This is a genomic window from Stenotrophomonas sp. PI_27 (genome assembly GCF_027854495.1).
GTDB lineage: Bacteria > Pseudomonadota > Gammaproteobacteria > Xanthomonadales > Xanthomonadaceae > Stenotrophomonas > Stenotrophomonas pavanii.
Genome location: NZ_JAJNOF010000016.1, coordinates 1 through 56,462, shown reverse-complemented (window position 1 = coordinate 56,462; position 56,462 = coordinate 1). Strand labels below are relative to the sequence as shown.

Here is a 56,462-nt window from a genome sequence, read left to right as displayed (position 1 = left end):
CTTGGTGAAGGGGAGCGGGTGAATCGACAGGGGCTAGGTTACCCATTCGCTGGCGATAAGAACAATGCATTGATTGCATCTATTTAATAGACACAGTCTATCGTAAGGCCATGAGCAGGCACTGAACCTTGCCGTGGCCATCCTGCAACTGGCTGTGTGACAAGGAAAATCTTCCGCAGCAGGGGAAGACGGCCGATAGCCCGTCCTTATCCCGTGGACGGGGACCTGAACGGATTCCGGTTTTCTAGAGCCGAGCCCGTGCCCGGCTGCTCCAGAAGCAGCCGAGCACGGGCCCGGCTCTACAATTGCGGAATGTCCTTCCAACCCGAACCCTCCCTGCGCCAGGTCGTGGCCGACGCCAGCGCCCGCCTTGGCGGCATCGACGCCCGCCACGAAGCCGAACTGCTGCTGCTGCACGTGCTGGAACGCCCACGCAGTTGGCTGTTCACGCATGCCACCGATCCGCTGGCTGCCGCTGACCAGGCCGCCTTCGAAGCGCTGTTGGCCCGCCGCATGGCCGGCGAGCCGATCGCCTACCTGACCGGCCGCCGCGGTTTCTGGACGCTGGACCTGGAAGTCGACCCGGCCACGCTGATTCCGCGCCCGGAAACCGAGCTGCTGGTCGAGCTGGCACTGGAGCGCCTGCCGTCAGACCAGTCGCTGCAACTGGCTGACCTCGGCACCGGCAGCGGTGCGATTGCACTGGCACTGGCCAGCGAACGGCCGCAGGCGCAGGTGCTGGCCACCGACGCCAGCCCGGGCGCGCTGGCCGTGGCTGCGCGCAACGCTGCGCGCCATGAACTGCGCAACGTCCGCTTCGCCGAAGGCGGGCACGACTGGTATGCGCCGCTGCAGGGGGCACGCTTCGACCTGATTGCCAGCAACCCGCCGTATATCGCCAGCGACGATCCTCATCTGGACCAGGGCGACCTGCGTTTTGAACCGGCTACCGCGCTGGCCTCCGGCGTGGATGGCCTGGATGACATCCGCCGCATCGTCGACGGTGGTCAGGCCCACCTGCGGCCCGGTGGCTGGTTGCTGATCGAGCACGGATGGGACCAGGGCGCGGCGATCCGCGCGTTGTTCGACGCCGCCGGTTTCGCGGAGGTGCAGACTGCGCAGGACCTTGAGCAGCGCGATCGCATCACCCTGGGCCGGCGACCGGCCTAGAATGGAGGTTCTCCTGCCCCGGCAGGGCATCACCCTGGAGCTGCAAGCATGCGTACGCTGTACCCCGCCATCACCCCCTACGACGTCGGCACCCTGAAGGTCGACGAGCGCCACACGCTGTACTTCGAGCAGTGCGGCAACCCGGACGGCAAGCCGGTGGTGATGCTGCATGGTGGCCCGGGTGGCGGCTGCAGCGACAAGATGCGCCAGTTCCACGACCCGTCGAAGTACCGCATCATCCTGTTCGACCAGCGCGGCGCTGGTCGCTCCACCCCGCACGCGGATCTGGTGGACAACACCACCTGGGACCTCGTTGCCGACATCGAGAAGCTGCGCGAGCACCTGAAGGTCGATCGCTGGCAGGTGTTCGGCGGCAGCTGGGGTTCGACCCTGGCCCTGGCCTATGCCGAAACCCATCCGCAGCGCGTGACCGAACTGGTCCTGCGCGGCATCTTCATGCTGCGTCGCTGGGAGCTGGAGTGGTTCTACCAGGAAGGTGCCAACCGCCTGTTCCCGGATGCGTGGGAGCACTACCTCAAGCCGATCCCGTCGGTGGAGCGGCATGACCTGATCTCGGCCTTCCACCGCCGCCTGACCAGCGAAGACGAAGCCACCCGCCTGGAAGCGGCCAAGGCGTGGGCAGTGTGGGAAGGTGCGACCAGCTTCCTGCACGTCGATGACGACTTCATCAACAGCCACGAAGACCCGCATTTTGCGCTGGCGTTTGCCCGCATCGAGAACCACTACTTCGTCAACGGCGGCTTCTTCGAGGTGGAAGACCAGTTGCTGCGCGACGCGCACCGCATCGCCGACATCCCGGGCGTGATCGTGCACGGCCGCTATGACGTGGTCTGCCCGCTGGCCAACGCCTGGGACCTGACCAAGGTATGGCCGAAGGCAAAGCTGGAAATCACCCCGGCGTCGGGCCATTCGGCGTTCGAGGCCGAGAACGTGGACGCGCTGGTGCGCGCGACCGATAGCTTCGCCTGATCGGTAGTGCCGGCCGCTGGCCGGTAACGCCTTACCTGTCCGTTCCGCCGCTCGCCGGCCAGCGGCCGGCGCTACCCGACAGCCAAGGCGTCGGGCCATTCGACGTTCGAGGCCGAGAACGTGGACACGCTGGTGCGCGCGACCGATAGCTTCGCCTGATCGGTAGTGCCGGCCGCTGGCCCGCAACGCCTTGCCGGTCCGTTTCCCCGCCGCCCGAGGTGGCTCGCCGGCCATTCGGCGTTCGAGGCCGAGAACGTGGACACGCTGGTGCGCGCGACCGATAGCTCCGCCTGATCGGTAGTGCCGGCCGCTGGCCGGCAACGCCTTAGCGGTCCGTTTCGCCGCCGCCCGAGGTGGCCCGCCGGCCAGCGGCCGGCGCCATTCGGCGTTCGAGGCCGAGAACGTGGACACGCTGGTGCGCGCGACCGATGGCTTCGCCTGATCGGTAGTGCCGGCCGCTGGCCGGCACCGCCTTACCGGTCCGGTTCCCCGCCGCCCGAGGTGGCTCGCCGGCCAGCGGCCGGCGCTATCCGATAGCCATGGGTGCTGCATGGCGTGGATTTACCAATCCCCGGCCAGCAACGCGTCGGCCAGCACCTGCAGCTTCGGCGAGTGCTGGCGCGACGGTGGGTAGATCAGCGACAGCGCGCGGTTGCGGCCCTCGAACGGCTGCAGCACGCGTTGCAGGCGGCCGTCAGCCAGCGCGTCGGCCACGGCGAAATCCATCACCTGCACGATGCCGATACCGGCGATGGCCGCTTCCACCAGCGGATCGCCGCTGTCGAACACCATCCGCGTCGGTGGCGTGAACTCACGCAGCTGCCCGTCCTGCAGGAACTGCCAGTCCACCAGCCGGCCACTGCGCAGGTTGCGCACCGCCAGGCAGGCATGATCCCGCAAGGCAGCCACATCGTCGGGCGAGCCACAGCGGTCGAGGTAGTCCGGGCTGGCCACCGTTACCCAGCGCAGCGGACGCAGCGGGCGTGCGACGATGCGCTGGTCGGCGATGACGCCGGTGCGCAGCGCGGCGTCGAAACCTTCCTCGACCAGATCGACCAGGCGGTCGCTGAGCACCGCCTCCACCTGCAGTTGAGGATGCCGTTGCAGCAACGGCCCCAGCAGCGGCACCAGCACCTTGCGCCCGAACATCGAGGGTGCGCTGATCTTCAGGGTGCCCGAGGGCGTGCACGGACGATCGGCCAACTGGCGTTCGGCATCCTCCAGGCCACACAACAGCGGCGCCACCTGATCGACGAACTGGCGGCCATCCGGGGTCAGCGCCACGTTGCGGGTGTTCCGCTGCAGCAGCTTCACTCCCAGCGTGGCCTCCAGCCGGCCGATCGCGCGCGAAAGCCCGGACTGGCTCAGGCCCAGCTGACCGGCGGCCACGGTGAAACTGCGCGCTTCGGCCACCTGCACCAGCATGCGCACCGCATTGAGGTCCATCGAGGTTCCATTCATGCCGAAAATCATGACAGATATGGTGGGTTGGGGGTTTATCGATTGCCCGGCATCAATGAGACTGCGCTCCCCCAACGCGCCAGACCGCCGATGCCTCCCCTCAAGTACCCGCGTTGGGCGCTGACCCTGCTGGCCACTGCCCAGCTGATCATCGCCCTGGATGCCACCATCATCTTCGTCGCCCTGCACGACATGGGCCGCGCGCTGCAGATCAACGCGCAGCAGCTGCAGTGGGTGGTCAGTGCCTACACCGTCGCGTTCGGCGGCAGCCTGCTGCTGGGTGGCCGCGCCGCCGACCTGATCGGCCGCCGCCGCTTCTACCGGCTGGGCATGCTGCTGTTCGCCCTGGCATCGCTGCTCGGCGCGCTGGCGCCGAATGCCACCCTGCTGATCATCGCGCGCGCGGCGCAGGGCATCGGTGCGGCACTGCTGTTCCCGGCCACGCTGGCGCTGATCAACACGCTGTACGCGGAAGGTCCGGTGCGCAACCGTGCGCTGGCGATCTGGAGCATGGCCAGCGCGGTGGGCCTGGCGCTGGGCACGCTGCTCGGTGGCGTGCTGACCCAGGCGTTCGGCTGGCCGGCGGTGCTGGCCGTGATCGTGCCGCTGGCCACCGCCTGCGCGGTCGCGGCCGGTGCCTGGCTGCCGGCCGACGGCCCGCGTGCGCACGGCCGTTCGTTCGACCTAGCCGGGTGCATCACCGTCACCCTCGGCGGCAGCCTGCTGGTGACCACGCTGGTGCAGGGCCCGGAATGGGGCTGGACCGCACCGGCCACGCTGGGCTGCCTGCTGCTGTCGGCGCTGCTGCTGGTGACGTTCGTGCAGATCGAACAACGCAGCCGCGATCCGCTGATGCAGTTCGCGCTGCTGCGCCTGCCCGGCCTGCGTGCCGCGCTGGGCCTGACCTTCGCCTTCATGAGCAGCTACGGCGTGCAGTACTACTTCATGGCGCTGTATTTCCAGGACGGCTACGGCTGGAGCCCATTGCAGGCCGGCCTCGCGTTCCTGCCCGCCACCGCAGTGTGCACGGTCGGCATCCAGCTGGCGGAGTGGACATTGCAGCGCTGGAGCGCGCGCAGGGTGCTGGTGGCCGGGCAGCTGGCCGGCGCCATCGGCATTGCCTGGGTTGCAGCGTCGCTGCCGCATGCAGCGAACTTCTGGCCGCTGCTGCCGGGTGTGGTGGTGATGAGCATCGGCCAGGGCATGACGTGGACCGCGATGTGGATCGTGGCCGGGCAGGGCGTGCCGGCTGCACAGCAGGGCGTGGCCTCCGGCATGGCAGCCACCGCGCAGCAGATCGGCGGTGCGCTGGGCCTGGCGGTGCTGGTGATGGTGGCCAACGCCGATGCCGGCGCCGCCGGTTCGCCGAGTGCACTGGCCGGGCTGGTGCGCGCCGAATACGGCGCCGCGTTGTTCGCCCTGCTGGGTGTGGCGATCGCACTGGGCCTGCGCCCGGCGCCGGTGGCGGTGGTGCCGGCCGCTGGCCGGCAAACACTCTGATCCAACGATCCGGAGGTTGCCGGCCAGCGGCCGGCACTACCGGTTGGGCATTGATGCACGCGCGTTCAACCCAGCGCCAGCAGCTCCGGTTGCAGCGCACTGAAGATCCGCGCCAACCGCTCGGCCCAGGCCTGCTGCCCGGCGACGCCGGCGATCAGGTCCTGGCGGATCTCCAGTTCCACGTGCACCAGGCCACGGCCTTCGCCATGCACCGGTACCGCGTAGTCGCTGGTACTGCTGACCGAATACGGTTCGTTGTCACCCACCACCAGGTCGCCTTCGTCACGCAGCGCCTGCAGCAGGGCATGCGCGAAGCGCGTGTCCCGGTGGTACAGCACGCCGGCATGCCACGGCCGCTGCGTGCCGTTCATCGCCGGGGTGAAGCTGTGCATCATCACCAGCAGGGTGGGGCGGCCGGCATCGCGGCGTACATCCAGTTCTGCGTCGATGCGCGCGTGGTAGGGCGCGTGGATCGCATCGATGCGCTGCTGGCGCTGCGCCGCCGACAGTCCGGCATTGCCCGGGACCACGGTGTGGTCGCTCACCTCCGGGATCAGCGTGGGCGAGGCCAGCGGGCGGTTGCAGTCGATCAGCAGCCGCGAATAGGTCTGTTCGATCGCCCATGCATCCAGCCGTTCGGCCAGTGCGCGGGTAGTGCCGGCGATGCCGATGTCCCAGCCGATGTGGCGATCCAGCTCGGCCTGCGCCAGTCCCAGGCCGGCCAGCGCGCGCGGCACCTGCTGCCCGGCGTGGTCGGCCAGCAGCAGGTACGGCGAAGCGCCCTGCGGCCGGTGCACGGTGTAGACCGCAGGATCGCCGGCCCCGAGCAATGCCGGCACGGGGTGCAGGTCGGCATCAGCCACGAGGGCGCCCGTCCAGGTGGTGCTCGATCATCCACAGCCCGGCCCAGAGCTTGGCATCCAGCTCGTAGCCTTCGCCCATCTTCTGTACCAGCCAGGCGGCGGCCTGGCTGCGTGGAATCTCGTGCACGGTGATGTCTTCGCTGTCATCACCGCCACCGTCGCCGATGCGGCGCAGGCCGGTGGCGCGCACGAAGGCGATCTTCTCGCTGCTGGCGCCGGAGGAGGTGGGGCCGATCATCAGCACTTCGGCATGGTCGGCGGTCCAGCCGGTTTCTTCTTCTAGCTCGCGCACGGCCGAGACTTCGATCGACTCGCCGGCGTGGATGTCGCCGACCAGGCCGGCCGGCATCTCGATGGTGGGGGCCTGCAGCGGCACGCGGAACTGTTCGACGAACAGCACCTTGTCCTCCGGGGTCACCGCGATGATGATCGCGGCCAGGCCGCCGGCGTGGGTGCGTTCGCTGTATTCCCAGGTGCCACGCACCACCATGCGCTGGTACTTGCCTTCATAGACGACACGCGGGGCTTCGGTGTTGCGCTGGCTCATGCGGGCTCGCTGGAATTGGAAAAGGAAGGAGTGGGAACGGGGTCGGCCACGCCGGCGGCACCGAACAGCCGGCGGCGGGTCATCGGGCCGAAGCGCAGGGTCTGGCACAGGCCATCGAGCAGTTCCGGGTCGGCCGGCTGGCGCAGCAGGCCGGGTTGGCTGCCCTCCAGCGGCGCGTCCAGCGCGATGGTGGTCAGCTGGCGCCAGAGCTGGGCGTGCTCGCGCTGCTCGCGCAGGCGCACGGCCATCTGTGCAGCGCCACGCAGGCGCAGGAACGGCACCTCGTCCAGGCGTTCGAACAGCGCATCCATGCTGCCGAAGTGAGCCAGCAGCACGGCGGCGGACTTGCTGCCGACACCACTGACCCCGGGAATGTTGTCCACGGCATCACCGCACAGCGCCAGGTAGTCGGCGATCTGGTGCGCGTGCACGCCGTGCCGGGCCTTCACCCCGGCCACGTCCCAGCGCTGGTTGCGGGCGTAGTCCCACTGCTCGTCGTGGTCGGCCAGCAGCTGCGACAGGTCCTTGTCGGCGGAGATGATCACCCCGCGATGGCTGCTGCGGTGGACGTGCAGGGCACTGCCGATCAGGTCGTCGGCCTCGTAGTCGTGATGGGCCAGGACCGCCAGGCCCAACGCCGCGCACAGCGCCTTGCAGTGCACGAACTGGCGCTTGAGCGCCTCCGGTGCCGGATCACGGTTGGCCTTGTAGGCCGGATACAGGCGGTGGCGGAAACCGCTGTCGAGCGCTTCGTCGAAGGCGATGGCGATGTGCTGCGGGCGCTCGCGTTCCAGCAGGTCCAGCAGGAAGCGGGCGAAGCCGTGCACGGCATTGGTCGGCCAGCCCTGCGCGTCCTGGAACTGGTCCGGCAGCGAGTGCCAGGCGCGGAACACGTAGATGCTGGCATCGACCAGGTACAGCGACGGCGGCGGTGCCGGCAGGGTCATGCCGGCGGCGTCCAGTCCCGCAGCAGGGTTGCCGGGTCGGGGCGCTCGCGCTCGGGCACGTCGGCCCTGGCGGTGCCGATGTGGATGAAGCCGGCGATGCGTTCGCCCTCGACCAGGCCCAGGTGGGCCTGCACGACCGGATCGAAGGCCATCCAGGCCGTCAGCCACTGTGCGCCGAAGCCCAGCGCCTGCGCGGCCTGCAGCAGGGCGAAGCAGACGCAGCCGGCGGTCATCAGCTGCTCCTGCTCGGGCACCTTCGGGTCCGGGCGCGGGCTGGCCACCACCACGATCACCAGCGGGGCGTGGCTGAAACGCTGGCGGTCCTTCTCGAACACGGCCTCGCCGGCATGCGGGTCGCGCTGGCGGCTGCGTTCGGCCAGGAAGTCGCCCAGAGTGTGACGTGCATCGCCGGCGATCTTCAGGAAGCGGAACGGTACGCGCTTGCCGTGGTCGGGCACGCGTACGGCCGATGCCAGCATCCGCTGCAGCGTGGCCGGGTCCGGGCCGGGCTCGCCCAGTTGCCGCGAAGGCACTGAGCGGCGGGCATCCAGGGCGAGCAGGGCAGCGGGGTCGGGCATGGAGTCTGAACCGGTCATCACGGGGGTTTGATTATAGTCGGGGTGGTCAATGACGCCGTCTGTGTCGCGTCCGGCCTCTGAATACCAAACTGTGATGAACGTCATGCCACTGACGGGGAATGAACGATCGCTTCCCCTCGCCTCGCAGGCCTTGCACGGCTTACGATACCCCTCTTGCCGGGCCGCCGGTCATGAGGTTTGAAGTGAGGACTGTTTCACTGTCCGTGACGGGCTGGCCGGCCTACCATCGACGTACCGGTACATGGGGTGTGCCGGTCGTCGCGATGTCCATGGTGTCTGTCGTACCAGAGAAGGTGGGGAGCCTTCCCGAATGATGAGCGTGCCCACACCGATGGGATCGCCGGGCCGTGACCCGGCCCAGCTCCAGCTTGCCCGGGACATGGTCCTGCCCGCGCTGTGCCAGGCCTTCGGGGCCGCACTGGCGCGTTTCGACGATGCCCTGTTCGACCGTGCCGGCAATGCCGGCTCGTCGCAGTTGCTGTTCCTGGATGCGATGCGCGAGCTGCGCCGGCGTCGCGAGGACATCGCCGGCGCCTTCGCCGGCCACCTGCAGCAGGCCTGGGCGGCATTGGCCGCCGGTGAGCCGCTGTCGGCCGAGGCGACCCTGTCCGGGCCGGCCGAGGACGGCTTGAGCCTGCTGGCCGAGCATGTGCTGGAATCACGGTTGGCGGTGCGCAATTTCGCCACCGTACTGCTGCGTGACTTCAAGCCGGTGCTGGCACGGCTGGACCGCCGCCTGGGCCGCTTGATCGGCGGCGTCGAACTGGACGCGGACCATAATCCGATCAGCCCCGAGCATCTGGGCGTGGCCATCCACGAAGCCTTTGCCGGCTGTGAACTGGCCCCGGAAGTGCATCTGGTGCTGATCAAACTGTGCGAGCGCGACCTGCGCGCACCGGTCGGCCGCATCTACGAGAAGCTGGACGAACAGCTGGCTGCGGCTGGCGTGATGTCGCAGATGGGCACTCCGCAGCGCCCACCGCCGCCGGCGCCGGATCCGCGCATGGCCGGGATGCTGGATGACCTGGTCGAGCAGCGCCACGGCGCGGGCTTCGATCCGGGCTTCAGCGATGACGAGCAGGCGGCACCGGCCTGGGCGCAGCGCTTCGCCGCCCGCTGGTCCGAGCGCCGCGGGCATATGCAGCAGCACCTGGGCGGCGATGACGGCGCCAGCGGCGAGGCCTACGCCGGCCAGCAGGGCATGCTGCTGGAAGCGCTGCACGAACTGCTGCAGCAGACCCGCCACGTGCGTGAGGACGCCACGTCTGCGGCACAGGTGGCGGTCGGCCAGCAGCGACCGCTCAGCCAGCGCGAAATGATGTCGGTGCTGTCGCTGCTGCAGGCCACGCCGAGCGCGACCCTGCGCGCGGCCATCGGCGAGGACGGCGAATCGCTGGCGCAGCGGCTGAAGAGCGAAGTGCTGTCCAGCGCCACCCAGCTTGGCGTCGATCCGGGCCAGACCCGGCTGGACCCGCAGGACGAGGACGCCATCGACCTGGTCGGCATGCTGTTCGACGTGATGCTGGACGAGCGTGAACTGGAGGGCCGCTCACGCGAACTGATCGGCCGCCTGGTGGTGCCTTTCGTCAAGGTGGCCATGCTCGACCGCCGCATGTTCGTGCAGAAGACCCATCCGGCGCGCAAGCTGCTCAACTCGCTGGCCGAGGCCTGCGAGGGCAACACCGGTGAAAGCCAGGCCGAGCGCATGCTGATGGCCAAGGTCGAAGAGATCATCGAGCGCCTGGTGGCCGAGTTCAACGAGAACCTGGCGATCTTCCTGACCCTGGAAGAGGAATTCCGCGAGTTCCTGGTGCAGCATCGCCGCCGCGTGGAAATCGCCGAGCGCCGTGCCGCCGAAACGCAGCGCGGCCAGGAAAAACTGGAAATGGCCCGCACCCGCGCCGGCGCCGAGCTGGACCGCCGTATCGGCGATGCCAGCCTGCCGCCGGCCATTGCCGAATTCCTGCGCCAGCCGTGGCAGCACCACCTGACCCTGGCGCTGCTGCGCGAGGGCGAAGAAGGCGCCTCGGTGGCCGAGGCATTGAGCCTGGGCGACGGCTTGCTGGAGGAAGTGGCCGAGGCGCGCCGCCAGATCGTCGGCAAGCCGTGGCTGCAGGCCTGGCAGCCGGTGTTGGCCAAGGTGTTTGCCAGCGTCGGTGTGCACGGCGATGCGGCCACCGGGGCGATTGACGCCCTGCATGACACGCTGCAGGGCATCGCCGAGTCGCGGCCGGAACTGCAGCGCGCGCTGCCCGAGCTGCCGCAGGTGGCGCTGCCGGCGCCGCCGGTCGCTGAATCGCCCGCGGTGGAACTGGGTGGCCAGATCGACGCCGATGATTTCGACAATGCCGATGCCGACCGCTTCCGCCGCATGGAAATCGGCAACTGGCTCGATTTCGTCGACAAGGACGGCAAGGTGCAGGCCGGCAAGCTGTCCTGGGTCAGCCCGATCTCTTCGCGCCTGCTGTTCGTCAACCGTCGCGGCGTGCGCTTCTGCGTGGCCTCGCCGGAAGAACTGGCGGTGATGGTGCGGCTGGGCCGCCTGCGCGCCCATGTGGATGATGGTGCCTTCGACAGCGCCATGCAGGGGGTGATCGACCGCCTCGACCCGGGCAGCGCCACGCTGCACTGAGCGCGGGCCGCCTGCTAGGATCGGGAAAACTCACCGATCAGCGGGGACCTGCATGGCCGTGGCGTTGCTGGGGATCAAGGAGACCGCGCCGGGCGAACGGCGCGTGGCGTTGACGCCGGAAACCGCGCGCAAACTCGGCGCGCTGGGCATAACGGTCTGGTACGAGGCTGGCGCCGGCCTGGCCGCCGGCTTCACCGATGCGGCCTATGACGATGCCGGCGCACGCGTCTTCGACGCGGGGCGCTGGCCCGAGATCGATATCCTGCTGTGCGTGCAGGCACCTGCGGCGGCAGTGCTGGAGCAGCTCAAGCCCGGGGCCAGCGTGGTCGGCCTGTTGACCCCGGCCAGTGATCCAGCGCTGGCGGCGCTGGCGGACAGCGACCGCCTGTACCTGTTCCCGCTGCAGCAGCTGCCGCGCACCACCCGTGCGCAGGCGATGGATGTACTCAGCTCGCAGGCCGGCATGGCCGGCTACAAGGCGGCGCTGATCGCCGCCGAGCGCGCGCCACGCTTCTTCCCGATGTTGACCACTGCCGCCGGTACCGTGCGCCCGGCCAAGGTGCTGGTGATCGGCGCCGGCGTGGCGGGCCTGCAGGCCATCGCCACCGCACGCCGTCTCGGTGCGCAGGTGGAAGGGTTCGACGTGCGCCCCGAAACCCGTGAGCAGATCCAGTCCCTGGGCGCACGCTTCCTCGATCTCGGGGTGAGTGCGGCGGGCGAGGGCGGGTACGCGCGGGCGCTGACCGATGACGAGCGCGCCGAGCAGCAGCGTCGGCTGTCCGACCACCTGCGCGGCGTGGACGTGGTGATCTGCACGGCCGCCGTGCCGGGCCGCCCGGCGCCGACGATCGTGACCGCCGCGATGGTGGAAGGCATGGCCACCGGCAGCGTGATTGTCGATCTGGCCGCCGAGAGCGGCGGCAACTGTGCACTGACCCGGCCGGGGCAGTGCATCGAGCACCAGGGCGTGACCATCGATGGCCCGCTGGGCCTGGCCAGTCGCGGTGCGACGCAGGCCAGCGAGATGTATGCGCGCAACCTGCTCAACTTCGTTGCGCTGTTCGTGCGCGAAGGCCAGCTCGGGTTCGACTGGGACGACGAGCTGCTGGCGAAGACCCGCTGGCAGGCGTGAATGACAAGGGGGCAGAGCCCTTTGCCTCTGGCAAAGGGATCTGACCCCGAACGTGCGGCGGGTCATCCCGGGGTCGGATCCCGTTGCGTCAGCAAAGGGCTCTGACCCCGTCCCCGGGGCCTTACCGCGGCTTCGCTGGCGGCGGGTTGTCGCGCACCCAGTCCCGGCGCTGCTCCGGCGTCATCTGCGACCAGCGCTCGCGCAGCGCGTCGCGCTGTGCCGGCGGCATGTCGCGCATCTGCCCGAACAGGGCGCGTGCCTGCTCGCGCTGTTCCGGGCTCATGTGCTCGAAGCGGCGCAGGCCGCGGCGGGCCTTGTCGCGTTCCTCCGGGCTCATCGATTGCCAGCGCTGGCCATGCGAGAGCATGCGCTGGCGCTGGCCCGCATCGGCACTGTTCCAGCGGTCGCGCAGCGGCGCCAGCAGGGACTCACGCTGGGATTCGCTCAGCTGCTCCCACGCAGGCAGCGTGGCGCCCGGCGCAGGGCGTGCAGCAGGCGCGGGCGCTGCGCTCTGCGCCAGCGCCGGGACGGCCGGCAGCAGCGACAGGGTCAACAGCAGCGGCAGGGTAGGCAGTCGGGACATGATTCACTCCATCGCCAGGTCGGTATCGCCCAGCCACAGGTACAGATCGGGATTCTCGTCGTACAGCGCGCTGTTGTCTTCCACCGCCGCCGTCGGCGCTACGGTCGCGGGCCCGGAATGCAGGCCCAGGCCGCTGAACTGCACGCCGACAGCCAGCGCCACCACCAGCGAACAGGCGCTGGCCAGCCACCAGCGCCCGCGCCCGCGGTGGATGGCCGTGGCGCCGTGGCGCGCCTGGCGCAGCCGCGCCAGCGTGGCCGGCGACAGCGCCTGCAGCGACTGCGCGTGCAGGCGGCGCAGGGTGTCATCGGATGGCAGGGAGCGGTTCACGGTCGGGTCTCCAGATAGTCCTGCAGCGCCTGCCGGGCGCGTGCCAGATGGGTCTTTACCGCGCCTTCGCTGCAGCCCATGGCGCGGGCGGTGGTGGCGCCGTCCAGGTCCTGCAGCACGCGCAGGGTGAAGGCTTCGCGCTGGCGGGCGGGCAGGGTGCGCAACGCCTCCACCAGCTGCTGGTACTGCTGGCGCTGTTCGTGCGCCTGCGCCGGGTCCGGGCCGGGGTCGGCCCAGTCGATCCCGCCGCCGTCGGCGTCCGGCGTGTCGCGCCAGAACGGCAGGCGGAAGCGGCGCCGGCGCTGCATGTCGATCACGCGGCGGCGCAGGATGCTCCAGAACAGCGGCGCCCATTCGGCAGCCGGCTTGTCGGCGTAGTCCAGCATGCGCAGCAGCGCATCCTGCACGGCGTCCATCGCGTCTTCGCGCTGGCGCAGGCCGGCCTCGGCGAATCGGAACGCACGCGGGCCGACATTGGCCAGGAACGCTTCCAGCGAGGCCGGCAGGGCCTCGGTCTCGGCGCTCGGGGGGACAGGGCTGCTCACCAGCACAGGGTACGGCTCCTTGCTCGGGGTCACCATCGACAACGCGTGAGCGCCGCCGCGGTTGACGCCGGGTGCGCGCGGGTTCAGCCCATGGTTATGATGGGGCGACGAAGACAGAGCAGGAGCGTTGCCAGTGAGTGACGGGTTCGTGGCGCTGTACATCTTCATGCTGGCGGCCATCGCCGGCCACGTGATCATTTCGCGGGTGCCGGTAATCCTGCACACCCCGCTGATGTCGGGCTCCAACTTCATCCACGGCATCGTGCTGATCGGTGCGATGGTGGTGCTGGGGCACGCGCAGACACCGCTGGAGAAGGCGCTGGGCTTCCTCGCCGTGGTGCTCGGTGCCGGCAATGCCGCCGGTGGCTACGTGGTCACCGCGCGCATGCTGGAAATGTTCAAGCCGAGCGCGCCCAAGGGCGACAAGGACGAACCGAAGGAGCCGCAGGCTTGAACATCAGCACCGTCGAACTGCTCGATTGGCTGGTCAAGGCCAGCTACCTGGTCGCCGCCACGCTGTTCCTGCTCGGCCTGCAGCGCATGGCCTCGCCGCTGACCGCGCGCAGCGGCATCCGCTGGGCCGGGCTGGGCATGCTGCTGGCCACCGCGGCCACCTTCTTCCTGCCCGAACTGCACAACGTGCCGTTGATCCTGGTGGCACTGCTGCTGGGCGCGGGCCTGGCCTGGTGGTCGGCCGGCAAGGTTGCCATCACCGACATGCCGCAGATGGTGGCGCTGTACAACGGCATGGGTGGTGGCTCGGCGGCGGCGATCGGTGCGGTGGAACTGCTGCGCTATGCCTTCCTGGCCCACCGCGATACCAGCCACTGGAGCGCGCAGGCGCTGGCCGACCTGGCCGCGCGCCAGCCGTCGGGCACGATGCTGCTGCTGGCGGTGGTCGGCGCGGCGATCGGTGCGGTGTCGTTGTCCGGTTCGGTGATCGCCTGGGCCAAGCTGGATGGACGCCTGGACAAGCGCGTGACCTGGCCGGGCCAGCAGGTGATGAACCTGCTGGTGGCCCTGGCGGTGGTGGTGCTGGCGATCATCGCGGCCAGTACGCTCAGCACCTGGGCGATCGTCGCTTTCTTCGTGCTGGCGCTGGCACTGGGCGTGCTGATGACGTTGCCGATCGGTGGCGCCGACATGCCGGTGGTGATCTCGCTGTACAACGCGTTCACCGGCCTGGCGGTGTCGTTCGAAGGTTATGTGCTCGGCAACGAGGCACTGATCATCGCCGGCATGATGGTCGGCGCGGCGGGCATCCTGCTGACCCGGTTGATGGCCAAGGCGATGAACCGGCCGATCCGCAATGTGCTGTTCTCCAACTTCGGCGGCGGCGCCGGTGGCGAAGCACAGGCGATCACCGGTTCGCAGAAGCCGATCGAAGCGGCCGACGTGGCTGCGATGATGGCCTTCGCCGAACGCGTGGTGATCGTGCCCGGTTACGGCATGGCCGTGGCGCAGGCCCAGCACAAGATCTGGGAACTGGCGCAGCGGCTGGGCCAGCGCGGGGTGAAGGTGAAGTTCGCCATCCACCCGGTCGCCGGGCGCATGCCCGGGCACATGAACGTGCTGCTGGCCGAAGCGGGCGTGCCCTACGACCTGATCGCCGACATGGACGATATCAACCCGGAATTCGCCAACACCGACGTGGTGCTGGTGATCGGTGCCAACGACGTGGTCAATCCGGTGGCGCGCACTGATCCGGCCAGCCCGATCTACGGCATGCCGGTGCTGGACGTGGTCAACGCGCGCAACGTGGTGGTGATCAAGCGCGGCAAGGGCACCGGCTTCGCCGGCATCGAGAATGCGCTGTTCTATGCCGACAACACCCGCATGCTGTATGGCGATGGTGCCGAAGCGGCCGCCTCGCTGGTGAGCGAACTGAAGGCGCTCGACGGCGGGCATTGAGGACCGGGGTTGGATCCCTTTCCGCAGGAAAGGGCTCTGACTCCTTTGCCGGCCAGCGGCCGGCACTACCGGATCCACGCGTGGCGGCGCCTGGCAGGTGCGGACCTGGGGCCGCACGCTTTTGCCGGCCAGCGGCCGGCACTACCGGATCCACGCGTGGTGGCCGCATCTGGTAGGTGCGGACCTGGGTCCGCACGCTTTTGCCGGCCAGCGGCCGGCGCTACCGGATCCACGCGTGGTGGCCGCACCTGGTAGGTGCGGACCTTGGTCCGCACGCTTTTGCCGGCCAGCGGCCGGCGCTACCCGCCCATCCGCGCGTGGCGTGGATCTACGCGATCAGCGCGCCAGCCAGGCGCCTACGGCAACGGCCACGGCCAGCCACAGCCATTCGATCGTGCCGTTGGCGAGGGTGATCAGGGTCCAGGCCAGGTGCGGACCCATCCGCATCGTGGCGTCCCACAGGTCCAGGCCGATCGAACCGCCCATCCAGGCGCTGGCGATGGCCCAGTTGGCCACCGCGGCCACCAGCAGGGTGCCCAGCACGACCAGGGCGACGCGCAGCCGACCCGGGCCCAGCGTGCCCAGGCGCAGCATGAACACCAGTTCCAGGGCGGCCAGCACCGCCATCCAGCCGACCTGGCGGCCGGTGATCAGCGCCAGCACCATCCAGGCGAGGGGAGCAACAAGCAGGCCCAGCAACAGCATGAGGGGCCAGAGCCAGGTCACGGTCCTGGCACGCGCGGCATTGGAGGACATCGAAGCTCCCTGAAGATCACCCACAGGATACTGTGGTTTGCCGCAGTGCACCGGCGGTGCCGGGGCGGCTGGGCTAGAATGCCGTCTTGCGTGGCCATGGCCACGGCCCCATATCGGTCCCCATGTATTCCCGTAGCAGCGAACCTGTCCACTTCGAACGCGATTGCGAGGCCGTGATGGTCCCGCAGGGCGACACCGTGACCCTGCCCGCCGGCAGCTATGGGTACATCACCCAGGCGCTGGGCGGCAGTTACTCGGTGTTCGTCGAGGGCAACCTGTTCCGCATCGCCGGCAAGGACGGCGACGCCATCGGCAAGGAAGCACCGGCACCGCTGGAGCTGCCGGCCGACGCCACCGATGAACAGGTGGAACAGCTGGTGTGGCAGCAGCTGCGCACCTGTTTCGACCCGGAAATCCCGGTCAACATCGTCGAACTGGGCCTGGTCTATGAAGTCGAGATCAAGCACCTGGACGAGGGCAAGCGCGAGATCGACGTGAAGATGACCCTGACCGCGCCGGGCTGCGGCATGGGCGAGATCCTGGTCGACGACGTGCGCAGCAAGCTCGAGATGATCCCGACGGTGGCCGAGGCCGACGTCGACCTGGTGTTCGACCCGCCGTGGAACCAGCACATGATGTCCGAGGCGGCCCGGCTCGAGACCGGCATGCTTTGACCCAGGGCCCGCAGTGACGCGGGCCCGGCACTACCCGCAACCAGAACAGGAATCCTCCGGTGTCCCAGTCCATCCCCAGCTTCGCCGTCACCCGTTCGGACCACCCGCGCAGCGCTGAAGAGCGCGCCAAGATCCTGGAGAAGCCGGGCTTCGGCCTGCACTTCACCGATCACATGGTGGAAGTGCGCTGGGACAAGGATGCCGGCTGGCACAACGCCAACGTGCGCGCCTACGGCCCGCTGCAGCTGGACCCGGCCGCGGCCGTGCTGCACTACGGCCAGGAGATCTTCGAAGGCATCAAGGCTTACCGCCATGCCGACGGTTCGATCTGGACCTTCCGCCCCGATGCCAACGGCCGTCGCCTGCAGCGTTCGGCGCAGCGCCTGGCGCTGCCGGAACTGCCGGTGGAGATCTTCGTCGAATCGCTGAAGCAGCTGATCGCCGTCGACAGCGACTGGGTGCCGTCCGCCGATGAGTCGAGCCTGTACTTCCGCCCGTTCATGATCGGCGACGAAGCCTTCCTCGGCGTGCGCGGCGCGCACAAGGCCGGCTACTACGTCATCGCCAGCCCGGCCGGCCCGTACTTCGCCAAGGGCGTGGCCCCGGTGTCGATCTGGTTGTCCACCGAATACGCGCGTGCGGCCAAGGGCGGCACCGGCGCCGCCAAGTGCGGTGGCAACTACGCGGCCTCGCTGCTGCCGCAGCAGAAGGCGCAGGCGCAGGGCTGCTCACAGGTGCTGTTCCTCGACCCGGTCGAAGGCAAGTACCTGGAAGAACTGGGCGGCATGAACGTGTTCCTGGTCTACAAGGACGGCACGCTGGTCACCCCGGAACTGTCCGGCAGCATCCTCGAGGGCATCACCCGCGAGAGCATCCTGCAGCTGGCCCGCGACCGCGGCATGAAGGTCGAAGAGCGCAAGGTCAGCATCGACGAGTGGAAGGACGGCGTGGCCTCCGGTGCGATCAGTGAAGTGTTTGCCTGCGGTACGGCGGCGGTGGTTACCCCGATCGGCCAGCTGAAGGGCGAAGGCTTCGCGGTGGGCGACATCAACGCCCCGGCCGGCGAAGTGACCATGTCGCTGCGCAAGGAGCTGACCGACATCCAGTACGGCCGCCTGCCGGACCGCCACAACTGGCTGGTCAAGCTGGGCTGATCGCCCACGCTCAACTGGAGAGCCGAGCCTACGCTTGGCGGCGTTGTTCCTGGAAAGCCCGTCCCTGTGACGGGCTTTCTGCGTTGTGGGGCCTCCAGATCGCTGCAGAGGACTGCTTGACGCAAATAGGTTTGCAGTGCAAACTATATTCAAGTGGCCACGATGGAGCGTGTCATGCAGCAGCCGTCCGTCATTGATCCTTCCTCGCGCCTGCAGGCGTTGACCCGTGAATACTCGCGTTACTCGCGCAGTGCCGGTGGCCTGTCGGCGATCGCGGGTGGTGTCGCCTGTCTGGCCTCCTTCCTTGCGGGCGCGCTGTTGCCGACCACCCTGGCACTGCGCGTCGCGCTGATCGCCGTCCCGGTGCTGTGGATCGTTGGCAAGCAATGGCTGGCGCGCCGCTACTACCAGCGGCTGGGCCAGGTCGAGGAGCAGGTGACGCCGGCCGAGCGCAACTTCCAGCGCTTCTTCATCGCCTTCACCGCCTTGGTGAGCGTGCTGGTGATCGGCAGCGTGCTGCCCAGGCTGGCGCCGATGGGTGAATTGCCCTGGGATCTGCGCGCCATCGGCTACCTGGCCGTGGTGGCGCTGCTGCCCTGGGTAGTGTGGCGCTGGCTGCGTACACCGCTGGAGTTCATCGTGGGTGTGTTCCTGCTGTGCCAGGCCGCGCTGGCCTTCACCGGGCAGACCTACGGTTTCGGGCTGAGCACTGCGGTGTTCCCACTGGCGTCCATTGCGCTGATCGTGGTCGGCTGGCGTGACCACCAGCGGTTCCACCGCCTGCAGGCGGAAATGCGCGCGTTCATGGCCGGACGGACGTTCGTCGAATGACCCGCTTGCCTGATTCGCGCGCGCTGCTCCAGCTCGACCGCCTGATCCACGAACCGGCGCGCCTGCTGATCCTGTCGATCCTGGCCGGCGCCGAGTCTGCCGAGTTCGGCTTTGTCGAACATCTCAGCGGGCTGAGCAAGGGCAACCTGTCCAGCCATCTGAGCAAGCTGGAGGCAGCCGGCCTGGTCGCCATCGAAAAGTCGTTCCGCGGCAAGCGCCCGCTGACCACCCTGCAGTTGACGCCACTGGGGCGCACCGCCCTGGCCGAGTACCGCACTCAGCTGGCGGCGATCGTCGCCGGCATTCCCGATCCGGATCGAAAGGACGCCTGACATGACATTGCTCCCGCGCCTGTTTGCAGTTCTGGTTGTTTCCTTCTCTGCCCTCACCGGTGCCGCCGCGGCCACAGATCCGCGCCAGCAGGGAGCCACGCTGACCGCGCAGTTCTATGAAGGCCACATCGACGCCTTGTGGGAACGGATGACGCCACAGATGCGGGCGGGGCTGCAGTCCCCGCAGAACCTGGTGGCGCTGCGCGAGCAGGTGCTGGCAGGCTGGGGCGCAGAAACCGAGCTGGTCAGCGAGAAGGTCGAGAAGGCTGAGGGATACGACACCTATCTGCGGCAGGCACGCTTCGCCAAGAGCCAGGCCATCATCCAGGTGCTGTGGGCTATCGACGCTGACGGGCGGATCGGCGGCTTCTACATCCGCCCGCTACAGACCACGCCGCCGCAGGCCGCGGCGAGCGGGTTCCTTGACTACCAGACCCGCACACGGCTGCAACTGCCGTTCAAAGATGAATTCTTCGTGTTCTGGGGCGGCCGCAGTGTCGAACAGAACTACCATGCGGCCCACGCCGGCCAGCGCTTCGCGATGGACCTGCTGGTGGTCCGCGATGGCCGTTCCCATGGTGGAGAGGGTCAGCGCAACGAGGACTATTTCTGCTTTGGCCGGCCAATCCTCGCGCCGGCCGACGGCACGGTGGTGGAGGTGGTCGAGGGCGTCGCCGACAACGTGCCAGGCCAGATGAACGCTGCCCAGCTCACCGGCAACCGCGTCATCCTCGATCACGGCAATGACGAGTACTCGGTGCTGGCGCACCTGCGCCAGGGCAGCGTGCGCGTTGCACAGGGGCAGGTCGTCCGCAGCGGCACGCACCTCGGTGACTGTGGGAACAGCGGCAATTCCTCCGAACCGCACCTGCACTACCAGCTGCAGGCCGGGCCTGCGTTCGGGGTCAGCGCGGCGCTGCCGGCCCAGTTCTCCGGCTATGTGGCCGACGGCCAGCCGGTCGCGCGCGGCGAACCGGTCAAGGGGCAGCACATCCGGCCTGGCGGCGCTGCACACATCGAATAGTCCCTGCACTCGAACGGGGCAGCACGAGGGCCGCGCCGATGCTGCGCGGCCATCGGCGTGGAAGTGCACGCCGATGTCGGCAAAGTCATCGGCGGACAGGACAACGCCCAGTCAGGTGCGTTCAGGGCGTGAGAAAGTCCTTCACCTTCACAAACCCTCGACCCGAAAAGTCTCATATCAGACATTTCATCTTGCTGAAAAGACGCTGAAAATCTTGTGGTGTCCGCTTTTGGTCATTAGCGTCATGTGCACGGCGGATCGATAGGGGGATCCGCTGGCCCGCCGGACTTCGAACCTCGCCAACGCAAGCCAGCCCAGGGTTCGGGCCGGTGCTTCTGCCGATTCCGGCATTCACACCACTAGAAAGGGAAATACGATGTCCCAGGTAACGCAACCGCGTGTGCGTCGAGTGTGGGTGGTCCTTGGTGCGTCCGTTCTGTCATCGCTGCTGCTGGCCACGCCTGCGCTGGCCGGTGACGTCCAGCTCAGCGGCCTGCAGTCCGCGCCGACGCACCAGCGCTTCATCGTGAAGTACCGCGACGGCAGTGCGCCGGTGGCCAACACCACTGCGCTGGCGTCTTCGCTGAAGAGTGCCGCCGCCGGCCTGGCCAGCAGCCAGGGGCGCGCGCTGGGCCTGCAGGAAGTCCGCAAGCTGGCCGTAGGCCCGACCCTGGTCAGGACCGATCGCCCGCTCGACCAGGCCGAATCCGAGCTGCTGATGCGCAAGCTCGCTGCCGACCCGAACGTGGAATACGTCGAAGTCGACCAGATCATGCGTGCGACGCTGACCCCGAACGACACCCGCTTCAGTGAACAGTGGGGCTTCGGTACCTCCAATGCGTCGATCAACGTGCAGCCGGCCTGGGACAAGGCCACCGGCACCGGCGTCGTGGTGGCCGTGATCGACACCGGCATCACCAACCATCCCGATCTCAACGCCAACATCCTGCCCGGCTATGACTTCATCAGCGACGCTGCGATGGCGCGCGATGGCGGCGGCCGCGACAGCAACCCGAACGACGAAGGCGACTGGTATGGCGCCAACGAGTGCGGCTCGGGCATCCCGGCGTCCAACTCCAGCTGGCACGGCACCCACGTCGCCGGCACCGTGGCGGCGGTGACCAACAACAGCACCGGCGTGGCCGGCACGGCGTTCAACGCCAAGGTCGTCCCGGTGCGCGTGCTCGGCAAGTGCGGCGGCTATACCTCCGACATCGCCGATGCCATCGTGTGGGCCTCCGGCGGCACCGTCAGTGGCGTGCCGGCCAATGCCAATCCGGCGGAAGTCATCAACATGTCGCTGGGCGGCGGCGGCACCTGCTCGGCCACCTACCAGAACGCGATCAACGGCGCGGTCAGCCGCGGCACCACCGTGGTGGTCGCCGCTGGCAACAGCAACACCAACGTGTCCTCGTCGGTGCCGGCCAACTGCGCCAATGTGATCGCAGTAGCGGCCACGACCTCGGCCGGTGCGCGGGCCAGCTTCTCCAACTATGGTGCCGGCATCGACATTTCCGGTCCGGGCCAGAGCATCCTGTCCACCCTCAACACCGGCACCACCACGCCGGGCAGCGCCAGCTACGCGTCCTACAACGGCACCTCGATGGCGGCCCCGCATGTGGCCGGTGTGGTTGCACTGATGCAGTCGGTGGCGCCGAGCCCGCTGAGCCCGGCGCAGGTCGAGAGCATCATCAAGAGCACCGCACGCCCGCTGCCGGGCGCCTGCTCGGGGGGCTGCGGCGCCGGCATCATCGACGCCAACGCGGCGGTCACCGCAGCGATCAACGGCGGTGGCAACCCGAACCCGGGTGGCAACGTGCTGCAGAACAATGTGCCGGTGACCGGCCTGGGCGCTGCGACCGGTGCCGAGCTGAACTACACCGTCGCCGTCCCGGCCGGCAGCACCCAGCTGCGCGTGGCGATCAGTGGCGGCAGCGGCGATGCCGACCTGTACGTGCGCCAGGGCAGTGCCCCGACCGATACCACCTACACCTGCCGCCCGTACCTGAGTGGCAACAGCGAGACCTGCACCATCAACAGTCCCGCCGCCGGGACCTGGTACGTGCGGGTGAAGGCGTACAGCACCTTCTCGGGCGTGACCCTCAGCGCCCAGTACTGAGCCCAAGACCCTCTCCAAGGGCACGCCCTGGCTTCGGCCGGGGCGTTTTTTCCTGGGTGGATGCCGACCCTGGTCGGCGCCCTGTTCCTCAGACCGACTCGAAGCGGTTGGCCGCCACGTTCTTGCGCACGTGCTGCGGGTCGAAGATCCGCCCGTTCATCGCGATGTACACGCCGCTCGGCAGCGACTGCACCGCACCGATCGCACAGCCGATGTTGAACTCGGCATCCGAGCCGCGGAAGCGGGCCGGGCTCAGCGCGCCGGTCATCACGATGGTCTTGTCCGGGATCGTCGCCAGCACCTTGCCGGTCTGCACCATCGAGTCGGTGCCATGGGTCACCAGCACGTGCCGGGTCGGCTGCGCGGCGATGGTGGCACGGATCAGCTCGCGGTCCTCGTCGTTGATGTGCAGCGAATCCTTGCGCAGGATCGGGATCACGTTGAAGCGGAACGTCACGCCCAGCTCGCGCAGGATCATGCCGATCTGCGGATCGCCGATCTGGTAGTCCGACTTGTCGTCGAAGTAGATCTTGTCGATCGTGCCACCGGTGGTGACGACCAGGAGCTCTTCCATCATGTGCATGCGCGAAACCAGGACAGGGACTGCGGCGCGGGGCCAGGAATGCAGATGATAAGGCCCTGCGCGCGCAGCGTCAGCGCCGCTTGCCGAAGCGGGCGCGCAGGCCGGGCAGGCTGGCGCTGAAGATCACCAGCAGCGCCAGCGCGATCTCGATCAGTGCCAGCCAGCGTGTTTCCGGGTGGCTCCAGGCGCTCATCACGCCGTGGCTGAACCAGCCCAGCGCCAGCACCGAGGCCCAGAAGCCGGCCTTGCGCCAGCCCAGGCGCACGGCGATGGCCAGTGCCAGCGGTGGGGCGGTGAACACCAGCTGGGTGGCCAGCCAGTGCCTGTCATTGATGAACCAGCCGGCGAACAGCGCGGCCAGCGCCATCAGGGCCAGCAGCAGCACCGTGCGCGGCGCCCGGCTCATCGGGCCAACCGCTGCGCGATGTCGGCCACCCGGCGCCCCAGCGCGCGCGCCAGCACCGCTTCGTCGTCGGTCGGCTGCGGATCGTCGGCGGCACCGGCCACATGGCTTGCGCCGTAGGGCGTACCGCCGCTGGTGGTATGGCTCAGCGCCGGCTCGGTGAACGGGATGCCGACGATCACGCAGCCGTGGTGCAGCAGTGGCACCTGCATCGACAGCAGGGTCGACTCCTGCCCGCCGTGCATTGACGCGGTGGAGGTGAACACGCCCGCCGGTTTGCCGGACAGGGTGCCGTTGACCCATTCGGCGCCCAGCCCGTCCAGGAAGTGCTTGACCGGCGCGGCCATGTTGCCGAAGCGGGTGGGGCTGCCCAGCAGCAGGCCCTGGCAGTCGGCCAGGTCCTGCACGCTCACGTAGGGCGCGCCATCGTCGGGTACCGGTGGCTGCGCGGTCTGGGTCACGGCAGCCACCGGCGGCACCGTGCGCAGGCGCGCGGTCATGCCCGGCACTTCGCCGATGCCCCGCGCGATCTGGCGCGCCAGCCGTGCCACCGAACCGCCCCGGCTGTAGTACAGCACCAGAATCTCGCCCATCGTGCCCGCTTCTCCTCGTCGTGTGGCCGCCAGTATGGCTATCCTGCGAGCATTCCGCATCGGGTACCCTTTCGCCGATGGAACCTTTGGATACGCTCAACCTGTGGATGGAGCGCGCGCGGGATCGCGCACGGGCCATCAGCTTCGGCCGCTTCCTGTGGCACCGCTTCCTCGACGACCGCCTGTTCCAGGCAGCGGCGGCGCTGGCGTACACCACGGTGTTCGCGCTGGTGCCGCTGGCAATCGTGGTGTTCGGTGTGCTGTCGGCCTTCCCCGTCTTCGACCGCTGGAGCGACCAGCTCAGCGACTACGTGTTCTCCAACTTCGTGCCCTCCGCGGCACGTGCCGCCGAAGGCTACCTGCGGCAGTTCTCGGCCAGTGCCGGGCAGCTGACGGCGGCCGGCTTCATCGCGCTGGTGGTATCGCTGCTGATCACGCTCAACAGCGTGGAAGAGACCTTCAACCAGATCTGGCGGGTCGGCTCGACCCGGCCCAAGCTGACCCGCTTCCTGGTCTACTGGACCGTGCTGACCCTGGGCGCGATGCTTGCCGCTGCGTCTCTGGCCGTATCGGCGCGGGTGTTCGCCATGCCGTTGTTCGGTACCCAGGAGGGCCGGTGGCTGGCCGAACTGGCGCTGCGGCTGGCGCCGATCCTGATCGAGTTCGTCTGCATCACGCTGATGTTCCGGGTGGTGCCGCACCACACGGTGAAATGGCGGCATGCCGTGCCCGGCGCGATCCTGGCGGCGGTCATCCTGGAACTGGTGAAGTGGGGCATCGGTGCCTATCTGGGCAGCTTCCAGTCCTACCAGAAGCTGTATGGCACGGTGGCGTTCGTGCCGATCCTGCTGCTGTGGATCTACCTGTGCTGGGTGGCGGTGCTGCTGGGGGCGTCGCTGGCTTCGTCGATGGCCGCCTTCCGCTACCAGCCGGTGGAACTGCGCCTGCCGCAGGGCTATGAGTTCTATGGACTGCTGCGCCTGCTCGGCCGCTTCCAGCATGCACGGGCCAAGGGCAAAGGCCTGGCCGATGACGAGATCCTGCGGCTGGAGCCGATGCTGACCGATTCGCTGCTGCAGGACCTGATCTGCAACCTGCAGGAGATCGACCTGCTGCGCCGCGATGAGCGCGGCGAGTGGCTGCTGTCACGCGACCTGGACCAGGTCAGCCTGGCCGATCTGTACGAATGCACCCAGCTGCGCATCCCGGTGGCCGAGCAGCATCTGCCGTACCGTGACGACAGCCTGGGCCGTGCCGCGTTGGCGGCGCTGGACGATCTGCGGCTGCCCCTGCGCGAACGCCTGAAGCGCCGGGTCAGCGATATCTATACCGATTCTGGAGACATGCCATGACCCGCAAGACCCCGTTGCCGCTGCTGCTTCCAGTGGCCCTGATGCTGGCCCTGGCGGCCTGCAAGCCGGCCCAGGAACCGGGGCCGGCCAGCAGCCAGCCGCCGTCGCAGGCGCCCACCCCGAGTGCCCCGGCACCTGCGGAGGAGACGCCAGCCGAGCGCACCACGGCCGAGTTCCCGACACTGAAGATGAAGGCGGTGGACGGCAGCGACTACGACCTGGCCGCGCATCGCGGGAAGTGGGTGGTGGTGAACTTCTGGGCCACCTGGTGCGCGCCGTGCCGCAAGGAGATGCCCGAGCTGTCGGCGTTGCATGCGATGCGCAGCAACATCGAAGTGGTCGGCCTGGCCTATGAGGACATCGCGGCACCGGAAATGCAGTCGTTCCTGGCCAAGCATCCGGTGACCTATCCGATCGTCATCGTGGATCCGTTCGAGCCGCCGGCGGACTTCGCCACACCGCGCGGCCTGCCGCTGACGCATCTGCTGGACCCGCAGGGCAAGCTGGCGCATACGTTCCTTGGCCCGGTGACCGCCGCCGACATCGAAAAGCAGATCGCTGCTGCCAAGTAATGGGGTTGGGCGGCAGGGCCTGCGGCCCTGCACCCGCGGTAGTGCCGGCCGCTGGCCGGCAGCAACAGCGGGCTATCCGTGGGATGGCGGGGCGGTGTCGGAGTGCGGGGACGCTGCAAGTACGTCCCTGTAAGCTTGGCAGCCGCATCCATGCGGCTGACACCCCGCACTCCGACACCGCCCCACCTCTGACAGATTTCTGCGATCTGGTAGATCCACGCCGTGCGTGGATGAATTTCTGTCAGATATCGAAATCAATCTGGGGTCGGATCCGTTTTCCTGCGGAAAACGGATCCGACCCCATGCCATTCCGACAGCTCGCAAGAATCTGTCGAAGGCGGGGTGGGTCCGGTTGAGGGGGCGTGAGCCGCATGGGCGCGAGGCATGCCTCGGGCGGGTTGGGCAGGACGCCCAACCCCGGTCTTGCCGTGTGCGCAGGACAGCGCACACGAGCAAGCTGCGACCGAGCTTACAGGGACGTACTTGCAGCGTCCCCCGCAACCGGACTCACCCCGCCATCCCTTAGGAAGCCCGCCGTTGCTGTTGCTTCGGCTGTTGCTGTTGCTGCCGGCCAGCGGCCGGCACTACCGCAGGTGCAGGGCCGCAGGCCCTGCCGACCCACCCTAGTCCTCGACCGGGAAGTCCTCGATCGGCTTCAGCACATCGTAGTGCTCGCGATGCAGCTTGCCCTTCAGCTTCGGCAGCTCCGGCAACGGCGCATCCACGCGCGTGTCCGGCAACCGGTCCAGCAGGTTGCGCACCAGCGTCAACCGGCCCAGCCGCTGGTCATTGAAATCCACCAGCGTCCACGGCGCCGCCTCGCGATGCGTCGCGCGCAGCATCGCCTCGCGGGCTTCGGTATAGGCGCTGTACTTGCTGCGCGATTTCAGGTCGACCGGGGACAGCTTCCAGCCCTTCAGTGGATCGAGATGGCGCTCGGCGAAGCGCTTTTCCTGCTGCTCCTGGTCCACGCACAGCCAGTACTTGAACAGCAGGATGCCGTCATCCACCAGCAGCTGCTCGAACACCGGTGCCTGGCGCAGGAACTGCTGGTACTCGGTTTCGCTGCAATAGCCCATCACCCGCTCGACGCCCGCGCGGTTGTACCAGCTGCGGTCCATCAGCACGATCTCGCCGGCGGCGGGAAGATGCGAGGCATAGCGCTGGAAATACCACTGCGTGGCTTCGCGGTCGGTAGGCTTGGGCAACGCCACCACCCGGCATTGGCGCGGGTTGAGATGCTGGCTGATGGCCTGGATCGCGCCGCCCTTGCCTGCCGTGTCCCGTCCCTCGAACAGCACCAGCAGGCGTTGCCCGCTGTGCTGCACCCAGCGCGCCATCGCGGTCAGTTCCAGCTGCAGCGGCAGCAGCAGTTCGTCGTAGTCCTTGCGCTTGAGCTTGGCCATCGTCACACCACGCGGGGAGGAAGCCCGAGCGTAGCGCAGCGGTGGCTCAGGCGATGTCGACGCCCTGCCAGCCCTGCTCGCCGGCCAGTCGCTGCAGCAGCGCCGACAGGTCGCGGGCGAACCCGGCCATGTCGAACAGGCCACTGCGGTCGCGCGCCTGCGCCAGCTCGGCGCGCAGCGCGGCCAGGGCCGATGGGTCGTTGCCCAATGCGCTGGCGGCGGCGATGAACGCCGCATCGTCGACAACATTCATCCGCGAAAGACCCAGATGATGGTTGAGGCTGCCGGCCACGCGCGCGGCGAAGGTATCGCCCGGGCAGGTCAGCACCGGGCAGCCGGCCCACAGCGCATCGGAAGCGGTGGTGTGCGCGTTGTACGGATGCGTGTCGAGGAACAGGTCGGCCAGTTGATACCGGGCCAGGTACTGCGGGTGTGGCAGCTTGGCCATGAACACCAGGCGCGCCGGATCCACGCCCGCCGCCTGCGCGGCAGCGCGCAGGCGGGCGTCGGCCTGGCCCGGGCCGGACAGCAGCCACAGCACGCTGCCAGGCACCGCCTGCAGCACGGCGAACGCGCGGCCCATGCTGCGCGGGTTGAGCTTGTAGCTGTTGTTGAAGCAGCAGAACACCACGCCCTGTGCGGGCAGGCCGCACTCGGCGCGGGACGGGGACGGCTCCAGCGTGCGGGTGTTGTCCGAGGGCTGGAAGGCCCGTGACAGGCGCAGGACGCGTTCGCTGAAGTGCGGTTCCAGCGATGCCGGCAGCACGAATTCATCGGCGACCACGGCGTCCAGCCAGCGCGCGCCCGAGGTGCCGGGGTAGGCCAGCCAGTTCAGCTGCAACGGGGCCGGGCGCATGGCCAGCACTTCGGGCGTGCCTCCGCCGCCCCAGCCGCGCAGATCGAACAGCAGGTCGATGCCCTGCGCACGGATGCGGGCCGCGATGTCGGCATGCCGCAGCGCGGCCACGTCATGCAGGCGGGTCGCGGCCTGCAGGCGGTCGCGGATGCGGCTGCCATCGGCGCGGTTCAGCGCGAACAGGTGCAGTTGCAGTGCCGGGTCATGACGCAGGTGTTCGAGCAGGGCCACGGTCAGCAGCCCGGTGGGATGGGCACCGAAGCCATTGGAAAGGAAGCCGACGCGCAACGGGCCGCGCGTGCGCATCTTCACCGCTGGCAAGGGCCGCACCGAGCCGGCGATGACAGCGGCGCGCGCCCGTGCACAGGCCAGCTGCTCGGCCGCGCTGGCGTCTTCACTGAGAAAGGCGAAGGGTTCCACCGCACCCTGCCCGGAAGCGAGCGCGGCGCGTACCTGCGTGGACAGCGCGTCCACGTCCTGCCAGTCACACAGGCGGCGCTGCCAGGCCAGGCGCTGGGCCGCGATGTAGGGCTCGTCGGGCATCAGCGCATGCGCGCGGCGATAGGCCGCTGCCGCGCCCTCGGCATCATCGGCATCTTCCAGTGCATGCCCCAGCCACAGCGCGATGCCCGGGTGCTGCGGCGCCAATGCCGAGGCCTGGCCGAGCAGCGCCGCCGCGTCGGCATGCGCGCCGGCCATCCAGGCCACGCGGCCCAGGCGCGCCAGTGCCTCGGGGTGGTTCGGGCGCAGCTGCAATGCACGTCGTGCGGCCTGCTCGCCGGCGGCGATGTCGCCGGCTTCCAGCTCCACGTCGGCCAGCATCACCCAGGCGACGAAGTCACCGGGCTGGCGTGCGATCGCCTGCTGCAGGTGCTGCCGCTGCTGCCAGGCCGACATCGTGCTCAGCCCGCCGACAGCTGGGCCAGGGCATCGACCTGGTGTTCGTGGCTGAGCCGCTGCAGCAGCGGGTCGAGGTCGCCGGCGAGGATGTTGGGCAGGTCGTACAGGGTCAGGCCTTCCACGCGATGGTCGGTGATCCGGCCCTGCGGGAAGTTGTAGGTGCGGATGCGCTGGCTGCGGTCGCCGCTGCCGACCTGCAGGCGCCGCGATTCGGCCTGCGCGGCGTCCTGGCGCTGGCGCTCGGCATCGAGCAGCTGCGCCTTCAGGCGCTTCATCGCCTTGTCGCGGTTGGCGTGCTGGCTGCGCTCGGTCTGGCACTCCACCACCACGCCGGTCGGCACGTGGGTGATGCGGATCGCCGATTCGGTCTTGTTGACGTGCTGGCCACCGGCGCCGGACGAGCGGAACGTATCCACCTTCAGGTCGGCCGGGTTGATGACGATGTCATCGACCTCGTCGGCCTCGGGAATGATCGCCACAGTCGCCGCCGAGGTGTGGATGCGGCCCTGTGATTCGGTGGCCGGCACGCGCTGCACGCGATGCGTGCCCGATTCGAACTTCAGGCGCGAGAACGCACCGCGGCCGACCACGCGCGCCACCACTTCCTTGTAGCCCCCATGCTCACCCGGGCTGTCCGATTCGATCTCGACCTTCCAGCCCTGGCGTTCGGCATAGCGGGCGTACATGCGGAACAGGTCGCCGGCGAAGATCGCCGCCTCATCGCCGCCGGTGCCGGCGCGCACTTCCAGGAACAGGTTGCCGTCGTCGCGTGGGTCACGCGGCACCAGCAGCAGCGCAAGCTCCTGCTCCAGTGCCTGCAGGCGCGCCTGCGCGGCGGCGATTTCCTCCTCGGCCAGCTCGCGCAGGTCGGGGTCGGCGCGCATGCCTTCGGCGGCGGCCAGGTCGGCCTTGGCACGGGCTTCGTCGGCCAGTGCAGTGGCGACCGGTTCAAGTTGGGCGAATTCGCGCGAAAGGTCGCGGAAACGGGTGTTGTCGGCGACCACGTCGGGTTCGGCGAGCAGGCGTTCCAGTTCTTCGCGGCGCTCGGCCAGCGCTTCCAGCTTACGGCGCAGGGTCGGCGTCATCGGGTCTCACGGGTGGGTGGCGGTAACCCGGCGTGGCCGGGAACAGGCGCTCGGCGGCGCGGGTCAGGTCGGCATCGCCGCTCAGCGCGGCCGCGCGCAGGGCGGCGGTCGGCGGATGCAGCAGGCGGTTGGTCAGGCCATGGGCCAGCAGTTCCAGCACTTCGTCGGCGGGCTTGCCGTTGGCCAGCTGCTGGCGCGCACGCTCCAGCAGCTCGGCGCGGGTGGCTTCGCCAAACGCGCGCAGCTGCCGCAGCGGTGCCTGGTGGGCGCTGGCCTGCTGGGTCTCGATGAAACGCGACACCTGCAGGTCGATGATCGCCTCGGCCTCGGCGGCGGCCTCGCGGCGGCCACGACGGTTGTCTTCCACCGCGCGTTCCAGGTCATCGACGGTGTAGAGGAAGGCGTCGTTGAGCGTGCCGACCTCGGCTTCGATGTCGCGCGGCACGGCCAGGTCGAACAGCAGCATCGGCTTGTGCCGGCGCGCGCGCAGGGCCTTGGCCACCATCTCGCGATGGATCACCGGTTCGCGCGCGGCGGTGGCCGAGAACACGATGTCGGCCTCGCCGAGGTGGCGATCCAGTTCGGTCAGCGGCAACGCCACGCCGCCATGGCGGCTGGCCAGTTCCTGCGCGTGGGCCAGGGTGCGGTTGGCGATCAGCAGCCGCCGTACCTTGCCTTCACTCAGGTGCCGTGCAGCCAGTTCGATGGTCTCGCCCGCACCGACCAGCAGGACGGTGGAGTCGTCCAGCCGGGCGAACGCGTTCTGTGCCAGGCGCACGGCCGCCGAGGCCACCGACACCGGGTTGGTGCCGATCTGGGTATCGGTGCGCGCACGCTTGGCCACCGAGAAGGTCTGCTGGAACAGGCGGTCCAGGCGTTGGCCGAGCAGTCCGTGGTCGCGCGCCGTCGACCAGGCCTCCTTCACCTGGCCGAGGATCTGCGGCTCGCCCAGCACCATCGAGTCCAGGCCGGTGGCGACCCGGAACAGGTGGCGCACGGCTTCGGCATCGGCGTGCTGGTACAGATAGCCCTGCAGGTCGCCGGCCTGGCTGTGCAGCCACTGGTCCAGCGCCTGCGCCGACTCGGCCACGGCGTACAGCTCGGTGCGGTTGCAGGTGGACAGCAGGACCGCCTCGGCAATCTGCGGGGTGTCGCGCAGCGAACCCAGCGCACGCGGCAACGCCTCACCGGCGAAGGCCGCGCGCTCGCGCAGCTCCACCGGTGCGGTCTGGTGATTCAGTCCGAGCACCCACAGGGTCATTGTTCAGTTGCTTGCGATAAGCTGCTGGCCATTGGACGACATTTTAAGGCCCCGATGCCGACGATGCCCGCATTGATTCGCATCCCCAGTGTTCTGCTGCTGTCCCTGGCCTGCGCCCAGGCCATGGCGGCAGCGCCGGCCAAGGCGCCTGTACGGGGCCCGGCCACTGAGGAACTGGCGCTGGAACCGGTGATGGCCGGCGAGTTCGCGCTGCAGGCCGGCAAGCTGGCCGAGGCCGCGCGCTGGTACCTGCAGGCGGCCCAGCAGACCGACGGCGATGCAGGGCTGGCCGAGCGCGCCACCCGTATTTCGATGCTGGCCAACGATGACGCCAGTGCCGCCAAGGGCCTGGCCCTGTGGCAGCAGCGTGCGCCGGATTCGTTGACCCTGCGCAGCGCCGCCGGTGCGCTGGCCATGCGCCAGGGCGATGTGAAGGCGGCCCGCAGCGCGTTGCAGGCCCTGCTGGCCGACCCCGACGAGCGCGGCTGGAAGTTCGCCCTGGCCGCACTCATCGGCGGTGGCCGCGACCCGGCGGTGCCGGCGCAGGTGCTGGGCGAGCTGGTCGATGCCAATGCGATTCCAGCGAAGATCGAGGCCTGGCAGGAGTTCGGCCGTCTCGCCCTGCGCATGGACAAGCCCGAACTGGCGCGTCGCATGATCGATGAAGTGGTCAAGCGCTTCCCCGAAGAACCGCGTGTGGCGCTGCTGCGTGCCAGCCAGCTGCAGCAGGCCGGCGAGACCGACAAGGCCCTGTCGCTGCTGCACGACGTCGAACCGAAGACCCGCCAGGACCCCGAGCTGCGCAACGCGGTGGCCATCGCCTATGACAGCCTCGGCCAGCCGGCTGCGGCCGAGCGTGTGCTGGCGTTCGGCCCGCAGGACGTGCAGACCTGGGGCATGCGCGCCTCGCTGCTGGCCAAGCAGGGCGACAAGGCGGCGCTGTCCAACCTGTACAACGAACTGTCGCGGCAGGCGGCCAAGCCGGACCCGGCGCAGCGCCTGTTGCTTGGCAAGATCGCCGAGTACCTGAAGCGCTACCCCGAAGCGGTGCAGTGGTACCACAGCGTGCCCGGCGGTGATGAACTGAGCGAGGCGCGCCTGCGTGCGGCCAACGCCCAGGCCCTGGCCGGGCGCCTGCCGCAGGCCCTGGATGAAGTGCACGCGATCCAGTCCGACGCAGTGGTCGACGACGATGTGCGCCGTGACGCCTATCTGCTGGAAGCCGAACTGCGCCAGCGTGGCGACGACAGCGCCGGTGAACTGGATGCGCTGGCCCGCGGCCTGGCCGCCTACCCGGATGACAACGGCCTGCTGTACGCACGTGCGCTCACCTGGGAGCGCCGCGACGACATCCCGCGCGCCGAGGCCGACCTGCGCAAGATTCTGGTGACCGACCCGGAAAACGTGCCGGCGCTGAACGCGCTGGGCTACACCCTGGCCGACCGTACCGGCCGCCTGCAGGAGGCGCTGGAGCTGATCGACCGCGCCCGCGTGGCCGAGCCGGACAACGCCGCCATCGTCGACAGCTATGGCTGGGTGCTGTATCGCCTGGGTCGCAAGGAAGAGGCACTGGTGCAGCTGCGCCGGGCCTGGACCCTGGCCAAAGACCCGGAGATCGCCGCCCATGTCGGTGAAGTGCTGTGGGTGCTGGGCAAGCATGACGAGGCCCGCCATTTCTTCGACGAAGCGGCCAAGCTCGATCCTGAAAACCGCGCGCTGCTGCGCGCCCGCGAGAAATTCAATCCATGAGTGTTTCCCTGATCCGGCCGCTGCTGCTGGCGGCTGCGACCCTGGCGGTGACCGCCTGTACCAGCGTGGGTACGCAGAAGACCGCGCCACCGGCGGTGGTCCAGACGGTTTCGGCCGAAGCGGCACAGGCCGAAGCGGCCCGCGTGGCGGCGCTGCACGCGCAGCCGGAGTGGGCCTTCCAGGGCCGGGTCGCGGTCAGCAAGGGCAAGGACGGCGGCAGCGGTCGCATTGACTGGAAACAGGACGGCCGCCGCTACGTGGTCGAACTGAGCGCGCCGGTGACCCGGCAGAGCTGGAAGCTGACCGGCGACACCCATTCCGAAGCCGGCCGCCTGGAAGGGCTGTCCGGCGGTCCGCGTGATGGCGAGGACGCCCAGCAGCTGCTGCTGGAGGCGACCGGCTGGGACATCCCGGTCAACCAGCTGCCGGAGTGGATCCGAGGCCTGGTGGCCGGCGACGCTGCCGGTCCGGAGGCGGTCGAGCGCGACGCTGACGGCCGGCCGCGCCGCATGCAGCAGATGGGCTGGCAGGTGCAGTACCTGGACTGGTACCCGGCTGAGAGCGGACGCCCGGCGCTGCCGCGCCGGATCGAGGCCAGCAATGGCGACGCCAAGGTGCGCCTGCTGGTGGACCAGTGGGGGCAGGGCACGCCATGAGCGGGGCTGCCGACGACGCGGGCTGGTCCTGGTGGCCGGCCCCGGCCAAGCTGAACCTGTTCCTGCACATCACCGGCCGCCGGGCCGACGGCTACCACGAGCTGCAGACCGTGTTCCGCCTGCTGGACTGGGGGGACCGCATCGGCCTGCGCCTGCGTGAAGACGGCCAGGTGCATCGGCAGGGCGAGGGCCTGGCCGGCGTGGCCGAAGCCGATGACCTAGCGGTGCGGGCCGCGCGCCTGCTCCAGGAAGCGACGAAGGTCGCGCAAGGTGCTGACATCATCGTCGAAAAGCACGTTCCTGCCGGTGGTGGGTTTGGCGGCGGTTCGTCCGACGCGGCCACCGTGCTGGTGGTACTGAACCGGCTCTGGCGTGCCGGCCTGGATGAAGATGCCCTGGCCGCGCTGGGCCTGCGCCTGGGCGCCGACGTGCCGGTGTTCGTGCGCGGGCGCAACGCCTGGGCCGAAGGGGTGGGCGAGCGCCTGCAGCCGATCACGCTGGCCCCGGCCTGGTATGTGGTGGTTGAACCGGGCGTTCATGTTCCCACGCCGGTCCTCTTTGCAGACCCGGATTTGACGCGCGACAGCCCAGTGGCGAAAATAGAGGACTTCGCTTCCGGGACCCTGGTCGGGAACGCGTTCGAACCGGTGCTGCGCCGCCGTGAGCCTGCCGTCGAGGCCGCGCTCGCTGCGTTGAGCGGCATCGGCACGGCGCGGCTGACCGGTTCGGGAAGTGGTTGTTTCGTCGAGTTCGCATCGCAGTCTGCCGCAGAGCAGGGACGGTCGAAGTTGCCGAAGGAGTTGCGGGCAAGGGTGGCAGCGGGCGTTGCGCGTTCGCCACTGCTGGATGCACTCGAGCAACACTGATTTATCAATGCAGGGGCGTCGCCAAGAGGCCCAAGGCACCAGGTTTTGATCCTGGCATTCGTAGGTTCGAATCCTACCGCCCCTGCCAATAGCGGCTGTGTCCGCGCCTTCCAGCGCATCGCCCGCGCGGGACGTGGATACAACCGCGGTGTTGTCAGCAGCAAGGGTCCATCGGGGTCCTTGCCGACTCCGGATCCCCGCCACTCGTCCCCGCCCGAGACAATCATGATGCAAGAGTCCCCGAACCTGCTGGTCTTTTCCGGCAACGCCAACAAACGTCTGGCGCAGAACATCTGCAAGGAACTGGGGGTTCGCCCGGGCAAGGCGCTGGTCTCGCACTTCTCCGATGGTGAAGTGCAGGTGGAGATCGAGGAGAACGTCCGCAAGCAGGACGTGTTCGTGATCCAGCCGACCTGCGCGCCGAGCGCGGAAAACCTGATGGAACTGCTGGTGCTGATCGACGCGCTCAAGCGCGCATCGGTGGCCAGCGTGACCGCCGTGGTGCCGTACTTCGGCTACTCGCGGCAGGATCGCCGCATGCGTTCCTCGCGCGTGCCGATCACCGCCAAGCTGGCGGCGAAGATGTTCAGCACCGCTGGCGCTGATCGCGTGCTGACCGTCGACCTGCACGCCGACCAGATCCAGGGTTTCTTCGATATTCCGGTGGACAACGTGTATGCGTCCCCGCTGCTGCTGGCCGACATCTGGCGCGCCTACGGCACCGAGAACCTGATCGTTGTGTCGCCGGACGTGGGCGGCGTGGTCCGCGCCCGTGCGGTGGCCAAGCGCCTGGATGACGCCGACCTGGCGATCATCGACAAGCGCCGCCCGCGTGCCAACGTCTCCACCGTGATGAACATCATCGGTGACGTCGAAGGCAAGACCTGCGTGATGGTCGATGACATCGTCGATACCGCCGGCACCCTGTGCGCCGCTGCCGCTGCCCTGAAGGCGCGCGGTGCGCTCAAGGTCGCCGCCTACTGCACCCACGCGGTGCTGTCGGGCCCGGCGGTGGACAACATCACCAATTCCCAGCTCGACGAGCTGGTGGTGACCGACACCATCCCGCTGAAGGACGCGGCGCGGGTGTGCAGCAAGATCCGCCAGCTGAGCGTGGCGGAAATGCTGGCCGAAACGATGCGCCGCATCGCCTTCGGCGAGTCGGTCAGCTCGCTGTACGTCGACTGAGTTTTTCGCCCCTGCCGGCAACGGCGGGGGCATACCCGGATGCTTCTGGTCGCGGAAGCATCTTCAACCGCCACGCCGCAGGGCGCGGCAACAACCTGAGTAGTCGAAAATGTCGAAGACCCATGAAATCAAGGTCACCAAGCGTGAACTGCAGCGTAAGGGTGCGAGCCGCCGCCTGCGTCACGCCGGTGTGATCCCGGCCATCGTGTACGGCGGCAACGCCGAGCCGGTCGCCATCAGCCTGGATCACAACGAAATCTGGCTGGCCCAGCAGAACGAGTGGTTCTATGCCTCGATCCTGGACCTGAACCTGGATGGCCAGGTGCAGAAGGTCCTGCTGCGTGACATGCAGCGCCACCCGTACAAGCAGCTGATCATGCACCTGGACTTCCAGCGCGTGAACGAGAACGAAGCCCTGACCGCTTCGGTCCCGCTGCACTTCGTCAACGAAGACACCTCGCCGGCCGGCAAGGCTGCCGACGTCGTGGTCACCCACGAACTGAAGGAAGTGACCATCACCTGCCTGCCGAAGGACCTGCCGGAGTCGATCGAAGTCGATCTGGGCGAGCTGAAGGCCGGTGACGTGGTGTACCTGTCCGACATCAAGCTGCCGAAGGGCGTGGAAATCCCGGCCCTGGCGCTGGGCAAGGACCACGACGACGCCATCGTCACCGCCAAGGCCGGCAAGGCCGACGAGGCTGACGAAGAAGCGGCTGCCGCCGAGTAATACCGTTACGGTGCCTGCCTCCGGGCAGGCACCGTACTGGAAGGAACCATGGCAGGACTGCGACTGATCGTCGGTCTGGGCAACCCCGGATCGGAACACGCCCGGACCCGGCACAATGCCGGGTTTCATTTCGTTGAGGCCCTGGCGGAAAAAGCCGGTGCGCGATGGAATGTGGACAGCAAGCTGTTCGGTGAGACCGCCAAGGTCGAGATCGCCGGGCAGACGGTGTGGCTGCTCAAGCCCGCCACCTTCATGAACCTCAGCGGCAAGTCGGTCACCGCCGCGCAGCGGTTCTGGAAGATCGAGCCGGAGGAAACCCTGCTGGCCCACGACGAGCTGGACCTGCCGCCCGGTGCGGCGCGGCTGAAGTTCGACGGTGGCCACGGCGGCCAGAACGGCCTGCGCGACACCATGCGCCTGCTGGGCCACGGCAGGTTCCATCGCCTGCGCGTGGGCATCGGCCATCCCGGCCACAAGGACCGCGTAGTGGGTTGGGTGCTGGGTCGCCCGTCCAAGGAGGATGACGTGCTGATCGCACGCGCCATCGACGATGCGATCGACGTGCTGCCGCTGGCGGTGCAGGGCGATTTCAACGAAGCGATGAAGCGGCTGCATACCCCGCGCTGACCATGACCGACCCGCGTACTCCCTGCACCGTGTGTGGCGCCATGATCCTGCTGGCGACGGCGGCCCGGAACGATGGGCTCTGCATGCCGTGCCGGAATGGCACGCGGCAAAGCATGGAAGAGGCGAAGGTGCGAAACAAGGAAATGCGCGAAGAGCTGGACCGATACGAGAATTCCGCTGCAGGGCGCCACTGGAACTGGCTGGTGGAACAGGAAGGCGGTTCGGGCTGTGGATTCTCAGGAATGTTGACGCCAGATCAGAGCTACTTCGCGGTTTCGGTGACAAGTAGCGAAGTCTGGCGTGGCGGCATTGGTACGTACTTCGACAGTTACTCGGGTGCCTATTACGAAGAGACGCTCGCAGGTCTTGAAGAAATGGGGCTGGTCGAATTGGGCGACGTGCTCAAAGAAGCCAAGATGGTGCTGTTCGGTGACGACGCCGTGCCCAAGGATGAAAGTGTCCGGTGGGAGAGAATGTACGGTCAGCATAATGAGTTGCCGGACGGTGTCGAAGCTCTGCTGGACCGCTTGAGCCAGAGATTTTGTGAGACTGAGGAGAGGCTAGGACTTTCTGCTGCACTGCAGACCTACGCTGAGAAGCACAAGCTGTACGCTGCGTTCTAGCTTGGGCTACTGGAAGGACGATTGGGGATTGAGGGCATGCCCGCAGGCGAGCCTTGAATCCCGAATCATCCACTTACACTCAAACCCGGATTCAACCAATGGGTATCAAATGCGGCATCGTCGGCCTGCCCAACGTCGGCAAGTCGACCCTGTTCAATGCGCTGACCAAGGCGGGCATCGCCGCGGCGAACTTCCCGTTCTGCACCATCGAGCCGAACGTCGGCATCGTGCCGGTGCCGGATCCGCGCCTGAACGAGCTGGCGGGCATCATCAACCCGCAGAAGGTCATCCCGACCGCGGTCGAGTTCGTCGACATCGCCGGCCTGGTCGCCGGTGCCGCCAGCGGTGAAGGCCTGGGCAACAAGTTCCTGGCGCACATCCGCGAAGTCGATGCCATCACCCACGTGGTGCGCTGCTTCGAGCATGGTGACATCGTGCACGTGGCCGGCAAGGTCGACCCGATCTCGGACATCGAAACCATCGACACCGAGCTGGCGTTGGCCGACCTGGACAGCGTCGAGAAGGCGCTGAACCGTGCCGAGCGCGCGGCCAAGGGCGGCGACAAGGATGCGGCGGCGCGCAAGCCGGTGCTGGCCAAGCTGCAGGCGGCACTGTCCGACGGCAAGGCCGGTCGCTCGGCCGGACTGGACGACGAGGAAAAGGCGCTGGTGCGCGACCTGTTCCTGCTCACCCTGAAGCCGGTGATGTACATCGCCAACGTGCTGGAAGACGGCTTCGAGAACAACCCGCACCTGGACGCCGTGCGCGCGCACGCCGCCGCCGAGGGCGCGCAGGTGGTGCCGGTGTCGGCCGCGATCGAAGAAGAGCTGTCCCAGCTCGACGACGAAGACCGCGATACCTTCCTGGCCGACCTGGGCCTGAGCGAGCCGGGCCTGAACCGCGTGATCAACGCGGCCTACAGCCTGCTCGGCCTGCAGACCTATTTCACTGCCGGCGTGAAGGAAGTCCGCGCGTGGACCGTGCGCAAGGGCGCTACCGCTCCGCAGGCCGCCGCCGTCATCCACACCGACTTCGAGAAGGGCTTCATCCGCGCCGAAACCATCGCGTATGACGACTTCATCAAGTACAAGGGCGAAGCCGGCGCCAAGGAAGCCGGTCGCCTGCGCCTGGAAGGCAAGGAATACCGCGTGCAGGAAGGCGACATCCTGCACTTCCGCTTCAACGTCTGATCCAGCGGCATCGGATCGGCCCCGGACGCCCCGCCTTGTGCGGGGCGTCTGCGTTTCTGGCGATGGACAAAAATTCACCATGCTGCGAAACGCTTGCGGCGTGATGTTCGCCGGCACTTGTCCACAGCAAACTCCCATCGCTTTCCACGCCGGGTGTGGAAAACCGGCGAAGCCGATGTAGCGCCGAGCCCATGCTCGGCTGCGATGGACGTGAGCCGAGCGTGGGCCCGGCGCTACACGCCTCAATCGTTCCGCGTGGACAAAATTCCGCCACGCATCGAAACGCTTGCGTGGCAACATTCCCACCCACTTGTCCACATCAAATCCCAACCGCTCTCCACGGCGCATGTGGAAAACCGCGGATGGGCATGGATAAAAATTCACCAGCCTTTGAAACGCTTGCGCCGCAACGTTCGCGGTCACTTGTCCACATCAAGTCCGCATGGCTTTCCACGCGGCGTGTGGAAAAGCGCCCGGCATTCCCTTGCCGGGCACGTCCCGCATCACCAGGTGTACGACACGCCCAGCTGGGCACCGACATCGCGGAAGCCCATGCCACCGCTCTGCCGGCTCAATTCACCCCAGCCGCGCCAGCCACCGGACAAATCCAACTGTACACCGGCCTTGGCTTCGTAGATGTCGCGCGGCAACGGCCGCTGCAGGCGCTCGCCGTCCATCGCCAGGCCCGCGCCATTGCCGCCGGACCACCAGTTCACCGCCACGTACGGGTGCACCTGGCCCTGCGCCGGGCTCAACCCACGGCTGTAAAGACGCAGGCCGAGGCGCGTGCTGGTCTCGCCACCGCCACGGTCTTCGACCACCGTGCCGTTGGCTTCGATCAGCCGGTCGCTGTCGTAGCGGCTGTGCACCACCTGCAGCTGCGGTTGCAGGTAGACGCCACGCTGCGCGGTCTGGCGCAGCGGCAGCACGTAGCCGGCCTCGGCCGACGCGCTCCAGTTGCGCGCGTCATAGCGCTCCTTCTGCAAGCCATCGCCCTGCACGCTGTTGCGGAAGCGGCCGTACTGCAGCCAGCCATCCACATAGGCGCCACCGCGCATCTGCGCATCCTGCAGCCAGGTGGCATAGGCACCGACGCTGGTGCCGGTGACCACGCCGCGTGCGGTGTAGCCGGTCAGCTGCGAGCGGCTGTCATTGCGGGCGCGGCCGTGGCCAAGCATCGCACCTGCCTGCAGTTCGCCGGTACCGCCCACTTCGAAGCGGCGTCCGACGCCGACCAGCACACTGCTGATCTGCCCATCGACGTGCACCTGGCGGTTGCGGTCGTGGCTGTCCGGCTGCGCGCTGCGCAGGTGCAGCCAGGCCACGGCATCGCTGCTCGCGCCGGCCTCGGCGGCGGGATCACCGGCGCGGTCGTGCAGGCTGTGCCGGAACATGCCCAGCGCGGCGTTGCGGTTGGCCAGGTAGGCCGACGGTTCCGGGCGTTCCACCTGCGGGCGCGGCGGATCGATCGGCGGTTCCGGTGGCAGCGGCGGATCGACCGGCGGTTCCGGCGGCAGTGGCGGATCGACCGGCGGTTCCGGCGGCGACGGCGGATCGACCGGGGGATCGGGTGGCTGCGGCGGATCAACCGGCGGCTCCGGCGGATCGACCGGCGGCACGTATTCCGAACGCAGGTACCAGTTGCCGTCATCCGGGGTCGACACGCCGCCCTTGAACAGGAAGTAGTCGTAGGCACCGGCAACCGCGCGGCCCTGCAGGCTGAACTGTGCATCCGACTGGCCAGCCACGGTGATCAGGCGGATGCCCTCCTGGGTCAGTGCTCCGGCGCCGCCGGCGTTGCGCACGCTCACGCTGGCAGTGCCGCTGCTGTTGCCGTTGATGACAAGCTGATCGCCGAGCGAGGTGTCGTCACCCAGTGCGCGGTTGAAGATCCACTGGCCACCGTTGCCCACGTAGTCGCCGCTGACAGTGACGGTCTTGAAGCCGTCCGCCGCCGGCGCATCGAAGGCGATGGTGCCGGCGTGATCGAGGGCGCCGACGCTGGAACTGGCACGCACGTTCCATTGGCTGCTGCCATCCAGCGACAGCTGCGCGACCTGGTAGCCGGAATCGCTGCGCAGGGCACCGCTGAAGAGCGTGCCGTTGCCCAGCAGCAGGTGCACGTCGGCGGTTGCGCTGTCGACCACCACGTCGCCGCGCAGCGTGCTGGCGTCGGCGTTGAAGTCGATGCGGCTGGTCGCCACGCTGCTGCCGTCGGTGAACACCGTGTCGCTGACCCGCAGCAGCCGGCCGTCGCCATCGCCGGCGGTCACCTCGCTGCCCTTGACGGTCAACGCATGATTGCTGCCCTGCAGCCAGAACGCGGCGCCGCTGGCGGTCTCGATATGGCTGTCGTTGAAGGTGGCGCGGTTCCAGTAAGGGCCGAACGCGGTCAGGTACGAACGATAGCCGCCGCTGTTGCTGCCGGTCATGCGGATGTCCAGGCGATCGGCCTGGGTCAGCCGTGCGGTGTTCATGTGCACGATGCCGAACACGTTCTCGCCGTCGCCGCGGATCGCGACGCTGTCGAGCAGCGCGGTGGCGGTGGAGCCCCCGATGAACACGCCGCCGCCGCCGTCGCCGCGCACATCGATCACGTTGCCGGTGGCTTCGATGCGGCTGGCGGAGCTGCCGGTGGAGCCGGTCACGCGAACACCATAGGTCGCATCGCCGTGCGTGGTGATCCGGCCGCCCTGCACCGTGGCGGTGCCGCCGTAGATCTCCACGCCATGGCCGTAGCTGTCGGTCCAGGTGTCGACGCTGCTGTCGGTCAGCTGCAGGCGCGACGCATCGCTGGCCAGCCAGAAGCCGGAATATCCTTCGCGTACATCGAAGGTCGCGTCGCGGGCGGTCAGTTCGCCCCAGCTGTTGATGTTCACGCCATAGCCGCCGACGGTGAAGAAGCTGCCGCCGTTGATCACCGCGCTGGAATAGGTCTTGCTGAGGGTGCTGCCGAGCAGTCGCATGCTGCCGCCCACCGAATGGGCTTCCACGTTCTCCAGCAGCAGGCTGCCGCCGCTGTCGATATCGAACCAGCCGCCCTGCAGGTAGGTGTCGTACAGCTCGGCGCGGCTGCCTACGCCGTCGGCCGCCACGCCGGCAAGGATGCCTCCGGGGGCAAGGGTGATGCGGCTGTTGCGGATCGTCAGCAGGCCGGCGCTGTCGGCGCGCAGGCGGGCACCGCCGTCGGCGCTCATCTGCAGATCGGCCAGGTGCAGTTCGCTGCCCTTGCCGGACGCACCGGCCAGCGTGCCACCGGGCCCGGTCGTTGAAAGACGGCCCCCGGCATAGTGGATCACGCCACCGTTGTAGGCCTGCACGCTGCCGAATCCGCTGCCGTTGCGGGTGGCATCGATGTCGACATCGCGTGCGTCGATCACACTGCCAGCGCCATTGGCGTACAGCGCATAGAAGCCCGTACCGGTGGCCGGCGCGATCGACAGCGTCGCGTTGCGCAGCTGCACCTGTCCCCCATTGCTGGCGGACACGGCGCTGCCACTGCCGGTCACGTTGATACGGCTGCCGTCGATCACTGCCTGGCTGCCCGCACCGGTGACGGTCAGCGCAAAGCTGCCGGCGGCATGGGTGAGGACATCGTCCGCGCCGAGTTGCAGGGTATTGCCGTCGCTGACCTGCAGTGGGCCGGTCAGATCGGCCGCGTGGACCGGCAGTGCCGCCCACAGGGCGGTCGCCAGCAGGCTGGGAAGGAGCGGGGCAGGCGCGCGGCGCGCGCGCCCGGACGCACGGCGGCGCCGTGTAGGGGAGGCGTACATGCTGTTGGACTTCCTGTGGCAGGGCGCAGCACGGCTGCGCGAACTGGCGCGGCAGGGCCGCGTCGCTGCGGAAGCCACATGCGATGGCAGCTGCAGGCGCCATCGGGCTTCCGTCCCCCACGGCGACGCAGTGCTGCTGGCACGCGCACCATGGCGGGATGCATCCAGCCTAGAAATCGGCGCCGTCCTATGGAATCAGGCGTTTCCTAAAGCCACTGCGGGCCCGCGTACAGCACCCGCGCGATTCAGCCCGGAGTCGGTCTCAGGCGAACAACGAGGCCTGCAGGCAGTACTCGATCAGCGCCTGGTCGCTGTCCACGCCGAGCTTGCGCATCGCGCTGATCTTCTGCGTGCTGACCGTCTTGGCACTGCGTTGCAGCTGTCGTGCGATCTCGCCCACGCTCATGCCGCCGGTGAACAGGCGGATCACTTCCAGCTCGCGCGGTGACAGGCGCGCACGCACGGCCTCGGCATCGGCCGGTTCACCCGCGTCTACCGGCAGCAGGCCCGGGGGCCGGTAGACCCGGTCGGCCAGCACCACGCGCAGGGCCTGTACCAGGCTGCCCAGTCCATGGCTCTTGAGCACCACGCCGCCGGCGCCTGCGGCATACATCGCCGCCACCAGCGACGGGTTGGATACCATCGTCAGCACCAGCAGGCGTGTCTCCGGAAAGCTGCGGCGCAGGAACGAGATCAGCTTGATGCCGTCCCCGAAGTGATCACCCCCGGGCATGCTGTAGTCGGTGATCACCGCCTGTGGCCGGGTCCGGGTCATCAGCTCGATCAGCGTCGCCGGGTCGGCCGCTTCGCCCACGACCTCCAGGTCCAGTTCCCCGGCCAGCACGTCGCGGATGCCGGCAAGCACGATCGGGTGGTCGTCGGCGATGAGGATCCGTGTGGTCATGGCAGGGCCGGGTCGTCGGGAAGGGAAGGGGATGCGGGGTCAAGCAGGGGGTGCAGCAGTTGTTCGAGGCGCCGCTGGAAGCCGGCAAGCGGGGCCGCCTGGGTCGCCAGGTCAGCGCCGCCCGCCAGCGCATGTTCGATCTGCAGGCCGCGGTCCACCAGGGCTGGCGCGCCGACGATCACCAGTGCGCCGCGGATGCGATGCAGTACCTGCACCACGCGTGCGGAGTCGGCGGCGGCGATCGCCTGGCGCAGGCTGTCCAGGTCGCCCTGCATGGTCTGCACGAACAGCGCCTGCATCCTGTCCGGAACCTGCAGTGGCGCATCATCATCATCGCGCGCATCGGCGGAGGCCGGGCTCTCCGGCAGCGCCTGGACGCCTGCGTCGCCCTGGCTGATCCGGGTCAGCAGGCGCTGCAGGGCTTCCAGCGTGATCGGCTTGACCAGTACGCCCTGCATGCCTGACTCCTGGCAGCGTTGTCGCTCGGCCGGGTCGGCGTTGGCGGTGGCGCCGTGGATCGGTACGCGGGCACCGCGCGCGCGCAGGGCACGGGCCAGGCCGTACCCATCCATGCCGGGCATGTTCAGGTCGGTCAGCACCAGCGCGAATGCACCCTGCTGCCAGTAGCCCAGCGCTTCATTGCCATCGCTGGCGACCACGGCGCGGCAGCCCAGCTGCTCCAGCTGGTCGCGCAGGATGGCCTGGTTGATCGGATTGTCCTCGGCTACCAGCACCTGCAGGCCGAAGCGCCGCGGCAGGGGCAGGCGTCCGTTGGCACTGGCCGCCAGCGGCTGGCCTGCGGCGGCGGCCAACGCCATCACGATCGCATCGAACCGATGCAGTCCCACCTGCCAGAAGCCATCGATCTGCCGAGGCCGCACGCCGCCGTCGCGGCAGGCGACCACGCGCGCGCCACCGGCCCAGTGTGGCAGCGGACCGTCCAGGACCAGGTCAAGCAGTACCGCAGCCGCTGGCAGGCCCGTGGCGCTGTCTTCCCGGTACGCGCCGGCGTGCGCGCCGCGCTGCTGCAGGCGCTCGCACAGCGACTGCACCAGCTCGCGCACATTGCCGCGCACCTGTACCTGCAGCCCCGCCGGCAACTGCGGTGCCGGGCATTGCTGCGGATCCGCCGGCGCCGGGGACAGCGGCAGTTCGACGCTGAAACTGCTGCCCAGGCCACTCTCGCTGACCACGCGCAGCTGGCCTTCCATCAACGCCACAAGGTGCGCACAGATGGCCAGGCCCAGGCCGGTGCCGCGCATCGCGTCGGTGCCCGGGTTGGCCTGGAAGAAGGGCTCGAACAGATGCGCCTGGTGTTCACTGGCAATGCCGATGCCGGTATCGGCCACCTGCCACTGCAGCCAGCAGCGCTGTGCCTGCCAGCGTGCCGACACGCGCACCACCACGCGTCCGCTGTCGGTGAACTTCAGCGCGTTGCTGATCAGGTTGTTGAGCACCTGGCGGATCCGTGCGGCGTCACCGCATACCCTGGAGGGCACGTCGGCATCGATGCAGGCGTAGAACTGCAGCCCCTTGCTGGCGGCCGCGGCGGCGTACGAGTCGAGTGCATCTTCGGTCAGCCGGACCGGATCGAACGGGCTGGGCTCCAGGCTCAGTTGTCCGGCCTCGGCCTTGCTGACATCGAGGATGTCGCTGATCAACTGCATCAGGGTCGAGGACGAACGCTGGATCGTGGCGAGGTACTCCTGCTGCCGCGCATCCAGCGGCGTGAGCCCCAGCAGTTCGAGCGTACCGAGCACGCCGTACAGCGGCGTGCGGATCTCGTGGCTCATGGTGGCCAGGAACTGGCTCTTGGCGCGGTTGGCCTGGTCGGCAGCGCGGCGCGCCTGCTGCAGTACCTGTTCGGCCTCGTGCTGGCTGCTGAGATCGATGAACAGGCACAACACCGCCGGCTCGCCGCGATAGCGCGCCGGTGTCGCCGTCACCAGCAGATGGCGGTCCTCAGGCGTGGTGTAGGCCAGTCCGTCGCCGAGGGTGGTGCCGCCAGCGGCCAGCACGCTTTGCCGCCAGGGGCCATGCCAGCCGCCTGCGTGATGGTCCTCGCCCAGCCAGCGGCGGGCGAGGGCGTTGTCCAGCAATACCGTGCCATCGTCGCGCCGCAGCAGGCACAGCCCGATCGGTGCGTTGTCCAGGATGGTGCGGCTGAAGGCCTCGCTTTCCAGCAGGCGCGCGTGGTGGCTGCGCAGCGGCTCGATGACCGAACGCCGGTACGCGCGCAGCAGCAGCGTGCCACCCAGCGCCAGCAGCAGGGCCGCCACCGTCGCGCCGAGCAGCGGCCCCTGCGGGTGCTGGAATACCTGGCGCCAGCTGACGTGGTAGACCGCCTGCCAGCCGCGCTCGCTGCGCATGCGGAACTGCAGGCCGTCCAGGCCGGCCCGCGTGGCGGTGCCGGTGTCGCTGGCGTCTGCGGCATCGCCCAGCAGGCGCTGGCCCTCAGGATCGAACAGCGACAGCCGCTGGAACACCGGGACACCCAGCACCTGGCGGTAGTCATCAACACGCGCCGGATCCAGCAGGCACGCCAGCGCGGCCTGTGAATCCCGGCCATCCTCCCCCCATAGCCGCGCATCCTGTGGCGCGTGCGCGATGGCCAGCAGGCGGGTCTGGCGGTCGCGCCAGGGCACGCTCACCCAGGCGATGCCGCCACGCCGCAGCGCGGGCCGCGTGGCCAGCGCCCGGTGGATGTCGGCGATCGCCGGGCGCAGGTGATGCGGGCTGTTCTGGCCGGCGTCATGACGGCCGACCTGCACCGGTGCCAGCAACCCGCGCGTGCCCTGGCCGTTGACCAGCAGGCATTGCGGCGGTGGGTAGCGCGAGGCCGACCAGAACGTGCCATAGAAGCGCAGGAAACGGTTGCCCAGTTCGGACGGCGGCGAAGGGCTGGCGCCCTCGCTTCCGACCATCGCAAAGTGCGCGAACAGCGGGCCGTGTTGCAGTTCGCCGCTGGCATCGGCAAGCGGTGGCCCCTGCATGCCGACGTCATGCAGCCGCCATTGGCGCAGGAAGCGCTCCTGCTCGCGCAGCGTGCCGTCCAGGCGGCGGAAGTGGAACTCGATCTTGCTGCGCTCTTCGTTCAGCAGCTGCGAACCGGCCGACAGCAGCAGTCCGGCCTGCAGGGTCGCCAGTGCCACCACGCCGATCAGCACGGCATGGACGCGCAGCGAGCGGCGGGCGAGTCGGCGGACGGGAGCGGCCTCGGCCGGCATGGCAGGTCTCGGAGCAGGGGGCGCACAGCGGCACCGGTAGCAGCAGCGGCACAGGTCCCCCCGCCGCAGCGCAGACAGGATCATCAATGCCGCTTGATGGTTTCGTGAAGCCGCCGCGGAGCCGGCGTCAGCGCAGCGCGGCCCGCAGGCGGTCATCCACAGGGCGCTTCCTCGTCCAGCAGGCGGGTGAACTCGTCCGACGGCAGCGCCTGCGAGATCAGGAAGCCCTGCACCTGGCTGCATCCGAGCTGGCGCAGTGCGGCCAGGTCCGCATCACTTTCCACGCCTTCGGCCACGATGGTCAGGCCCAGTTGGTTGGCCAGTGCGATTACCGTCGACAGGGTCAGGTGCAGGGCAGGATCACGGGCGCAGCCGCTGACCAGCGCGCGGTCGATCTTGACCTCGGTGAAGGGGGTATTGACCAGATTGTGGACCGAGCTCAGGCCCTGCCCGAAATCATCCTGGGCCAGGCCGAAGCCTTTCATGCGCAGCCGGCAGGCCCCGGCATAGAAATCACTGACGTGCCGCGTGGTGCTGTTCTCCATCAGCTCGAAGCACAACTCACCGGGGCTGCCGCCGTGGGCCAGGGTCAGCGCCAGCAGTTCATCGGGCAGGTCCGACTGTTCCAGCAGATGAGGCGGCAGGTTGATCGATACCGGTACCCGGAAGCCCTGCTTGCGCCAGCGTGCCTGTGCGCTGATGCTGGCCTTGAGCATCATCCGCAGCAGTTCGCCCTCCAGCCCGTGGCGGCAGATCGCCGGCAGGAAGCTGCCAGCGGCCAGCGTGCCCAGCTGCGGATGGCGCCAGCGCACCAGGGCTTCGGCCGCCACCACCCGTCCGGACTGCAGCGATTTCTTCGGCTGGAACCAGGCCGTCAGGCTGCCGTCGGCCATGGCCTGGCGCAGTTGGGATGCGTCCGGTTCGGGCGCTGCCGGTGCGCGCGCGGGAACCTCGCCGGCGGCCGGGCGCGCCTGCGCCAGGGCCTCGAACAGGGCGTCCACGTCGGCCGCCGCCACCGGCTTGGGCAGCAGGCCGATCACATCCAGCCCCAGCGATTCGGCCATGAGCCGTGCCGAGGTCATCATCCGCCGCGGCGCCGCACTGACCACCGCAAGGCGCGGCGGACGCGGCTGGGCCGCAAGGGCCTGGATGAACTGGATGCCGTCCTGCCCGGGCATCAGCAGGTCACTGACCACCAGGTCGTAGGGCTGGCACGCACACAGCGCGATGGCCGCCTCGACGTCTTCGCAGGCATCGACCTGGACGTCGGCGCGGCTGCCGAACAGGTTGGCCAGGAAGCCACGCTGGAAGGCCTGGTCTTCCAGGATCAGGACACGCTGGGTCATGCGGGGTCTCCTTGGCGCAGGGCGGTGAGTGCCTTGCGCAGGCGGGCGATGTCGATGGGTTTGCTCAGGTAGCCCTGCATGCCACTGGCCAGGCAGCGCTCGCGTTCCTCGGCGGTGGCATTGGCGGTGGCGCCGATCACCGGCACCAGGCTGCCGTCATCGCGCAGCTGGCGGGCCAGTGCGTGGCCGTCCATGCGCGGCATGTTGATGTCGGTCACCACCAGGTCGAAGCACTGATCGCGGCACCGCTGCAGGGCTTCCACGCCGTCCTGGGCCAGCTCCACCTCGCAGCCCAGGGTGCGCAGCTGCTCGGCCAGGATCACCCGGTTGATCGGATTGTCCTCGACGGCCAGCACGCGCAGGCCCAGCGGCATCGGTGGCGCCAGGCGGGCGGGCTCCGGCTGCGCCGCACGTTGCCGCTGCACGTTGGCCAGCGCATTGCCGATCGCGGCCATGCCGTGCAGGGTCACCACCAGGCTGCCATCGGCCGCGACGATCGGCTGGTCACCGCCCTCGATCGACGCCACCACGCGCGGTCCTGTCCACGCCAGCGGCATCCCGGCTTCGCCATCGAGCAGGATCGCGCCATCATGGTCCAGCAACGCCGGGTCGCCCTGCAGGGGCTGTGCGTTGGCGCCCCAGCGACGAAGCCATCCACAGGCACTGTCGACCAGCTCGCGGTTGCGGCCGCGCACCAGGATCGGCGGGTCCGGCAGCAGCGCGGGCCCGTCTTCGGCGGCGGCCAGGACCGGCAGCGGCAGGCGGACGCTGAAGCTGCTGCCCAGGCCCGGCTCGCTCACCACCTGCAGTTCGCCGCTCATCAGGCGCACCAGGCGGTCGCTGATGGACAGGCCCAGTCCGGTGCCCTGCGCGCTGGCCGCACCGCGCACCTGCCGGAACGGTTCGAACAGGCGTGCCTGCTCCTCAGCGGGGATGCCGACGCCGGTGTCGGTGACCTGCCAGGCCAGCACGCTCGAATCGCCTTCGCGCTGGACCTGGCGCACGCGCAGTACCACCCGGCCATGCTCGGTGAACTTGATCGCGTTGCTGAGCAGGTTGGCCAGCACCTGGCGGATGCGGTCGGCATCACCGAGCACCCGCGTCGGCAGGCGCGGATCGGTGCAGACCAGGACCTGCAGACCCTTGCAGGTGGCCGACGCGGCGAAGCTGCGCAGCACGCTCTCGGTCAGTTCGCGCGGCGAGAACGCCGCCGGTTCCAGGCTGAGCTGTCCTGATTCGATCTTGGAAACATCCAGCACGTCGCTGATCAACTGCAGCAGGACCGACGAGGAGCTCTCGATGGTGCGCAGGTACTGCGACTGCCGGGCATCCAGTTCGGTATGCCCCAGCAGTTCCAGCGTGCCCAGCACGCCGTACAGCGGGGTGCGGATCTCATGGCTCATGGTGGCCAGGAACGCGCTCTTGGCCTGGTTGGCCGCATCGGCGGCCTGGCGCGCCGACGACAACGCGGCCTGGGCCTGGCGGTGCCGGGAAATATCATGGAAGACGCACAGCAGCACGTCGTCGCCCTGGTAGCGGCAGGCCGCGTGCAGCACCTGCAGCTGGCGCCCATCGCGGGTGGTGAACTCCAGCCCACGCCCGCGTTCGCCGGCGTGCCCGCGCCACGGAGCCTGCCAGTCGCTGTGCTCGCCTTCTTCGCCCAGCCAGTCACGCAGCAGCTGGTTGGACAGCAGCAGCGCGCGGTCGTCGCGGCGCAGCACGCAGATGCCGACCGGTGCCATGTCGATCACCGTCGAACTGAAATCCAGGTTCTCCAGCAACCGGCGGTGCTGCTGCAGGGCCGGCTGGATCAACTGGCGGTCCACGCGATGCTGCAGCAGGTACAGCGCGACGCCGGCCAGCAGCAGCAACAGGAGGCAGACCAGCAGAGGCGCGGCCAGGTCGCTCAGCAGCAGTGGCGGCGGCAGGTGGTAGACCAGCCGCCAGCCATCGGTGCCGACGCCCTTGACCAGCGCCACGCCACGCGGCAGACCGCCGCTCCACAACGTGCCGAAGCTGTCGTTCTGGCGCTGTTGAAGGGTCGTCCAGCCCGCGCGGTCCAGCCGCGGCGCCTGGCTGGACAGTGCGGGCTGTCCAGCACGGTCCAGCAGCGCGTAACCGCCGATGCCCTGGCCATCGATCATCCCCGCCGCTGCATCGGCATCAAGCAGCAGTACCAGCCACTGCGCCGGCTGCGGACCGGCCTGCACCGGCTTTGCCAGTGCAACGCCACGCTCACCCGGGCGCAGCCAGTACACCGGGTCCGCGCCCGACAGGCTGCCGTTGCGCGCCTGCAGTGCACGCAGCGATGGCAGGCGCGCCAGGTCGACGTCGACCGCGTCGCCGGCCAGCCAATGTGCACCTCGCGCATCGACCAGCAGCAGGTGCGTCTGCAGCGCCTGCAGCGTGTGCTCGGCGCGTGCCGACAACAACAGTCGCTGGCCCGGCTGGCCGCCGGGGCCATCCAGCGCCACCTGGCGCATGCCTTCGCTGTCCGCAGTGGGCGCATCCGGGCGGCCGGCCAGCACCGAATCGCCCAGGTACCGCAGCAGGGCTTCGCGCTGGTCGAAATAGATCTGGGCCTTGTAGGCGGCGGCATTCATCTCGCGGCGATGGGTCGAGATGTCCTCGGTGAACGCCGTGAGCAGGTAGAACCCGGCCGCCGCAGCCAGGCAGAGGAAGACGCACACGGTCAGGCAGCGCAACAGCACCGACGCGGTGGCCGATGGCACGGTCTGCTGCAGCGAAGGGCGGGGAAAGCGGAACATGCAACGATGCTAGGGAGCGGCGCGGAAGGCGCGGAATCAGCCGTTTCCTAAAATCCCCTGCGGCCGGGCCGGGCTGAAGCACACACGCAGGCGCCGTTCAGGTGGCGGAAAAAAAGAACCCCCGCCGGAGCGGGGGTCTTCTGTGTCTGCGCTGGCCGGGTGCTTACAGAGCGCTGCCACCGAACTTGTGGGTGTACTGCAGGTTGATCGTGCGCCCCACGCTGTCGAACCAGGACACGTCGTAGTACGGGTATGCAGTGTAGGTACGGTCCTTCGGCGGCATCTTGTTGAACACATTGACCACCGACAGCGACAGGCGCGAATGGTCGTCGACGCGGTACTGCAGCGATGCGTTGTAGCGGTAGGTTGCCATCACGTACGGGCTGTCACCGCTGTCCCAGTCGAACACCTGGTCGTAGCTGTCCGAGGTCGGCAGCTTGCCCAGGCGCGAACCGTACACCGTCGCCGACCACGCATCCTTTTCCCAGGTCACGCTCAGGCCGGTCTTGGTGCGTGGGATGTCGAAGCCGCTGTTGACTGCGAACTGGTCTTCGCTGCGGTCGCCCGGGTAGCGCTGGAAGTCATGCTTCTTCACCCAGGTGTGGGTGCCGTTGAAGATGAAATCGCCGATCCCTGTCTGCAAGCGGTAGCGCAGGCCGACGTCGATGCCGGAGGTGGACTCGCGGGCGACGTTGATCGGCTCCACGCGCACGCCATACAGGCGCCCGTCGTTGCTGCGGGTAATGCGTGCCAGCGCGTCCACGCAGGTCGGCGAGGTGACGTCGGCGCTGCCGAGGCGGCAGTTCGCTTCGTTGGCCAGGATCGTGCGCACATCCATGTCCTGCACCTGGTTGCGCATGTCGATGTCGAACCAGTCCACCGACAGGTCCAGGCCGATCGCCGGCGACCAGACCACGCCGGCGCTCCACGAGGTGCTGGTTTCCGGGTCGAGCTGGCGGTTGCCGGTGCGGCTGCGGATCAGGTTGCGCTCGTAGTCGGCACAGTCGCTGGCACCGTCGGCGCGGCAGCTGTACAGGTCTTCGGCGCTGGTCTCGTCGTTGCCCGGGCCGGCGAATACATAGTGCAGGTCAGGCGCACGGAACGCGGTGCCATATGAACCGCGCACCAGCAGCGTGTCGATCGGGCGCCATTCCAGGCCGCCGCTCCAGGTGGCCTTGCCGATGGTGTGACCGGAATAGCGGTACTGGTCGTAGCGGCCGGCCACGCTCAGGTTGACCGTCTCGTGCAGCGGCATGCGCAGCTCCGCAGCGGTCGCCCAGCGGTTGCGAGAACCGTTGCCGTCCGAATCCTTCCAGCTGTAGTAGTAGTACTCGGTCGCCAGCGGATCGGGATTCAGCGAGTAGGCCTGCTGGCCTACTTCCACGGTCGCGGCAAACCCGGCGTCGCCACCGGGCAGGGCGAACAGGGCCGAATTGGTCAGGGTGAAGGCGGCGGTCTCCGTGCGCGACTTCGGGGTGTAGGTGGTACGCGCGGCGATCGAGTCGTACTCGGCGCGGGTCAGTGGCCGGTACAGGCGCGACGGGTCGGCGTTGTAGATCGGGAAACCGTCGTCATCCACGCCCAGCTGCGGGCCGAGGAACAGGTCATTGGCCTTGGCGGCAATGATCTGTGCCCAGCTGATCCGCGACTGGTACTGCGAATGGCTCAATGCCGCTTCGTAATCCCAGTTGCCGGCCAGGTTGCCCTTGAAGCCAGTGGTCACGCTGAAGGTCTTCTGCGTGCTGCGCACCATGGCATTGCGCAGGCCACCCATTTCCTCGGGGGAGAACTGGCGCTGCCAGAACTCGATCTCGCCGGTGGCTTCGTTGTTGAAGTAGCCCGACTCGTCACCGTTGGCATCCATCCGGCCCCACTTGGTGACGTCGCGCATCAGCGAAAGCGTGTGGTAACCCAGCTGCACGTCCGCGAACCACTGCTGGCCATTGTCGAAGTCGTAGCTCAGCGACGCGTAGCCGTTGGCACCGCGGCGCTTGCTGAGGATGGTGCCATAGCCGATCGAGCTGTCGCTGCCACAGTAGTAGCCGTACTTCGGGCGATAGGCGCGATAGGTGCTGCCCTGGTTCTGGCCGGACAGCGCTTCGCAGGTGGCCGCGCCCGGGTCCAGGTAGTCATCGTTGTAGTCGGTGCGCAGGTACGCACGGCGCGCGATGCGCGAGCCCTCGGTGGGGCCATCCTGGGTCGAGTCCTGGATGTCACGCTCATAGGCCCACAGCGGGGTCTGCGACTGCAGTTCGACGCTGTAGACGGCGTTGAAATTGCCACGGCTGAAACCGCTGGCCAGGCTCATGTCGAACGACTCGCCACCGCCTTCGGTGGTGGTGCCCATGCGCATGTCGATGGTGGTGCCGTCCGCCTTTTTCTTCAGGATGAAGTTGACCACGCCGGCGATCGCGTCCGAACCGTAGATGGCCGACGCGCTGCCGGTCAGCACTTCGATGCGCTCGATCATTCCCAGCGGGATGTTGGAGACATCGGTGAAGTTGCTGCGGCCCTTGAACGGCATCGGGAAATCGGCGATGCGGCGGCCATTGACCAGCACCAGCGTATGGTTCGGGCCCAGGCCGCGCAGGTCCACCTGCTGCGCGCCCGGCGAGAAGTCGGCGCCACTGGAAGACTGCGGGCTCTGCGTCTCACCGCCGTTCTGGGTCATTGCACGCAGCACGTCCGGCACGCTGGTGAAACCGCTGGAGCGGATCTGCTCGGCGTTGATCACCGTGATCGGGGCCGGGCCTTCCACCTGGGCGCGCGGAATGCGCGAGCCGGTGACCTGCACCGCGTCCAGTTGTTGAACCGAAGAGGAAGCCGGTGCCTGGGCCGCCGCGGAAGCAGCCACGCCCATCAACGCCAGCTGGATCGACCACGCCATCGCCTGTCTACGCATGAGGAATTCTCAAAAATGATGCCGGCCCGCAGAGGAGGGGCCCTGTCCCCCATTCATATTTCTGGAATGGGCGCGCGCATTTAACGCCTTTTTCATGTCCTTGACTACCGGGTGTCTATCTGGCAAAGAGTGAAAACGCTTGCAAGTCGATTTTGTTCAGGGAGATCAAGATGCGACCCCTCTACAGGCTCCGGCGCGGTGTCTTCCTCTGGCTGCTGTCGCTGGTCCTGGCCTGGCCGTCCGCGAGCCCTGCCCAGGACCTGCAGGGACCGGGCTTCGCCTACTACGAAGTGGGTGACCTGGATGCGCCGAGACCCGGTCCGCGCGTACCGGCGATGATGCTGATGGGCGGTGGCGAATGGGTGCCCGAGGCCTTCCAGTGGTGGCTGAAGCAGGCCGGCCATGGCCGCGTGCTGATCCTGCGGGCCTCCGGCAAGGACGAGCTGCAGGACCGTCTCTATCACCAGATCGGCGGCACCACCGCCGTGCAGACCCTGGTCTTCGACAGCCGTCGCGGCGCCGACGATCCGGCGGTGCTGCGGGTGGTGGCTGCAGCCGATGCGATCTTCATTGCCGGCGGCGACCAGTCGCGCTACATCCGCTTCTGGAAGGGCACCGCGCTCAACCGCGCCCTCAACGCGCATGTGCGCGCCGGCAAGCCGATCGCCGGTACCAGCGCCGGGCTCGCCATCCTGGGGGGCTATGCCTACGGCGCGATGGACGGCGGCAGCATCACCTCCGCCGGCGCCCTGGCCGACCCGATGGGCCGCGCGGTGACCCTCGACAGCGGCTTCCTGCAGATGCCCTACCTGCAGCGCGTGGTCACCGACACCCATTTCGACAAACGCGACCGGCTCGGACGCCTCATCGTGTTCGTGGCCCGTGCCGCGCTGGAGAGCGGCGACCCCGGCATCGTCGGCATCGGCGTCGACGAGGACACCGCCCTGTGCGTGGAGCCCGATGGCCAGGCACAGGTCTACAGCGCCGACGGCCAGGGCCGGGTCTGGGTGGTCAGCCCCGGCCGCGGTGCCGATCGTCTGGTCGAGGGCGAACCCCTGCGCTTCCATGCCGTGCCGGTAACGGTGGTCGCCAGTGGCAGCCGCATGCGGCTGGACGACGTCCAGGCCGAGGCCGATTACCAGGCCGTGGCCGACATCAGCGATGGCGAAATTGAGTTCACGCTTCGGTAGGGCCGGCCGCTGGCCGGCAACTCACCTTCCCCGATGCGCCCCTTGCCGGCCAGCGGCCGGCGCTACCCTGCAATCCATTCCCTCGTCCTGCTGGAGATGTACCCGATGAAACTGCGTCTGGCCCTGTGTGCGCTGCTGTCCCTGCCGTTGCTGGCCCAGGCCGCCCCAGCGGTCTCGCCGCTGCTGGTCATCCACGGCGGCGCCGGCGTCGAGCGCAGGGACCTGTCGCCGGCCGAAGAGAAGGCCGCGCGTGATGCGTTGCGCGCTGCGCTGCTGAAGGGGCATGCCGAACTGGCGGCCGGTCGCCCGGCGCTGGCCGCGGTCACTGCGGCAATCACCGTGCTGGAGGACGATCCGACCTTCAACGCCGGCAAGGGCGCGGTGTTCACCCATGACGGCCACAACGAGCTGGACGCCGCCGTGATGGACGGCGCCACCCAGGCCGCAGGCGCGGTGGCCGGCGTGCAGCGGGTGCGCAACCCGATCCTGCTGGCACAGACCGTGATGCAGAAGTCCAGGCACGTGATGATGGTCGGGCAGGGCGCCGAAACCTTCGCGGCCGAGCAGGGCATTGCCCTGGTGGATCCCTCCTACTTCCGCACGGAGAAGCGCTGGCAGCAGCTGCAGCGCGCACTGAAGGAAGAGGCCAGCGGCCAGGCCCATGCCGACCTGGAGACCGCAAGGCACTTCGGCACCGTGGGCGCGGTCGCGCTGGACGCGCAGGGGCACCTGGCCGCCGGCACGTCCACCGGCGGCATGACCAACAAGCGCTACGGTCGCGTGGGTGACTCGCCGATCATCGGCGCCGGTACCTGGGCCGACGCGCGCTGTGCGGTGTCGGGCACCGGCTGGGGCGAGTACTACATCCGCACCGCGGCCGCGCACGAGATCTGCGCGCGCATGCGCTACCAGGGGCAGACGCCGGAGCAGGCCGGCAAGGGCGTCATCAACCAGGCGATTCCGCAGATGGGCGGCGACGGCGGCGCGATCGTGCTCGGCGCCGATGGAAAAATGGCCGCGCCGTTCAACACCCAGGGCATGTATCGGGGCTGGATCGGCGCCGACGGCGTTCCCCATGTCGCAATTTTCGCCAGCGAAGCACTGCCGGCTCCCGGGCAATAACCTTGCGTATCAATGGGTTTGCGACGACGTGTGAAAAAGATGGAAAAAAGCGTTGACAGCCCCTCGTCCCATCAGCAGAATAAGCGGCTCACCACCACACACCGCAACGCTTCGGCGGCAACGGGACGGGGTGGTAAGGAGGGATACCCAAGCGGCCAACGGGGGCAGACTGTAAATCTGCTGGCTTACGCCTTCGGTGGTTCGAATCCACCTCCCTCCACCAGTTTCACGTTGTGACATTCCCGGCGCGGGAGTAGTTCAATGGTAGAACCTCAGCCTTCCAAGCTGATGGTGCGGGTTCGATTCCCGTCTCCCGCTCCATTGAATGAACTTTGAATAGTATCGAGTTCATGTCATAATGCAAAACTCGGCTCACGTAGCTCAGTCGGTAGAGCACTTCCTTGGTAAGGAAGAGGTCGAAGGTTCGATTCCTTTCGTGAGCACCATCTTAAGCATCACCTCTCAGACGAATTCGAGATAAGCAGCCATGGCC

47 protein-coding genes and 4 tRNA genes are annotated in these 56,462 nt (G+C 68.4%); 29 read left to right on the top strand and 22 right to left on the bottom strand.

The features are described 5' to 3' along the window. The first annotated feature begins 312 nt into the window (after window positions 1-312). Window positions 313-1,170, top strand: a complete 858-nt coding sequence (prmC, locus tag LRM18_RS17615; RefSeq protein ID WP_270955149.1) for a peptide chain release factor N(5)-glutamine methyltransferase — start codon at window positions 313-315, stop codon at window positions 1,168-1,170. 48 nt (window positions 1,171-1,218) lie between these two features. Continuing rightward, the gene (gene pip, locus LRM18_RS17610) at window positions 1,219-2,160 is read left to right on the top strand and encodes a prolyl aminopeptidase (RefSeq protein WP_197640664.1); all 942 of its coding nucleotides are present in this window, start codon (window positions 1,219-1,221) and stop codon (window positions 2,158-2,160) included. 561 nt (window positions 2,161-2,721) lie between these two features. Here pip and LRM18_RS17605 read toward each other — a convergent pair. After that, window positions 2,722-3,606 carry a LysR family transcriptional regulator gene (locus tag LRM18_RS17605; protein ID WP_164688362.1) on the bottom strand — a complete coding sequence of 295 codons (885 nt, stop codon included), beginning with the start codon at window positions 3,604-3,606 and terminating at the stop codon, window positions 2,722-2,724. A gap of 105 nt (window positions 3,607-3,711) precedes the next feature. Here LRM18_RS17605 and LRM18_RS17600 point away from each other — a divergent pair, with 105 nt between their 5' ends. After that, complete coding sequence (locus LRM18_RS17600; protein ID WP_270955148.1) at window positions 3,712-5,121, top strand: MFS transporter; 1,410 nt, start codon at window positions 3,712-3,714, stop codon at window positions 5,119-5,121. A gap of 65 nt (window positions 5,122-5,186) precedes the next feature. Here LRM18_RS17600 and LRM18_RS17595 read toward each other — a convergent pair whose 3' ends face one another. Genes LRM18_RS17595 through LRM18_RS17580 form a run of 4 tightly spaced genes read right to left on the bottom strand, consistent with a single transcriptional unit; the run spans window position 5,187 to window position 8,056 of the window. After that, the gene (locus LRM18_RS17595; RefSeq protein ID WP_103282767.1) at window positions 5,187-5,984 is read right to left on the bottom strand and encodes an N-formylglutamate amidohydrolase; all 798 of its coding nucleotides are present in this window, start codon (window positions 5,982-5,984) and stop codon (window positions 5,187-5,189) included. Next, entirely contained in the window at window positions 5,977-6,531 is a 555-nt protein-coding gene (locus LRM18_RS17590) for an NUDIX hydrolase (RefSeq protein ID WP_049465743.1), read from the bottom strand. Before LRM18_RS17590 ends, LRM18_RS17595 begins: the two co-directional genes overlap by 8 nt. Continuing rightward, entirely contained in the window at window positions 6,528-7,478 is a 951-nt protein-coding gene (locus LRM18_RS17585) for a 5'-3' exonuclease H3TH domain-containing protein (RefSeq protein WP_053462228.1), read from the bottom strand. The genes LRM18_RS17590 and LRM18_RS17585 overlap by 4 nt, the downstream gene beginning before the upstream one ends. Continuing rightward, window positions 7,475-8,056, bottom strand: coding sequence for a nitroreductase (locus LRM18_RS17580; RefSeq protein ID WP_053505770.1), 582 nt, complete (start codon window positions 8,054-8,056; stop codon window positions 7,475-7,477). Before LRM18_RS17580 ends, LRM18_RS17585 begins: the two co-directional genes overlap by 4 nt. Before the next feature lie 331 nt (window positions 8,057-8,387). Here LRM18_RS17580 and LRM18_RS17575 point away from each other — a divergent pair, with 331 nt between their 5' ends. Next, entirely contained in the window at window positions 8,388-10,709 is a 2,322-nt protein-coding gene (locus tag LRM18_RS17575; protein WP_270955147.1) for a DUF1631 domain-containing protein, read from the top strand. Between the two features lie 52 nt (window positions 10,710-10,761). Further along, entirely contained in the window at window positions 10,762-11,841 is a 1,080-nt protein-coding gene (locus LRM18_RS17570; protein WP_057493435.1) for an NAD(P) transhydrogenase subunit alpha, read from the top strand. 121 nt (window positions 11,842-11,962) lie between these two features. Here the strand turns inward: LRM18_RS17570 and LRM18_RS17565 are convergent, their stop codons facing one another. The 3 genes from LRM18_RS17565 to LRM18_RS17555 are packed head-to-tail and all read right to left on the bottom strand — an operon-like array spanning window position 11,963 to window position 13,335. Next, on the bottom strand, window positions 11,963-12,424 hold the full coding sequence (locus LRM18_RS17565) for a DUF3106 domain-containing protein (RefSeq protein ID WP_057493434.1): 462 nt from the start codon (window positions 12,422-12,424) through the stop codon (window positions 11,963-11,965). Window positions 12,425-12,427: 3 nt separating this feature from the next. Then, window positions 12,428-12,754, bottom strand: coding sequence for a hypothetical protein (locus tag LRM18_RS17560; RefSeq protein ID WP_049465754.1), 327 nt, complete (start codon window positions 12,752-12,754; stop codon window positions 12,428-12,430). Then, window positions 12,751-13,335: an RNA polymerase sigma factor gene (locus LRM18_RS17555; protein ID WP_103282764.1), complete on the bottom strand. Its 585-nt coding sequence runs from the start codon at window positions 13,333-13,335 to the stop codon at window positions 12,751-12,753. Before LRM18_RS17555 ends, LRM18_RS17560 begins: the two co-directional genes overlap by 4 nt. A gap of 97 nt (window positions 13,336-13,432) precedes the next feature. Between LRM18_RS17555 and LRM18_RS17550 the strand changes: the two genes are divergently transcribed. Continuing rightward, complete coding sequence (locus LRM18_RS17550; protein ID WP_270955146.1) at window positions 13,433-13,753, top strand: NAD(P) transhydrogenase subunit alpha; 321 nt, start codon at window positions 13,433-13,435, stop codon at window positions 13,751-13,753. Continuing rightward, the gene (locus LRM18_RS17545; protein WP_049465760.1) at window positions 13,750-15,210 is read left to right on the top strand and encodes an NAD(P)(+) transhydrogenase (Re/Si-specific) subunit beta; all 1,461 of its coding nucleotides are present in this window, start codon (window positions 13,750-13,752) and stop codon (window positions 15,208-15,210) included. The genes LRM18_RS17550 and LRM18_RS17545 overlap by 4 nt, the downstream gene beginning before the upstream one ends. A 336-nt stretch (window positions 15,211-15,546) precedes the next feature. On the opposite strand, the gene LRM18_RS17540 is transcribed toward LRM18_RS17545, so the two are convergent. After that, on the bottom strand, window positions 15,547-15,966 hold the full coding sequence (locus LRM18_RS17540; RefSeq protein WP_049465762.1) for a hypothetical protein: 420 nt from the start codon (window positions 15,964-15,966) through the stop codon (window positions 15,547-15,549). Between the two features lie 122 nt (window positions 15,967-16,088). Between LRM18_RS17540 and sufT the strand changes: the two genes are divergently transcribed. The 6 genes from sufT to LRM18_RS17510 all read left to right on the top strand — a co-directional run bounded on the left by sufT (window position 16,089) and on the right by LRM18_RS17510 (window position 22,100). After that, on the top strand, window positions 16,089-16,640 hold the full coding sequence (gene sufT / locus LRM18_RS17535; RefSeq protein ID WP_005415385.1) for a putative Fe-S cluster assembly protein SufT: 552 nt from the start codon (window positions 16,089-16,091) through the stop codon (window positions 16,638-16,640). Between the two features lie 59 nt (window positions 16,641-16,699). Further along, window positions 16,700-17,794 (top strand): branched-chain amino acid aminotransferase, encoded by a 1,095-nt coding sequence (locus LRM18_RS17530; protein ID WP_049465764.1) that lies wholly within the window; start codon window positions 16,700-16,702, stop codon window positions 17,792-17,794. 174 nt (window positions 17,795-17,968) lie between these two features. Continuing rightward, the gene (locus LRM18_RS17525; protein WP_053505760.1) at window positions 17,969-18,625 is read left to right on the top strand and encodes a hypothetical protein; all 657 of its coding nucleotides are present in this window, start codon (window positions 17,969-17,971) and stop codon (window positions 18,623-18,625) included. Beyond that, complete coding sequence (locus LRM18_RS17520) at window positions 18,622-18,957, top strand: transcriptional regulator (protein ID WP_049465767.1); 336 nt, start codon at window positions 18,622-18,624, stop codon at window positions 18,955-18,957. The genes LRM18_RS17525 and LRM18_RS17520 overlap by 4 nt, the downstream gene beginning before the upstream one ends. A gap of 1 nt (window position 18,958) precedes the next feature. After that, window positions 18,959-19,981 (top strand): M23 family metallopeptidase, encoded by a 1,023-nt coding sequence (locus tag LRM18_RS17515; RefSeq protein WP_064237712.1) that lies wholly within the window; start codon window positions 18,959-18,961, stop codon window positions 19,979-19,981. Between the two features lie 376 nt (window positions 19,982-20,357). Further along, window positions 20,358-22,100, top strand: a complete 1,743-nt coding sequence (locus tag LRM18_RS17510) for a S8 family peptidase (protein ID WP_049465771.1) — start codon at window positions 20,358-20,360, stop codon at window positions 22,098-22,100. A gap of 88 nt (window positions 22,101-22,188) precedes the next feature. On the opposite strand, the gene LRM18_RS17505 is transcribed toward LRM18_RS17510, so the two are convergent. The 3 genes from LRM18_RS17505 to wrbA form a co-directional block, all read right to left on the bottom strand. Beyond that, window positions 22,189-22,674 carry an asparaginase domain-containing protein gene (locus LRM18_RS17505; RefSeq protein ID WP_010481766.1) on the bottom strand — a complete coding sequence of 162 codons (486 nt, stop codon included), beginning with the start codon at window positions 22,672-22,674 and terminating at the stop codon, window positions 22,189-22,191. 79 nt (window positions 22,675-22,753) lie between these two features. Further along, window positions 22,754-23,089, bottom strand: coding sequence for a DUF2069 domain-containing protein (locus LRM18_RS17500; protein ID WP_049465773.1), 336 nt, complete (start codon window positions 23,087-23,089; stop codon window positions 22,754-22,756). Further along, window positions 23,086-23,679 carry an NAD(P)H:quinone oxidoreductase gene (wrbA, locus tag LRM18_RS17495; RefSeq protein ID WP_074725616.1) on the bottom strand — a complete coding sequence of 198 codons (594 nt, stop codon included), beginning with the start codon at window positions 23,677-23,679 and terminating at the stop codon, window positions 23,086-23,088. The genes LRM18_RS17500 and wrbA overlap by 4 nt, the downstream gene beginning before the upstream one ends. A 77-nt stretch (window positions 23,680-23,756) precedes the next feature. On the opposite strand from wrbA, the gene LRM18_RS17490 reads away from it, so the two are divergent. Together LRM18_RS17490 and LRM18_RS17485 are read left to right on the top strand one after the other, a co-directional pair. Continuing rightward, a complete protein-coding gene (locus LRM18_RS17490) occupies window positions 23,757-25,031 on the top strand; it encodes a YihY family inner membrane protein (protein WP_049465777.1) in 1,275 nt (424 codons plus the stop codon). Beyond that, window positions 25,028-25,603, top strand: a complete 576-nt coding sequence (locus LRM18_RS17485; RefSeq protein WP_270955145.1) for a TlpA disulfide reductase family protein — start codon at window positions 25,028-25,030, stop codon at window positions 25,601-25,603. The genes LRM18_RS17490 and LRM18_RS17485 overlap by 4 nt, the downstream gene beginning before the upstream one ends. Before the next feature lie 623 nt (window positions 25,604-26,226). On the opposite strand, the gene ppk2 is transcribed toward LRM18_RS17485, so the two are convergent. From ppk2 to hemA, 4 genes are read right to left on the bottom strand one after another with little or no spacing between them, the layout of a single operon-like run. Continuing rightward, complete coding sequence (ppk2, locus tag LRM18_RS17480; protein ID WP_005408184.1) at window positions 26,227-27,009, bottom strand: polyphosphate kinase 2; 783 nt, start codon at window positions 27,007-27,009, stop codon at window positions 26,227-26,229. A 46-nt stretch (window positions 27,010-27,055) separates the two neighbouring features. Continuing rightward, window positions 27,056-28,762 (bottom strand): tetratricopeptide repeat protein, encoded by a 1,707-nt coding sequence (locus tag LRM18_RS17475; protein ID WP_270955144.1) that lies wholly within the window; start codon window positions 28,760-28,762, stop codon window positions 27,056-27,058. Window positions 28,763-28,767: 5 nt separating this feature from the next. Next, on the bottom strand, window positions 28,768-29,850 hold the full coding sequence (gene prfA / locus LRM18_RS17470; protein WP_049468710.1) for a peptide chain release factor 1: 1,083 nt from the start codon (window positions 29,848-29,850) through the stop codon (window positions 28,768-28,770). Beyond that, window positions 29,828-31,111, bottom strand: a complete 1,284-nt coding sequence (gene hemA / locus LRM18_RS17465; RefSeq protein ID WP_049468712.1) for a glutamyl-tRNA reductase — start codon at window positions 31,109-31,111, stop codon at window positions 29,828-29,830. The genes prfA and hemA overlap by 23 nt, the downstream gene beginning before the upstream one ends. Window positions 31,112-31,174: 63 nt before the next feature. Here hemA and LRM18_RS17460 point away from each other — a divergent pair, with 63 nt between their 5' ends. From LRM18_RS17460 to ychF, 9 genes are all read left to right on the top strand, one after another. Further along, window positions 31,175-32,860, top strand: coding sequence for a tetratricopeptide repeat protein (locus LRM18_RS17460; protein WP_186815432.1), 1,686 nt, complete (start codon window positions 31,175-31,177; stop codon window positions 32,858-32,860). Next, a complete protein-coding gene (lolB, locus tag LRM18_RS17455) occupies window positions 32,857-33,516 on the top strand; it encodes a lipoprotein insertase outer membrane protein LolB (RefSeq protein ID WP_057493424.1) in 660 nt (219 codons plus the stop codon). The genes LRM18_RS17460 and lolB overlap by 4 nt, the downstream gene beginning before the upstream one ends. Beyond that, window positions 33,513-34,382, top strand: a complete 870-nt coding sequence (ispE, locus tag LRM18_RS17450) for a 4-(cytidine 5'-diphospho)-2-C-methyl-D-erythritol kinase (RefSeq protein WP_049468720.1) — start codon at window positions 33,513-33,515, stop codon at window positions 34,380-34,382. Before lolB ends, ispE begins: the two co-directional genes overlap by 4 nt. 11 nt (window positions 34,383-34,393) lie before the next feature. Then, window positions 34,394-34,470 (top strand) — tRNA-Gln (locus LRM18_RS17445). Window positions 34,471-34,610: 140 nt separating this feature from the next. Continuing rightward, on the top strand, window positions 34,611-35,570 hold the full coding sequence (locus tag LRM18_RS17440) for a ribose-phosphate diphosphokinase (RefSeq protein WP_005415400.1): 960 nt from the start codon (window positions 34,611-34,613) through the stop codon (window positions 35,568-35,570). Between the two features lie 109 nt (window positions 35,571-35,679). Then, on the top strand, window positions 35,680-36,297 hold the full coding sequence (locus LRM18_RS17435) for a 50S ribosomal protein L25/general stress protein Ctc (RefSeq protein ID WP_005408191.1): 618 nt from the start codon (window positions 35,680-35,682) through the stop codon (window positions 36,295-36,297). A 48-nt stretch (window positions 36,298-36,345) separates the two neighbouring features. Next, entirely contained in the window at window positions 36,346-36,924 is a 579-nt protein-coding gene (pth, locus tag LRM18_RS17430) for an aminoacyl-tRNA hydrolase (RefSeq protein ID WP_164688330.1), read from the top strand. Window positions 36,925-36,926: 2 nt separating this feature from the next. Then, complete coding sequence (locus tag LRM18_RS17425; RefSeq protein WP_270955143.1) at window positions 36,927-37,547, top strand: DUF4375 domain-containing protein; 621 nt, start codon at window positions 36,927-36,929, stop codon at window positions 37,545-37,547. A 98-nt stretch (window positions 37,548-37,645) separates the two neighbouring features. After that, window positions 37,646-38,737: a redox-regulated ATPase YchF gene (gene ychF, locus LRM18_RS17420; protein ID WP_049464661.1), complete on the top strand. Its 1,092-nt coding sequence runs from the start codon at window positions 37,646-37,648 to the stop codon at window positions 38,735-38,737. Window positions 38,738-39,240: 503 nt separating this feature from the next. Here ychF and LRM18_RS17415 read toward each other — a convergent pair. From LRM18_RS17415 to LRM18_RS17390, 6 genes are all read right to left on the bottom strand, one after another. Next, complete coding sequence (locus LRM18_RS17415) at window positions 39,241-42,510, bottom strand: autotransporter outer membrane beta-barrel domain-containing protein (RefSeq protein ID WP_270955142.1); 3,270 nt, start codon at window positions 42,508-42,510, stop codon at window positions 39,241-39,243. Between the two features lie 262 nt (window positions 42,511-42,772). Beyond that, complete coding sequence (locus LRM18_RS17410; RefSeq protein WP_064237720.1) at window positions 42,773-43,414, bottom strand: response regulator transcription factor; 642 nt, start codon at window positions 43,412-43,414, stop codon at window positions 42,773-42,775. Further along, entirely contained in the window at window positions 43,411-46,641 is a 3,231-nt protein-coding gene (locus LRM18_RS17405; RefSeq protein ID WP_270955141.1) for a hybrid sensor histidine kinase/response regulator, read from the bottom strand. Before LRM18_RS17405 ends, LRM18_RS17410 begins: the two co-directional genes overlap by 4 nt. 152 nt (window positions 46,642-46,793) lie before the next feature. After that, window positions 46,794-47,987 (bottom strand): EAL domain-containing response regulator, encoded by a 1,194-nt coding sequence (locus LRM18_RS17400; protein ID WP_049464669.1) that lies wholly within the window; start codon window positions 47,985-47,987, stop codon window positions 46,794-46,796. Next, entirely contained in the window at window positions 47,984-50,755 is a 2,772-nt protein-coding gene (locus LRM18_RS17395; RefSeq protein ID WP_270955140.1) for a response regulator, read from the bottom strand. Before LRM18_RS17395 ends, LRM18_RS17400 begins: the two co-directional genes overlap by 4 nt. A 163-nt stretch (window positions 50,756-50,918) precedes the next feature. Next, window positions 50,919-53,657, bottom strand: coding sequence for a TonB-dependent receptor (locus tag LRM18_RS17390; RefSeq protein ID WP_270955139.1), 2,739 nt, complete (start codon window positions 53,655-53,657; stop codon window positions 50,919-50,921). Between the two features lie 170 nt (window positions 53,658-53,827). Here LRM18_RS17390 and LRM18_RS17385 point away from each other — a divergent pair, with 170 nt between their 5' ends. From LRM18_RS17385 to LRM18_RS17365, 5 genes are all read left to right on the top strand, one after another. After that, window positions 53,828-54,847 carry a cyanophycinase gene (locus LRM18_RS17385; protein WP_270955138.1) on the top strand — a complete coding sequence of 340 codons (1,020 nt, stop codon included), beginning with the start codon at window positions 53,828-53,830 and terminating at the stop codon, window positions 54,845-54,847. A gap of 105 nt (window positions 54,848-54,952) precedes the next feature. Continuing rightward, window positions 54,953-55,969, top strand: a complete 1,017-nt coding sequence (locus LRM18_RS17380) for an isoaspartyl peptidase/L-asparaginase (RefSeq protein ID WP_049464674.1) — start codon at window positions 54,953-54,955, stop codon at window positions 55,967-55,969. Window positions 55,970-56,106: 137 nt separating this feature from the next. Next, window positions 56,107-56,192: transfer RNA gene (locus tag LRM18_RS17375), tRNA-Tyr, on the top strand. Between the two features lie 24 nt (window positions 56,193-56,216). Further along, window positions 56,217-56,290: transfer RNA gene (locus LRM18_RS17370), tRNA-Gly, on the top strand. Between the two features lie 49 nt (window positions 56,291-56,339). Further along, window positions 56,340-56,415 (top strand) — tRNA-Thr (locus tag LRM18_RS17365). Window positions 56,416-56,462: the final 47 nt, after the last annotated feature.

Coding starts and splice junctions, on each gene's coding strand:
- prmC (WP_270955149.1), top strand. CDS start 313: ATGTCCTTCCAACCCGAACCCTCCCTGCGCCAGGTCGTGGCCGACGCC.
- pip (WP_197640664.1), top strand. CDS start 1,219: ATGCGTACGCTGTACCCCGCCATCACCCCCTACGACGTCGGCACCCTG.
- LRM18_RS17605 (WP_164688362.1), bottom strand. CDS start 3,606: ATGGACCTCAATGCGGTGCGCATGCTGGTGCAGGTGGCCGAAGCGCGC.
- LRM18_RS17600 (WP_270955148.1), top strand. CDS start 3,712: ATGCCTCCCCTCAAGTACCCGCGTTGGGCGCTGACCCTGCTGGCCACT.
- LRM18_RS17590 (WP_049465743.1), bottom strand. CDS start 6,531: ATGAGCCAGCGCAACACCGAAGCCCCGCGTGTCGTCTATGAAGGCAAG.
- LRM18_RS17585 (WP_053462228.1), bottom strand. CDS start 7,478: ATGACCCTGCCGGCACCGCCGCCGTCGCTGTACCTGGTCGATGCCAGC.
- LRM18_RS17580 (WP_053505770.1), bottom strand. CDS start 8,056: ATGCCCGACCCCGCTGCCCTGCTCGCCCTGGATGCCCGCCGCTCAGTG.
- LRM18_RS17575 (WP_270955147.1), top strand. CDS start 8,388: ATGATGAGCGTGCCCACACCGATGGGATCGCCGGGCCGTGACCCGGCC.
- LRM18_RS17570 (WP_057493435.1), top strand. CDS start 10,762: ATGGCCGTGGCGTTGCTGGGGATCAAGGAGACCGCGCCGGGCGAACGG.
- LRM18_RS17565 (WP_057493434.1), bottom strand. CDS start 12,424: ATGTCCCGACTGCCTACCCTGCCGCTGCTGTTGACCCTGTCGCTGCTG.
- LRM18_RS17555 (WP_103282764.1), bottom strand. CDS start 13,335: ATGGTGACCCCGAGCAAGGAGCCGTACCCTGTGCTGGTGAGCAGCCCT.
- LRM18_RS17540 (WP_049465762.1), bottom strand. CDS start 15,966: ATGTCCTCCAATGCCGCGCGTGCCAGGACCGTGACCTGGCTCTGGCCC.
- sufT (WP_005415385.1), top strand. CDS start 16,089: ATGTATTCCCGTAGCAGCGAACCTGTCCACTTCGAACGCGATTGCGAG.
- LRM18_RS17525 (WP_053505760.1), top strand. CDS start 17,969: ATGCAGCAGCCGTCCGTCATTGATCCTTCCTCGCGCCTGCAGGCGTTG.
- LRM18_RS17520 (WP_049465767.1), top strand. CDS start 18,622: ATGACCCGCTTGCCTGATTCGCGCGCGCTGCTCCAGCTCGACCGCCTG.
- LRM18_RS17515 (WP_064237712.1), top strand. CDS start 18,959: ATGACATTGCTCCCGCGCCTGTTTGCAGTTCTGGTTGTTTCCTTCTCT.
- LRM18_RS17510 (WP_049465771.1), top strand. CDS start 20,358: ATGTCCCAGGTAACGCAACCGCGTGTGCGTCGAGTGTGGGTGGTCCTT.
- LRM18_RS17505 (WP_010481766.1), bottom strand. CDS start 22,674: ATGGAAGAGCTCCTGGTCGTCACCACCGGTGGCACGATCGACAAGATC.
- LRM18_RS17500 (WP_049465773.1), bottom strand. CDS start 23,089: ATGAGCCGGGCGCCGCGCACGGTGCTGCTGCTGGCCCTGATGGCGCTG.
- wrbA (WP_074725616.1), bottom strand. CDS start 23,679: ATGGGCGAGATTCTGGTGCTGTACTACAGCCGGGGCGGTTCGGTGGCA.
- LRM18_RS17490 (WP_049465777.1), top strand. CDS start 23,757: ATGGAACCTTTGGATACGCTCAACCTGTGGATGGAGCGCGCGCGGGAT.
- LRM18_RS17485 (WP_270955145.1), top strand. CDS start 25,028: ATGACCCGCAAGACCCCGTTGCCGCTGCTGCTTCCAGTGGCCCTGATG.
- ppk2 (WP_005408184.1), bottom strand. CDS start 27,009: ATGGCCAAGCTCAAGCGCAAGGACTACGACGAACTGCTGCTGCCGCTG.
- LRM18_RS17475 (WP_270955144.1), bottom strand. CDS start 28,762: ATGTCGGCCTGGCAGCAGCGGCAGCACCTGCAGCAGGCGATCGCACGC.
- prfA (WP_049468710.1), bottom strand. CDS start 29,850: ATGACGCCGACCCTGCGCCGTAAGCTGGAAGCGCTGGCCGAGCGCCGC.
- hemA (WP_049468712.1), bottom strand. CDS start 31,111: ATGACCCTGTGGGTGCTCGGACTGAATCACCAGACCGCACCGGTGGAG.
- LRM18_RS17460 (WP_186815432.1), top strand. CDS start 31,175: ATGCCCGCATTGATTCGCATCCCCAGTGTTCTGCTGCTGTCCCTGGCC.
- lolB (WP_057493424.1), top strand. CDS start 32,857: ATGAGTGTTTCCCTGATCCGGCCGCTGCTGCTGGCGGCTGCGACCCTG.
- ispE (WP_049468720.1), top strand. CDS start 33,513: ATGAGCGGGGCTGCCGACGACGCGGGCTGGTCCTGGTGGCCGGCCCCG.
- LRM18_RS17440 (WP_005415400.1), top strand. CDS start 34,611: ATGCAAGAGTCCCCGAACCTGCTGGTCTTTTCCGGCAACGCCAACAAA.
- LRM18_RS17435 (WP_005408191.1), top strand. CDS start 35,680: ATGTCGAAGACCCATGAAATCAAGGTCACCAAGCGTGAACTGCAGCGT.
- pth (WP_164688330.1), top strand. CDS start 36,346: ATGGCAGGACTGCGACTGATCGTCGGTCTGGGCAACCCCGGATCGGAA.
- LRM18_RS17425 (WP_270955143.1), top strand. CDS start 36,927: ATGACCGACCCGCGTACTCCCTGCACCGTGTGTGGCGCCATGATCCTG.
- ychF (WP_049464661.1), top strand. CDS start 37,646: ATGGGTATCAAATGCGGCATCGTCGGCCTGCCCAACGTCGGCAAGTCG.
- LRM18_RS17415 (WP_270955142.1), bottom strand. CDS start 42,510: ATGTACGCCTCCCCTACACGGCGCCGCCGTGCGTCCGGGCGCGCGCGC.
- LRM18_RS17410 (WP_064237720.1), bottom strand. CDS start 43,414: ATGACCACACGGATCCTCATCGCCGACGACCACCCGATCGTGCTTGCC.
- LRM18_RS17405 (WP_270955141.1), bottom strand. CDS start 46,641: ATGCCGGCCGAGGCCGCTCCCGTCCGCCGACTCGCCCGCCGCTCGCTG.
- LRM18_RS17400 (WP_049464669.1), bottom strand. CDS start 47,987: ATGACCCAGCGTGTCCTGATCCTGGAAGACCAGGCCTTCCAGCGTGGC.
- LRM18_RS17395 (WP_270955140.1), bottom strand. CDS start 50,755: ATGTTCCGCTTTCCCCGCCCTTCGCTGCAGCAGACCGTGCCATCGGCC.
- LRM18_RS17390 (WP_270955139.1), bottom strand. CDS start 53,657: ATGCGTAGACAGGCGATGGCGTGGTCGATCCAGCTGGCGTTGATGGGC.
- LRM18_RS17385 (WP_270955138.1), top strand. CDS start 53,828: ATGCGACCCCTCTACAGGCTCCGGCGCGGTGTCTTCCTCTGGCTGCTG.
- LRM18_RS17380 (WP_049464674.1), top strand. CDS start 54,953: ATGAAACTGCGTCTGGCCCTGTGTGCGCTGCTGTCCCTGCCGTTGCTG.